The sequence below is a fragment of the Pelagibacterium montanilacus genome (assembly GCF_003992665.1).
In the GTDB taxonomy this organism is placed as follows: domain Bacteria; phylum Pseudomonadota; class Alphaproteobacteria; order Rhizobiales; family Devosiaceae; genus Pelagibacterium; species Pelagibacterium montanilacus.
Genome location: NZ_RZMX01000008.1, coordinates 54,461 through 111,820, shown reverse-complemented (window position 1 = coordinate 111,820; position 57,360 = coordinate 54,461). Strand labels below are relative to the sequence as shown.

Here is a 57,360-nt window from a genome sequence, read left to right as displayed (position 1 = left end):
GTCGATTCATCAAACTCGCGCCATGATCATGGGGCATGGATATCGTGCGGGGCAAAGTTTGGACGGATGACGATGATTGCGAAACATTCTCTGGCGGGCGCACTGGTGCTCGCGGTTGCCGTATCCTTTGCCAGCGGCTGGTGGCAGCGCGATTCGCTCCAGCGCGCCTACATAACGACAGCTCCTGCCGATGAAGTGAGCGAAACAGCCGATGTGGTCGGTCCCGCGCCCGCGCCGCAGCCGGAAGTCGAGCAGGAGGTCGCCGAAGTTCATGTGCCGGCGCCCGAACCCGAGCCGGTCGAGCGCGAGGCGACTGCACCTTCGCGCGTGGTCGATGCGGCCGGGTTTCCCGTGGCCGATGGTCCCATCGTGACCGTCAACGGTCGACCGCTCGGCTCGGATAATACCGAACCCGCGGCCCCGCCCGCTGTCGCCGATGCCACGCCCGTCCAGCGCCCCCAGGCGCCCGCGCCGGCAGAGTCGGCAACGGAAGTCGCCGCCATCCCGCCGCTCCCGCTCCCCCGTCCGGCCGATGCGCCGTCCCGGCCCGTGCAGACCGCCTCGGTCGCCGAGCCCCGTCAGGTCGAAACGCGCACCGATTACGAGGCGATCACGGCCGCCGCCCACGGCCAGTCGTCGGGCAGCTCGGTGGAGTTCATGAGCCGCGAGCAGCGCGAACGTCTTGCTCCACTGACCGCCGAGCCCGGCTATGCCAGCAACAGCAGCCCGGATTTCGATCCGCGCGCCGAAGGGCTCGTGGAGGTGGTCACGGCCAATGGCGATACCATCTGGGTCTATGAAGATCAGGTTGACCGCGGAAGCGCCCAACTCGTCGGACCCGTCAATGACGGTGGATCGGCTCCGCTCGGGTTCATCTACGACACCTTCGACTATCGCTGGTAGTCCGTTTTCGCAGGACGAGCGTTCCAGTACGGGTCGCGGACAGGCCGGGAAGGATAAAACATGAGCGATTGCTGCGCTTGCACCTGCGTCCGTTCCCGTCCTATTGGACCGGTGCGGCTCGATGTCTTCTTTGCCAGGGCCGTTTGCACGATAGTCTGTTTCGTGAACAGGAAACGAGCGATGTCGATCTGGCAGCGTATTGCAGCATTTCTCAGTGCGCTTGGCGATTCGATCGCCGGGTCCATAACGGCTATCCTCGATCCCGACAACTGGATGCCTGGCGGACGTGATGCGGCCTTCACCATGTCGATCATCGCGCTTTCGGCCAAGATGGCGGTGGCCGACGGCATCGTGAGCCCGCGCGAGATGCGGACCTTCCACAAGCTTGTCGATATTCCCGAAGGCGCCGACGAGCATGTGGAGCGCTTTTTCGCGCTCGCCCAGCAGGACGTGGCCGGGTTCGATACCTATGCGCGCAAGGTGCGCAAGCTCTTCATCGACAGCCCCGCCAGCCTCGAGCACGTTCTTGACGCGCTCTTTGAGATCGCCACCGCCGACGGCATCGTCCATGAGCGGGAGCTCGCCTATCTCAAGGCGATCAGCGACATCTTCGGGTTCGATGACGTGCGATTCGAGCAGATCGCCCGCCAGCACGTCATCATGCCCAACGGACGGCGGGACCCTTACGCGGTGCTCGGGCTGATCCCCGATGCCACGGACGAGGAGCTTCGGCGCACCTACAGGCGGCTTGTTGCCGAGCATCACCCCGACCGCATGATCGCCAAGGGCGTGCCCGAGGAACTCATGGGCCTGGCTACCACCAAGATGGCGGCGATCAACGCGGCTTATGGCGAGATTTCCCAGGCCCGTGGCCTCAAGCCGGCGATCGCCTGAGCCAGCGGTTCGCGGCTGTGTCCGGATGCGTTCGCGCACTGCAAAAACTGTTCCCCTTTGCCTGCAAACCCACTAGATGAACCGGTCACCAGTCGGCCGGGCGGCCGCTGTGCCTTTGGCATGGAGGAAAGTCCGGGCTCCATTGAAACACGGTGCCGGATAACGTCCGGCGGGGGCGACCCCAGGGAAAGTGCCACAGAAAGCAAACCGCCCCGGCGTGCCGGGGTAAGGGTGAAAGGGTGCGGTAAGAGCGCACCGGGCGCCCGGCAACGGGAGCCGCACGGTAAACCCCACCGGGAGCAAGACCGAATAGGGACGATGGAGGCTTTGCCTCGGCTGTGTTTCTTCAGCTTGTCGTCCGGGTTGGTTGCACGAGGCGTCTGGCAACAGGCGTCCCAGATGAATGGCCGCCACGTCTGCGCCTTCGGGCGCAGGCCTTACAGAACCCGGCTTACAGGCCGACTGGTGATCTTCAACTCCCCCCATAGCCCAGCTTGCCATCCCCCATGTTCGGGGGATGGCGCAGCCACGAGGGCCGGTGCACATCCGGATGTGAGTTCGCGGGGCTCTGGAGGGGCAAATCATGTCGGTCGGCAGACGGCGCGTGAAAGACTGCGCGCTGGACGGGCAGGGGGGCCTCGCCCGCCTCGCCGTCGCTTCCCACCAAGGCGCGATCATCTCATGGTTCCACGATGCGGCGTCCAACCGGCTGGTCGAGCTCGACTGGATGCCCGGTTCGGGGATGGCCCTGCACGCGATCACGCTGTCGGCCCCGCTGCCCGCCGGCGACCTGCTCGGCTCGGTGGCGGGCAATGTCCTGGCCGTCTCGGGCCATGATGGTGCGGCGCTTGTTGCGCGGGATACCGGGGCCGTTCGGCCGGTCACGAGATTGCGCCATCCGCTCGTTGTCAGCCCCGATGGCCGGCGCCTGATCTCGGCCACCGACCGCGGCCTGCTGATGGCACGGCTCTGGACCGGCGAGCCGGGACAGCCGCCCTTCGCCGGCGATACCCAGCCTCTCGCGATCTGCGATTTCGATTCGCCGAACGGCCTGGTCATCCTGCCGTCCGAGAGCACCGACGTCTTCGGCCTGCTGGTGGGATGCTATGGCGCGGTCGGCTACGCCGCGCTGTCCGCCTTCGACCATCACGCACCAGAAGTCGAAACCCGAAACTTCCCGCTGGCCGGCTTGCCCTACGATCCGGTCAGGCTCATCGGCCCGGGCCCTGTCGTGGGCATGAGGGCATTCCAGTACGTCTATGGCATCGACGAAGCCGGCTGCGGGCTCGTGGCCATCCGGCCCGACTGGGGGGACGTCATGGTCTGCGAGCTGGGCGTGCCGAGGGCCTATGGCACGGTCGCCCATGTGGTGCCGCGCCTGGATTCCATGGGGTGCATCGTGCGGCTCAAGGGTGGTGATGCGCTGGTTTGGTATCCGGACATGGCCCCCACCCCCATCGCCTTGCCCCATGGAATGCCGCTTTTATGGCATGATGGCCACGCTCTCGTCTGGTCCAAGGACCGTTCACGGATTTGCGAGATCGGCTTGGCGGCCTAGATTTGCCGTGGCCTTTGCCACCGCGCAAAGGTTTGGGAAACAAAATCTTAAAGCCTTGGAGTCAATGTTGCGCAATGCGGGCGCCCTGCGTTCCGCCTTTGGTTTCCGCGATCCTTTCAGCCGGTCGCATGTCCCTGTGACGCCTTGCGTGAGTAGACGAGTAGATGGGCGAGAGAGAGCACACCGGTCCCCAAGATCGATCCCTTCACGCGCCGGTGCTTCTCGATGAGGTGATTGTCGCGCTCGGGACACGCGACGGGGAGCGGGTGGTCGACGGCACCTTCGGGGCCGGGGGGTACAGCCGTGCCCTGCTCGAGGCCGGCGCCCATGTCATCGGCATCGACCGCGACCCGAGTGTCGCGCCCATGGCCGATGCGCTCGCCAAGGCTTTCCCCGATCGCTTCCGCTTCGCCTCCGGCCGGTTCTCCAGCCTCGATGATCTCGCCGAGGGCGAGGACATTTCCGCGGTGGTGCTCGATATCGGGGTCAGCTCGATGCAGCTCGATCAGGCCGAGCGCGGCTTTTCCTTCGCCAAGGCCGGCCCGCTCGACATGCGCATGGGGCAGGACGACACCAGCGCCGCCGATCTGGTCAACGATCTGGCCGAGACCGATCTTGGAAACCTGATCTTTGCCTATGGCGAGGAGCGCGCCTCGCGCCGGATCGCCCGCGCCATCGTCGCGGCGCGCAACGAGGCGCCCATCACCGACACGCTAACGCTCGCTCGGGTCATCGAATCCGCGGTGGGACGCAAGCCCGGCGGGGGGCATCCGGCCACCCGGACCTTCCAGGCCCTGCGCATCGCGGTCAATTCCGAGTTCGACGAACTCGTCGCGGGCCTGTTCGCGGCCGAGCGGCTGCTGGGCGAGGGTGGCCGGCTTGCGGTCGTCACCTTCCATTCGCTCGAGGACCGGATCGTCAAGCGCTTCTTTGATGCATCCAAGTCCGCAGGCACCGTCTCGCGGCACATGCCCCAGATCGCGCGGATCGAGCCGTGCTGGGCGCCGGTGCGCAAGCCGGTAAAGGCCGGACAGGCCGAGCTCGCGCGCAATCCGCGCGCCCGCTCCGCCACCTTGCGCTCGGCCATCCGCACGGCGGCTCCGGCGCGTGAGGCTCATCGCACGGGGCTCGGCGTTCCCGGCTTCAAGAGGGGTGCGGCATGAGCGCATTTCTTCGCAGGCTGAACCTCATTCTCACCTGCACGGCGGTCGTGGCGCTGGTCGGGGTGTATGCCCAAAAGCACATGGCCGAGCGCAGCGCCGGTGAAGTGGCCCGGATCGAGCAGGCGATCGCCCAGCAGCAGGCCGATCTCTCGATCCTGAAGGCGGACTGGTCGCTGCTCAACCAGCCCACCCATATCCAGCCCATCGTCGACCGGCACAATGACGTGCTCAACCTCCAGGTCGCGCAGGCCAGCCAGTTCGGGCGCTTCGAAGACCTTCCCATGCGCCCCGAAATGCGCCTCGACACCGACGCCCTCAATGCCCTGTTCCAGGAAATCGAGGAGGGCAACGATCCCATAGCCGCCTTGCTGGAGGACATCCTTTGAGCGCGATCACCGCCACCGACGCCACTATTGCCCTTGATGGCACGCGCAAGGTCCGCGGCAATCTCACCGGCGGACGGATCCGGCTGGCCATGGTGATCGTGGCGCTGGTCTTCTCGATCATGGCGGGGCGGCTGGTCTGGCTGGGCAGTCTGGAGATCGATACCTCGATCGAAGGCCAGGCGCGCGACGCCATCATGGCCTCGCGCCCGCCGATCCTCGATCGCAATGGGCTGGAGATGGCTATCGACATCCGGGTTCCCTCGCTGTTTGCCGAGCCGCGCCGCATTCTCGATGTCGACGAGGCGACCGACGCCCTGCGCACCGTTCTGCCCGATCTGGACCGTGCCTGGCTGCGCGACCGGCTCGAGGGCGATCGCGGGTTCGTCTGGGTGGCGCGCGAGCTGACCCCCGGCCAGCAGGAGCGTATCCTGCGCCTTGGCATCCCCGGCATCGACTTCGTCACCGAGAGCAAGCGCTTTTATCCGGGTGGCCCGGCGGTCTCCCACGTCATGGGCGCGGTCAACATCGACAATGTCGGCATTGCCGGGGTCGAAAAGCACCTCGACGACGATAATCTCGCGCTGCTTCAGGATCTGGGTCTGGCGCGGGGCAACGCCATGTCCCCGGTCGAGCTGACCATCGACATGCGGATCCAGAACGTGCTTTACGACGAGCTGGGCGATGCGCTCGAGCGCTATCAGGCGATTGCCGCTGCCGGGGCGATCATGGACGTGCGCACCGGCGAGGTGATCGCCATGGTGTCGCTGCCCGATTTCGACCCCAACGCGCCGGCCACCATGCTCGAGGAAGGCAGCTTCAACCGCATGACCGCGGTCAAGTTCGAGCCGGGCTCCACCTTCAAGACCATCACCTTCGCCGCGGCCCTCGAAAGCGGCGCCATCTCGCTCAACGATTCCGTTGATGCGCGGTTCGGCGTGCGGTTCGGGCGCTACACCATCGACGATTTCCACGGCAAGCACCGGGTGCTCTCGGTGCCCGAGGTCTACAAATATTCGTCCAACATCGGCACCATCAAAATGATGCAGGCCATGGGAAAGGACAACTTCCAGGCCTTCGTCGACAAGATGGGCTTCGTGGGCACCCCCAAAATCGAGCTGCCTGAAGTCACCAACTCGACCGTACCGGCCAAATTCTCGGAAGTCGGGGCTGCGACTATCTCGTTCGGTCACGGGCTCAGCGTTACCCCGCTCCAGATGCTCAACGCCACGGCCTCTCTGGTCAATGGAGGGTATCTGATGGAGGCGACCCTGTTTCCCCGCACCGCCGAGGAGGCGCGCGCGCGATCGCGGCAGGTGGTTTCCGAGCGCACCAGCGACCAGATCCGCTATCTCATGCGCCTCAATGCGCTCGAAGGCTCGGGCAGCCGCGCCAACCGCATCGCGGACGGTTACCGCTGGGGCGGCAAGACCGGAACCGCCGAAAAGGTCGTGGACGGACGCTATTCGAGCGAGAACGTCACCGCCTTCTTTGCGTCGGCCTTCCCGCTCGATGATCCGCAATACGCCATGTTCGTGCTCGTGGACGAGCCCAAGGCCGAAAACGAGCAGTCGGGCCGCACCGCGGGCTGGAACGCGGGTGAGATGTCGGGGCGCATCGTCGCCCGCGCCGCACCCATGCTCGGCATTCGCCCCAATACCGATCCCATGGTTGACGCGGCTCTGGTGCCGGCTGGGCTGAACCTGTAAAAGGCCGGCGGTCCCGGTCGCACGGAGGAGTCGTGTCCCATACTCTAGCGCAACTGCTCGGAGACGCCGCTGGTCCGCAAGACCGGCTGGCCATTTCGGGCATCAACGCCGACAGCCGGCTGGTGGGCGACGGCGAAGCCTTCTTCGCCCTGCCGGGCGCGCGCGGTCATGGCATCGTCTTTGCTCATGACGCGGTCGCCCGTGGTGCTGTGGTGATCGTCACCGATCAGGCGCCCGAAGCCGATCCGGGCGTCCCCACCGTTCTTCTCGCCGATGTCCGGGCCGCCTATGCAAAGGCCGCCGCGCTGGTCAGCGGCCCCCAGCCCGACACCTGCGTTGCGGTCACCGGCACCAATGGCAAGACGTCCGTCGTCTCGTTCGTGCGCCAGATCTGGGCGCATGCCGGCATCACCGGCGCGAGTCTGGGCACGCTCGGCCTGATGGTGGGCGACCGGCATGTGCCGGGCGAATTGACCACGCCCGACCCGCTGTCGCTGCACAGGGCGCTGGCCGCGCTCAAGGCCGAGGGTATCGATCACGTCGCGCTCGAGGCTTCCAGCCACGGCATCGACCAGCGCCGGCTCGACGGGGTCAGGCTCCGCGCCGTCGCCTTTACCAATCTCAGCCGCGATCACCTCGACTACCACCAGACCATCGAGGCCTATCGCGACGCCAAGCTCCGGCTGTTCCGCGACCTTCTCGAGCCCGAAGCCACGGCGGTGGTCGATGCCGCCAATCCCGAGGGCCAGCCCTTCATGTATGCCGCGCTCGACAAGGGCGCCACGGTGGTGACGGTCGGGGAGGGCGGGGCCCATATCGAAGTGGAATCGGTCACCCCCGACGGGCTCGGCCAGACCGTCACCGGCAAACTCGTTGGCGAGCCGTTCAGCTTCCACCTGCCGCTCGTGGGGCGCTTCCAGGTCGACAATGCGCTGGTTGCCGCGGGCCTTGCGATTGCCACGGGCGTGGCCGGGCCCACCGCACTTGCCGCGCTCGAACGTCTCGAGGGCGCCAAGGGCCGGCTCGATCGGGTGGGCACGCGCGGCGCGGTCTTTGTCGATTACGCCCACACCCCCGATGCGCTCGAGACGGCCATCGCGGCGCTTCGCCCCTTCGCCAGCGGCCGGCTGATCGTCGTCTTCGGCTGCGGCGGAGATCGGGACCCCGGCAAGCGGCCGCAGATGGGCCGCATTGCCCACGATGCCGCAGATGTGGTCATCGTTACCGACGACAATCCGCGCACCGAGGACGCTGACGCCATCCGCTCCCAGATCGTGGCGGCCGCTCCCGACGCAATCGAGATCGCCGATCGGGCCGATGCCATCGCCCATGCGGTCTCGCTCATGGAAGAGGGGGACGTGGTCCTCGTCGCCGGAAAGGGCCATGAGGACTATCAGATCGTGGGCAAGACCCGGCGCCATTTCTCGGACCACGAAACCGTGCTCGAGGCGCTCGGGCGATGAGCGCGGACAGCCTATCGGCGGCGGGACCCGGCCCCGCTCTCTACGCGCTCGACGAGATCGTCACGGCCACCGGCGGGCAAGCCCGCAACTGCGCAGCCGGACCGGTGAGCGCGGTCACGATCGACTCCCGCGAGGTGCCCGCCGACGCGCTTTTCGTCGCCATTCGCGGGGACCGCTTCGACGGTCATGATTTCGTGGCTCAGGCCATCGCCGCCGGAGCAAAAGCCGCACTCGTCAGCCAAAGCCGGGCCGATGAGTTGTCCGGGAATCTGCCGCTGATCGTCGTGCCCGACGCGCTCGCCGGGCTCGAGGTGCTCGCCCGCCACGCCCGCGCCCGCGCCGATGCCACTTGCGTCGGGGTCACCGGCAGCGTGGGCAAGACCTCGACCAAGGAAGCCCTGCGCACGGTCCTTGCCCAGCACGGGCCCACCCACGCCTCGATCCGCTCGTTCAACAATCACTGGGGCGTGCCGCTCATGGTCGCCCGCATGCCCGCCGGCACCCGGTTCGGCGTGTTCGAGATGGGCATGAGCGCTCCCGGGGAGATCGCGCCGCTTTCGCGCATCGCTCGCCCGCACGTGGCCATCATCACCGCCATCGCGCCGGTCCATCTGGAATTTTTCGACTCGGTGGCCGGCATCGCCGACGCCAAGGCCGAGATCTTTGACGGGCTCGAGCCGGGCGGTCTGGCGGTTTTGAACATCGACCACGACTACGCCGAGCGTCTCACCGATGCCGCCCGGGCCGTTGGGGCGCGGGTGCTCACCTATGGCTTTGCCGAGGGCGCCGATGTCCGGATTCGCGACCACGCCGCCCAGGCTTCGGGCAACACCGCGCGCCTTTCGGGCGACGGGCTGGACCTGGCGATCTCGCTTGCCGCGCCCGGGCGCCATGCGGTGTCCAATGGGGTGGCGGCACTCCTTGCGGCCCGCGAACTCGGCATTGCGGCTGATGATGCCGCGCGCACCCTTGCCGGCATCGCGCCGCCCGAGGGCCGGGGCGCGGCCCATCGCCTGGGTCCGGAGCCGCGGCCGCTGGTTCTGGTCGACGAGAGCTACAACGCCAACCCCGCCTCCATGCGCGCCGCGCTTTCTGTGTTCAGTCATCACGCACGGGGCGACGGGCGCAAGGTGCTGGTGCTCGCCGATATGCTCGAGCTGGGTCCCCAGGCTAATTCCATGCACCGCGATCTCGCCGACGCGGTCCTCGCCGCCGGTCCGGACGCGGTCTATCTGGTCGGCCCCCATATGCGGGCGCTGGCCGAGGCGCTGCCGGCCTCGATTGTTGCCGGTTGGACTCACAGTGCACACGAGATTGCGGGGCAGGTGCTGGCCGCGCTTGCCTATGGCGATACAGTTATGGTCAAAGGGTCGAACGGACTGAAGCTCGGGGCGCTCGTCGCCCGCATCCGCGAGCAGTTCTGAACCGGTCGAGAAACGCGGTTATGCTCTATTTCCTCCAGCAATTCGCTGACACCTTCACGGTATTCAACGTCTTCCGGTACCTCTCGTTCAGGACCGGCGGGGCGATCATCACCGCGCTGTTTTTCGTGTTCCTGTTCGGGCCGTCAATGGTCAATTCGCTCAGGATACGCCAGGGCAAGGGCCAGCCGATTCGCGAGGACGGGCCGGCCGGGCACCTGCTGACCAAGAAGGGCAAGCCCACCATGGGCGGGCTCATGATCCTGTCGGGCGCGCTGGCGTCGATCCTTTTGTGGTCGGACCTCTCCAACATCTATGTCTGGGCGGTTCTTCTGGTCACCACGGGCTTCGGGCTCGTGGGGTTCTATGACGACTACCTCAAAGTCAAGCACCAGAACCACAAGGGCTTCGGCGGAAAACAGCGGCTGGCTATCGAAAGCGCCATTGCCGTTGCCGCCTGCCTGATGATCGCGTTCACCTCGGGGGAGCCCTACGGCACCTCGCTGCTGCTGCCTTTCGTCAAGGACGTGGCGATCGATCTGGGCCTGTTCTTCTTCGTCTTCGGTGCTTTCGTGATCGTGGGCGCGGGCAATTCGGTCAACCTCACCGACGGGCTCGACGGGCTGGCCATCGTGCCGGTGATGATCGCGGCGTCGGCCTTCGGTCTCATCGCCTATCTGGTGGGCAACCAGGTCTATTCGGACTATCTGTTCCTCAATTTCGTGCCCGGCACCGGCGAACTCTCAGTGGTGTGCGGCGCCCTGATCGGCGCGGGTCTGGGCTTTTTGTGGTTCAACGCCCCCCCCGCCCAGATCATCATGGGCGACACCGGCTCGCTCTCGCTGGGCGGCGCACTCGGCACGATCGCCGTAGCGACCAAGCACGAGATCGTCATGGCGATCGTCGGCGGGCTGTTCGTGCTCGAGGCGGTGTCGGTGATCGTGCAGGTCACGTCTTACCGGCTTACCGGCAAGCGGGTATTCAAGATGGCCCCGATCCACCATCATTTCGAGCATCTGGGCTGGACCGAAAGCCAGATCGTGATTCGCTTCTGGATCATCGCCATGGTGCTGGCACTGATCGGGCTGAGCTCACTCAAGCTGCGCTGATTGCGTGCCGGGCGGTTGTCCGCCCCGGAAATGAGCCGATCAGTTGGGGCGGGTGCCGGCCTTGGGCGCGAACCGCGCGATCGCGGCGACGCCCTCGGAGCTGAGCCGCATTTCGAGCTCGCAGCCGAGCTGTCCGCACACGGTCTGGGCAACTTTCAGTCCCAGCCCCGACGTGGGTTCCTCGGTCGCCCCGAACCCCACGCCATCATCGGCGCAGGTCAACTCGATCAGCCCGTCCTCGACGATCCTGAGCGATATGCTCACCGTGCCCTGCCGGCCTTCAGGGAAGGCGTGCTTGAAGGCATTGGCGGCCAGTTCGTTGACAAGCGTGCCAACGGCAGCGGCCTCGTCCGAATCCACGATGATCCGCTCTGCATCCACCTCGACCGCCACGCCGTCGGCGGCGAGCGATTCCAGATGCCGGCCGAGATTGCGCACATAGGCGCCCAGATCGATATAGGGCCCGGAATCGGTCTTGTAGAGCAGCTCGTGCAGGTTCGAGACGGCGGCGATGCGCAGATGCACGGCCTCGAGCGCCATGCGGGTCTCATCGCTGCGCGAGGCTCGAATCTGCAGGCGCGCATAGGCCGCCACCGAAAGCAGCGAGTTCTTCACCCGATGGTCGACTTCCTTGCGCAGGGTCTCGGCCATCGTCAGCGACCTGCGCAGATCCAGTTGCGCCATCACCTGGCGCGCCAGAACCCGGATCGCATCGCGCTGGAGCGGGGTCAACTCGCGCGGGCGCCGGTCGAGCACACACAGCGTGCCCAGCGGCAGTCCGTCTTCATTGGTCAAAAGCGCGCCCGCGTAAAACCGCAATCCGTCCTCGCCGGTACACAGTGGATTGTCCGCGAGCCGGGGATCGGCGAGCGTATCGGGGATTTCCACGAAATCATTCTCGAGGATCGCATGGGCGCAGATCGAGGTATCGATCGGGGTTTCGCGCACGCCCAGCCCGGTTTCGGCCTTGAACCACTGGCGTTCCGCGTCGATCAGATTGACCACGGAAATCGGGGCTTCGCAGATCGAAGCGGCGAGCTTGACGATGTCGTCGAACTCCGCTTCGCGATCGGTATCGAGGATGTCGTAGCTCTGGAGAGCGCGCAGGCGCTCGCCTTGCTTGGAATGAGTAGGCGCGCGCATGAGCTTTCCGATCCGCCTTCGGGAACCATTCGATACACCACAATCCGTCCCTTGAGAAGGCCAGTGGCTACTCGCTGAGTTCTTTCAAAGAGATAGCGATTCCACCTTCTTGGAAACGCCCTGTCGGCTGCTTGCTATGGTTGCGAAATAGTAACTTCTTTGGGTGTATTTTCGCATTCTGCGACTCTGCGTATGGCTCTCATCGCGCAAGGGGCAGGTGGCGCGTACCGCCACGGTATAGAGTTCCCGGAGTGGTCCCTTGGTTGCTTTTGACGCCCTGTTTTCCCGCGAACGCAAAACGCCGCTGGCCGAATGGTGGTGGACGGTCGATCGCGAAATGCTGTTCGCGCTCTGCGCGCTCATGGCGTTCGGGCTGCTCCTGAGTTTTGCCGCCAGCCCCCCGGTCGCCGAACGCATCGGGCTGGGCCCCTGGCATTTCGTGCAGCGCCACGCGCTGTTCATCCTGCCCGCCATCACCGTGATGATCGTGGCCTCTCTGTTCAACGCGCGCTGGGTCCGCATCGGCGCGCTCGCGATGCTTGCCGGCGGCGTCGTCCTGATGGCGCTGACCCTGCGCTACGGGGTCGAGGTCAAGGGCGCGCGGCGCTGGATTTCCTTCATGGGCCAGTCGGTCCAGCCCTCCGAGTTCGTCAAGCCCGCCTTTGCGATCATGGCCGCATGGCTGGTCTCCGAGCAGATGAAGCGCGGGGATGTGCCCGGTCACCTACTCGCCATCGGGCTTCTGGGCCTCATCGTGTCCCTGCTGATCCTGCAGCCTGATGTGGGCCAATCCGCGCTGGTGGTCATCAGCTACGGCGCGCTGCTTTTCCTCTCGGGTATTTCCTGGTGGATCATCGGGATCATGGGCGCGAGCGCGATCGTGCTCGTCGGGGTGGCCTATCTCTTTTTTCCGCACGTGGCACGCCGCATCGACGCCTTCGTCAATCCCGAGACGGGCGACAATTACCAGGCCGAGCGCGCGCTGGAATCCGTGCTCGAGGGCGGCTGGTTCGGCAAGGGGCCGGGCGAGGGGATCGCCCGCCGCTATCTGCCCGACGCCCACGCCGATTTCGTCTTCGCCGCCGGCGCCAATGAATTCGGCATCCTCTTTTGCCTCGTCCTTGTGGGACTGATCGCCTTTATCGTGCTGCGCGCGCTGGTTCAGGCGCAAAAGCAGCACAATCTCTTTAACCGGCTTGCCGCCAGCGCCATCGCCATCCAGTTCGGCGTGCAGGCGGCCATCAACCTCACGGTGAACCTCAACCTCATCCCGCCCAAGGGCATGACGCTGCCTTTCATCTCCTATGGCGGCACCTCGATGATCGCGATCGCGTTCGCCATGGGGCTGCTGCTGGCGCTCACCCGGCGCAAGCCCGAAGAAACCTTCGCCTCGGGCTTGCCCATTCGCAGCGCATTGCGCACAGAGGCCTCATGAGCACATTCGCATTGATGGCCGGCGGCACCGGCGGGCATTTGTTTCCCGCCCTTGCGCTGGCCCAGGAACTGGGGCGCCGCGGCCACGCGGTCGAGCTGATCACCGACAAGCGTGTCACCCAGTATGGCGGGGAGTTCCCCGCGCGCGCGATCCACGTCGTGCCGGCCGCGACCCCTTCTATCCGCAACCCCCTCAAGTTCCTGCGCGCCGGGATGACCATCACCGGGGGGGTGGGCAAGGCGCTGGGCATGCTGCGCCGCATGCGCCCGGACGCTGTCGTGGGCTTCGGGGGCTATCCGGTCTTCCCGCCCTTCCTCGCCGCATCGCTGCTGGGCATTCCTGGCGTCCTGCACGAGCAGAACGCGGTGCTCGGGCGGGCCAACCGGGCGCTGGCGCGCTTTGCCGACGGCCTGGCGCTGACCTTCGAGGACACCCGGCACGCCGACAAATTCTCCGCCGCCCGGGCGGTGACCGGCAATCCCGTGCGCGACATGGTCCGCGCGGCGGCCGACATGCCCTATCCCACGCCCACCCAGGGCGGCGAGATCCGCCTTCTGGTGTTCGGCGGCAGCCAGGGCGCGCGCGCCTTCTCCGATATCGTGCCGCCCGCGCTGGCCGGGCTCGACGAAGCCCTGCGCCGGCGCCTGCTGGTCACCCAGCAGTGCCGGCCAGAGGATCTCGATCGGGTCACCGAGGCCTATCGCCAGGCCCGGATCAATGTTGAACTCGCGGCCTTTTTCCCCGACCTGCCCAGCCGGATCGCCCAGAGCCATCTCGTGGTGTCCCGCTCGGGCGCCTCTAGCGTGGCCGAGCTGACGGTCATCGGCAGGCCGGCGATCCTCGTGCCGCTGCCCGGTTCGCTCGACCAGGACCAGCGCGCCAACGCGGCGATCGCCGAGAAGGCCGGGGCGGCGTGGCTGGCCGACGAGGCCACGCTTTCACCGCAATCTCTTGGCACCCAGCTTCACGAACTGTTGACCACCCCGCGCCGGCTCACCGATGCTGCAGAGGCCGCCCGCGCGCTGGGCCGTGCCGATGCCGTCGAGCGCCTTGCCGACTTTGTCGAGCGCATCGCGGACAAGACCTCCGAAAGGCCCAATTCATGAAGATGCCACGCGAAATCGGTCCTGTGCATTTCGTCGGGATCGGCGGGATCGGCATGAGCGGCATTGCCGAAGTGCTCCACACCCAGGGCTATACCGTGCGCGGTTCGGACATGGCGCTCAATCCCAATGTCCAGCGCCTGCGCGACATGGGCATCCATGTGGAGATCGGCCAGCGCGCCGAGAACCTCGATGACGCTGCGGTGATCGTCATCTCCTCTGCCATCCGCAAGGACAATCCCGAGCTCGCCGAAGCCCGCGCCCGCGGCCTGCCGGTCGTGCGCCGCGCCGAGATGCTCGCCGAGATCATGCGCTTCAAGAACGCCATCGCCATCGGCGGCACTCATGGCAAGACGACCACGACCTCGATCGTGGCGGCGCTGCTCGATGCCGGGGATCTCGATCCCACGGTCATCAATGGCGGCATCATCAACGCCTATGGCACCAATGCCCGGCTGGGGCAGGGCGACTGGATGGTGGTGGAAGCCGACGAGAGCGACGGCACGTTCGTCAAGCTGCCCGCTGACGTCGCCGTGGTCACCAATATCGATGCCGAGCATCTCGACCACTACAAGGATTTCGACGGGGTCAAGCGCGCCTTCGTCCATTTCGTCGAGAACGTGCCGTTCTACGGCTTTGCCGTCATGTGCCTCGATCATCCCACCGTGCAGGGGCTGGTGGGCGAGATCGAAGACCGCCGCGTCATCACCTACGGCCAGAACAAGCAGGCCGACGTGCGGCTCGTCGATGTCGAGGCCAATAATGGCACCACCCATTTTTCGGTGATCATCCGTGATCGCGTCACGGGCGAGGAGAACCGGATCGATGGGCTCGAGCTGCCCATGCCCGGCATCCATAATGCGCTCAACGCCACCGCCGCGATCGCGGTCGCCCACCAGCTCGGCGTTGCCCCGGACATGATCCGCAAGGGCCTCAAGGGCTTCGGCGGGGTCAAGCGCCGGTTCACGCTCACCGGCACGGTCGAGGGCGTCAAGATCATCGACGATTACGGCCACCATCCGGTCGAGATCTCCTCGGTGCTGCGTGCCGCGCGCCAGTCCGCGCGCCGCGACGTGATCGCCGTGGTCCAGCCGCACCGCTATTCGCGGCTCAAGGACCTTTTCGACGAGTTCTCCGCCTGTTTCTACGATGCCGATACCGTCTTCGTCGCGCCCGTCTATGCCGCGGGCGAAACTCCACTGGAGGGTGTCTCGAACGCCGAGCTGGTCGCGCGTCTGCGCGCCCGGGGCCATCGCGATGCCCAGGTGGTCGAGGGCGCCGATGGTCTGGCATCGATCCTGTCCGAACGCGCCGCCGACGGAGACTATGTCGTCTTTCTGGGCGCCGGCAACATCACTCAATGGGCCAATGCCATGCCCGCCGAACTCCAGGCGGTCCGCGATGCCGCGCAAAAGGCTTCGGCATGAGCTTTCCCGATCTTCTGGGTACGCTCGGCCCCTGGACGGCCGACATCCGCGGCACGCTTACGCCCAACCGGCGGCTGGCCGAAGTCACCTGGTTCCGCGTCGGCGGGCCGGCCCAGCTCTACTATGAGCCCGCCGACGAGGCCGACCTTATGGCCTTTTTAGAGCAGCTTCCCGCCGAGATCCCGGTCACTGTCATTGGCTCGGGCTCGAACCTTCTGATCCGCGATGGCGGGATCGAAGGCGTCGTGATCCGGCTGACCGCCAAGGCCTTCGGCGGCGTCGAAATTGTGGGTGAAACCCGCCTGAGCGTCGGCGCGGGGGTACCCGACGTCAAGATCGCCACCGCCGCCGCCAATGCGGGGATCGACGGGCTGTCCTTTTTCCGGGGCATTCCCGGTGCCGTGGGGGGCGCGCTCTACATGAACGCGGGGTGTTATGGCACCGAGACCCGCGAGCGGGTCGTCTCCCTGCGCGGGGTCACGCGGCAGGGCAGGGTGGTCGAGCTCACCAATTCCGATATGGCTTACAGCTACCGCCATTCGGACGGTCCCGCCGGCGTCATCTACACCCGGGCCGAGTTCGAGGGCGCCCCGGGCGAGAAGGACGAGATCCTCGCCCGCATGCGCGAGATCACCGAAAAGCGCGAATCCACACAGCCCACCCGCGGGCGCACGGGTGGCTCGACCTTCAAGAACCCCGAGGGCCATTCGGCCTGGCGGCTGGTCGACGAAGCCGGCTGCCGCGGGCTGCGGATCGGGGATGCGCAGGTCTCGGAACTGCACACCAATTTTCTTTTGAACCTCGATGCGGCCACGGCCCAAGACATCGAAACGCTCGGCGAGACGGTGCGCGGCAAGGTCCGCGACCGCCACGGTATTGCGCTCGACTGGGAGATCCGCCGCATGGGCCTGTTCGCGCCGGGCCACGAGGTGCGCGAGTTTCTGGACGGGGACGTGTTTCCCGGTGTGGTCTAGAGCCATTCTCCGCCCCGGCGCAGACACCCGGAAATTCTGATTGAAACACCTTCAAGTGAAACGGAGCCGGTCGACATGACAAAGCACGTTGCGGTCCTCAAGGGCGGATGGTCCCATGAGCGCGAGGTTTCGCTGCGGTCGGGCGCGACCTGTGCAACGGCCCTGCGCAATGCCGGCTATCGCGTCACCGAGATCGACGTGGACCGCTCCATTGCCCTCACCCTCTCCGAGCTTGCGCCCGACGTGGTGTTCAACGCCCTGCACGGGCGGTTCGGCGAAGACGGCACGGTGCAGGGCATGCTCGAACTCCTCTCGATCCCTTATACCCATTCGGGCGTTCTCGCTTCCGCGCTGGCCATGGACAAGCACCAGGCCAAGGTCATGTTCAAGGCCGCCGGCATTCCTGTGACCGACCACACCATCGCCCATCGCCGCGAGATCGCCAGCGGGCACCTGATGGAGCCCCCTTATGTGGTCAAGCCGGTCCAGGACGGGTCGAGCGTCAACGTCTTCATCGTCAAGCAGGGTCAGGAGCACCCGCCCCAGGAAATCCTGCGCGAGGACTGGGACGGCGACGACATCCTCATGGTCGAGCGTTTCATCCCCGGGCGCGAGCTTACCTGCGCCGTGATGGGAGACGTGGCGCTCGGGGTAACCGAGATCGTCACCGATCTGGCCTTTTACGACTATCAGGCGAAATACGCTTCTGGCGGGTCCCGGCACATCCTTCCCGCGCCGGTTTCACCGAATATTTACGAAAAAGTTCAAAAGTTGTCTCTCAAGGCGCATGCCGCGCTGGGCTGCCGCGGAGTGAGTCGATCCGACTTCCGCTACGACCCGCGCGGTGGCGATGATGGCGAACTGGTCTGCCTGGAAATCAACACCCAGCCGGGCATGACCGAGACGTCGCTCGTGCCCGAACTCGCGGCGCTCGCGGGGCATTCGTTCGAAGAGCTTGTGAGCTGGATGGTGGAGGACGCGAGTTGCAACAGGTAAGGCGCGATCAGTTCGAACCGGCGGTGCCGGTTGTGGACCGCCGCCCCGGCGCGCCATCACCCCAGATCGCCCGGCCCCGCATCAAGCCGATCCAGCCCTTCGTTCCCGCCAAGGGGACCGGGCGGGCGCTGATGCCGCGCGGAAAATCCTCGCCTCTGCCCGCAATCCTGCGCCGGCGCAGCATGCTGGTCAGTGTCGGGCACCTCTGGGTGCTGCATCGGCGCCTCGCAACCCGCATCCTGCTCGCTCTGGCGCTGGCCGGGCTGATCGGCGCGGCCTATGTGCTGCGCGAAGAGGTCGCTGCCGGTTTCGCCTCGGCGGGCGAGGTGGCCGAGTCCGTGGCAGCCAGCAACGGCTTTGCCATTGCCGAAATCGAAATCTCGGGTCAGGCCCTGACACGGGAAGCCGACATCGTGCGTGCCCTCGCGCTCGAGGATGTGGGCACCACGCTCACCTATGACGTGGAAGCGGCGCGGCTCCGGATCGAGGAGATCCCCTCGGTCGACGCCGCCACCATCCGCCGGATCTACCCGGACTCCATCGATGTCACCATCACCGAGAAGACGCCGGTCGCCCGCTGGCGGATCGACGGGCGCACCATGCTGGTCGATGCCCGCGGCACGCCCATCGCGCCGGCGAGCTTTGCCAATGGCGATCTGACGCTCGTGATCGGGGAGGGCGCGGCCGACGATGCGCTGCCCATGATCAACCTCATGGAACGGTTCCCCGACCTCACCCAGGAGTTGGCCGCCCTCAGCCGGATCGCCGATCGGCGTTGGGACCTCATCTATTACACCGGCCTGCGGGTCCAGCTTCCCGAAACCGGCGTCGTCGCGGCGCTCGACAGGCTCGATGCCTATCACCGCGATCACCTTCTGCTCGATCGGGATCTTGATCTGATCGATATGCGCGTTCCCCAATACGTCGCCGTGCGCCCGACGGTGCGCGAAGACCAGGAAGACAACAGTTAAGGTCGCCCCCTCTCATGATGACCGATGCCATGACCGCACGGCTCAAGCCCGTTCAGCCCGGACGCTCCTCGCTCGTCTCGGTGCTCGATATCGGCTCGACCAAGATGTGCTGCGTGATTGCCCGCCTCGTGCCGCGCCCCGAGGGGCGCTCGCTGCGCGGCCGCACGCACGTCGCCGAGGTGATCGGCTTCGGCTACGGCCCGGCAGCCGGGGTCAAGAGCGGGGTCATCACCGATCTGGACAAGGCCGAATACGCCATCCGCTCGGTCGTGGGCATGGCCGAACGGGTTGCGGGCATCACGGTGCAGTCGGTCGTCGTCAATGTCAGCGCGGGGCGTCTGGGCTCTGAAACGTTCTCGGCCTCGGTGTCGCTGGATGGCCATGAGGTCGAGCCCGCCGACATCTCCCGCGTGCTCATCGCGGTCAATTCCCGCTCGATCCGCGACGAACGTTCGATCATCCATGCCCTTCCCATCGGCTATCGTCTCGACGGCGCCAAGGGCGTGCGCGATCCGCGCGGCATGGTCGGCGAAAGCCTTGGCGTCGACGTCGCGGTGGTCACGGCCGAAACCCTCGCCATGCGCAATATCGAAAAGGCGCTGAACCGCTGCCATCTCGAAGTCGAGGCGCTTATGGCGACCCCCTATGCCAGCGGGCTCGCGACCCTTGTGGACGACGAGGCCGAGCTTGGGGTCGCGTGCGTCGATATCGGTGGGGCCACCACCACGGTCTCGGTCTTTTCCGACGGGCACATGGTTTATGCGGACGCCATCGCGGTGGGAGGTCATCACCTCACCCTCGATATCGCCCGCCAGCTCTCGATCTCGGTCGCCGATGCCGAGCGGCTCAAGACCCTCTACGGCTCGGCGCTGCCCGGGCAGAACGACGAGAGCGACGTGCTCACCATCATGCCGATCGGTGCCAGCTCCCACGAGTCACCGAACACGGTTTCCCGCGAAGCGCTGACCCGGGTCATCCGCCCCAGGATCGAAGAAATCCTCACCGCCACAAAGGAGCGCATGCTGGCAACCGGCATGATGGACGTGTGCGGTCGCCGCTTCGTTCTGACCGGTGGCGCATCCGAGCTCACGGGCCTGCCCGAACTCGCCCGCCGCATCCTCGGGCGCAATGTGCGCGTGGGGCGCCCGCTCGGCGTCTCGGGCCTGCCCGAAATGGCCAAGGGCCCGGCCTTCTCCACGGTCGCGGGCATGCTTGTCTATCCGCAGGTCTGCGGGACCGAATACGTGGAACCCCGCGTGCCGCGCAAGCTGACCGGCACCGATGGCTATTTCGCTCGGGTTGGAAGCTGGCTCAAATCCGGATTTGCGTGACGCACGCCCCGATCAGGCTGTCCGATCAGGGTCGATCTGCGCGTCTGGACCGCTCATGGCGTCAGATCGCTCGCGATCAACGGGCTGATCGGCGGGCTCTTCGGGCACCTCCGACCCCAGATAGGCGGCTTCGATCTCGGCAATCACCAGCCGTTTCATCCCCAGTATGGCCTTCATGGCTCGCTCCGCGCCCGCTTTGTCGGGGCCGTTCATGAAGTCGAACAGAGCGGTGGGCACCACCTGCCAGGTCACCCCGAACCGGTCCCGCAGCCAGCCGCACTGGAGCTCGGTTCCCCCGCCCGACGCCAGATTCTCCCAGTAATGATCGACCTCGGCCTGATCGGCGCAGCCCAGAAAGAACGATACCGAATCACTGAAATCGCCGTCCCGCCGACCATTCAGCGCCATGAACTTCTGCCCTGCCAACACGAAAGTCGCGCTCAACGCCGGCGCGTCGGGGGAAGGGCGCTGGACGCTCGAGATGTCCGCGCTGGGAAACACCGCGCTATAGTGCGCGATCGCTGCATCGAGTTCATCCTCGAACCATAGGCACGGCGTCAAAGACGGCATCTATCCCCCCGTACGGGCTTTTGCTTATGGCATTGGCCAGCCTTGCGATGTTCCGCACGCCGCCGCGCTTTCGTCAAGCACCGTCGGTTGTGCTCGTGTGCTTAACATCCGGTGTCCGCACACCGGTCCAGCCTCGCAAAATGCAGTACGGTTAACGGAAATCATCGATTTGTTAGGCTCCGGTTAACGATTGAAGCGCTAAATCTGGGGCAACAGCCACTATGAGGCCAGCGATGACCATCAATCTACAGATTCCCGGAATCCAGGAGCTCAAGCCGCGAATCACCGTCTTTGGCGTCGGTGGTGCAGGTGGCAATGCCGTAAACAACATGATTAACTCCGGCCTCGAAGGCGTCGAGTTCGTCGTGGCCAACACCGATGCCCAGGCGCTGGCGCTCAGCCGCGCCCAGCGGGTCATCCAGCTCGGTGTCGGCGTCACTGAAGGTCTCGGCGCAGGCTCGCACCCCGAAGTCGGGCGCGCGGCAGCCGAGGAAAGCTTCGACGAGCTCAATGATCACCTCTCCGGTTCGCACATGGTGTTCATCACCGCCGGAATGGGCGGCGGCACCGGCACCGGCGCTGCCCCCGTCGTGGCCCGCGCGGCCCGCGAGCAGGGGATCCTCACCGTTGGTGTCGTGACCAAGCCCTTCCAGTTCGAAGGCAGTCGTCGCCTCAAGCTGGCCGAGGAAGGCATCGACGAGCTTCACCGCCACGTCGACACCCTGATCGTCATTCCCAACCAGAACCTCTTCCGTGTCGCCAACGAGAAGACCACATTCGCCGACGCCTTCGCGATGGCCGACGAGGTTCTGTTCTCGGGTGTTGCCTGCATCACCGATCTGATGGTCAAGGAAGGCCTCATCAACCTCGACTTCGCCGACGTCCGCGCCGTCATGCGCGGCATGGGCAAGGCGATGATGGGGACCGGCGAGGCCGAGGGCGAGGAGCGTGCGCGCCACGCCGCCGAAGCCGCCATCGCCAACCCGCTGCTCGACGATGTGTCCATGCAGGGCGCCCGCGGCCTGCTGATCTCGATCACCGGCGGCAAGGACATGACCCTCTATGAGGTCGACGAAGCCGCATCGCGCATCCGCGAGGAAGTGGATTCGGACGCCAACATCATCCTGGGCGCCACCTTCGATGATTCGCTTCAGGGCAAAATCCGGGTTTCCGTGGTCGCCACCGGCACCGATGCGCTGATGGTCCAGGCTCTCGATCCGGTTAAGCCGAACGCCAATCGCGCCGCCCTCCAGGCCCGCCGTCCGGGCGACGCTTCGGGCCCATCGCGCGCCGAGACCGCTCCGGCACAGCCGCCGCGCCAGAAGCCTCAGCAGGCCCCCGTCGCTCCCGAGATGACCGACGACCAGTTCGAGGCTGCAGTCGCCCAGGCGATCCGCACCGAGGACGGAGCTCCGCGCCAGGCACAGGCCCCTGTTCACGAGGATGATGGCGTCGTCGTCGAGCCCTTCGTGCCCGCTGCCAACGGCCCCCAGCCGGTCGAGGAAGCCCATCGGGCCCGCGAAGCGGAAATGCCGCGCCCCTACGTGCCTTCAGGCGCCGAGCGGCCGGTTCTCCAGCGCCGCGTTCCGCGTCAGGAAGAGTTGCCTCAGGTCGCGCGTACTCAGCTCGCCCAGGAGCGTCATCCCGACGAGCCGCGCAATGCGCGTGCCCTGTTCCGCAAGCTTGCGTCCAATGTCGGGCTCAACCTGGGCCATGACCAGGAGCATGCCCCCGAGCCCCGCCGCGAGCAGCCCAATTTCGACGATGCCGCTGCACGCAGTGCCATCGAGGCAAGCCCGGCCCGTGCGCCGCGCCCCCGCACCGAAGGCGCCGCCGGTCAGCTTGATGCTCAGGGCCGTGCGCCCCAGCAGGCGGTCCGGGCCCCGGCCAAGGAGCAGCTTGAAATACCCGCGTTTCTCAAGCGCCACGGCTAGGTCCGTTGGCTTTTGATGCCAAATTGCCACGTTAGTTTGAAAAACCGCCGGGAGCAGGTTCCGCCCCCGGCGGTTTTTGGTTACCAGAGTCCCCGTGGCTTGGGATAAGATGTGCTGAGCGGGGAGCTCCTATGAAGAATTTCGCCATTCGGCAGAGAACGCCAGCCGCTGTCGTGGAGTTTGCCGGGATCGGTGTTCACAATGGCCGGCCGTCGCGGCTGACGATATCCCCGGCGCCCTCCGACTCGGGTATTCTGATCGAGCGAATCCTCGACAATGGCGAGCGGACCGACCCGGTCCGTGTCGATCATTCCCGGGTCACGCGCACCTCGCTGTGCACCGTTCTCGATCTCGGGAGTTCGGTCAGCGTTTCCACCGTCGAGCACGTTCTTGCGGCTCTGAGCGGTCTCGGCATCGATAATGCCAAGGTCACGATCGAGGGCGAGGAATGCCCGATCCTTGACGGCAGCGCCGCGCCCTTCGTTTCGGCTCTGGTCTCGGTGGGCCTCTCGGTGCAGTCGGCGCGCAAGCGGTTCATCCGTATCCTGCGCACGGTCACCGTCCGCGAGAACGACGCATTTGCAACGCTCGAAGCCCACAACGGTCGTACCTTCGACGTTGAGATCGATTTCGACAGCCAGGTCATCGGCCATCAGCGCATGATTCTCGACTGGTCCCCCCGGCGTTTCGCCGAGGATGTGTCGGCCGCGCGCACCTTCGGGTTCGTTGCCCAGGCCAAGGTTTTGCGTCAGGCCGGCTATGCGCTTGGTTCGAGCCTCGAGAACTCCATCGCCATCGAGGCCGACAAGATCTCCAATCCCGACGGGCTGCGCTACGAGGACGAGTTCGTGCGCCACAAGCTGCTGGACGCGATTGGCGACCTTGCCCTGGCCGGGCTCCCGATCTACGGGCGGTTCCGCTCTTACAAGGGCGGGCACAAGCTCAATTCCATGGTTCTGCAGACCCTGTTTGCCAGCCCGCAGAATTACGAGGTCGTGGATGCCGACAGCCTGCCGCTCGATCTCGACGGTCTGGTGGATATGCCCGATGGCGTCGAAATGCAGCCTCACTTGCGTTCGATAGGCTGATTGAGGCATAACGCGTCAAAGTTTTGATCCATTCGCCCACTAGCGAAAGGGTCATGAGGGGGCACAAACCGGCTCCCGGGGCACAGATGAGGAGCTTTTCGTGAACATCTCAATGGGGACGAATGGTATCGGGCGCACTGCCCGGATGATGGCCACGCTGGCCTTGGCCGGCGTGCTTGCCGCATGCAGCCCGCTCGGAATGTTCTCCCAGGATGCCGCCGACGAACCGATCGTTCCCGTCGAGACGCTCTATTCGAGCGCGGTTTCCAACATGGAGGCCAATCGTTACGCGGGCGCGATTGACGATCTTGAAAAGCTCGAACGCCAGCATCCCTATTCTGACTACAACGAGCGCGCGAAGGTGATGATCACCTATGCCAACTTCAGGACGCGTCAGTTCGATGAGGCCATCCTCGCCGCCGACCGCTTCCTCGCGCTCTATCCCTCGTCCTCGGAAGTGCCTTATGTGCTCTTTCTAAAGGGCAGCGCCTATTATCAGCAGCTCTCTGACACCACGCGTGACCAGAGCCCGGCGGCGGACGCCATCGACACGTTCGAGCAGATCGAGGCGAACTATCCCTCCAGCCAGTACGTCCAGGAATCGCGCAACATGGTCCGCATCGCCCGGGACCAGCTTGCCGGTCGCGAGATGTCGGTTGGCCGGTATTATCTCGGCCATGACCAGAACACCGCTGCGATCAACCGCTTCCGCGAAGTGGTCGAGAACCATCAGCAGTCCTCGCACGTGGAAGAAGCGCTTTACCGCCTCACCGAGGCCTATCTGCGGCTTGGCCTCGTGTCCGAAGCCCAGACGGCGACCGCCGTGCTCGGCCACAACTATCCTTCGGGTGAGTGGTACCAGCGGGGCTTCGACCTGCTCCAGCAGCAGGGGGTGACCCCCCAGATGGTGCAAGGCAACTGGATGTCCGGGCGCGCCTGACGCCGCCCGATCAGACCGACAGGCAAAAGCCCCGGCAGCGCCCGGGGCTTTTTCTTGGGCCCGATTGGCCCTTGACGGAACGCTTTCGATGTTCTTGTTTTATTCTGTGGGCGTGTTTGCTTTGATGCCGACGCGCGCTATCACGTCCTCGGCGTAATGCCGGGATCCGGAGGATCATGCAGTCGATGCTGAACACGCTTTCTGTTCGCAATATCGTACTGATCGACCAGCTCGACCTCTCGTTCGAGCCAGGCCTGACCGTCCTGACCGGGGAGACCGGTGCGGGCAAGTCCATCCTTCTCGACGCGCTCACCCTGGCGCTCGGCGGGCGGGGGGACGCGGCGCTGGTGCGCACCGGGGCCGATAGCGGGCAGGTGGTGGCCGTAGCCCATCTCCCCGAGCGGCATCCCGCGCGCGTTTACCTGCGCGAGAACGAAATCGCCGACGATGCGGAGATCATCCTGCGTCGCGTGCAGCACGCAGACGGGCGCACCCGCGCCTTCGTCAACGATCAGCCGGTTTCGGCCGGGCTGTTGCGGGCGGTCGGCGGGCTGATCGTCGAAATCCACGGCCAGCACGATGATCGCGCGCTCGTGGACCCGGCCACGCACCGGGCGTTGCTCGATGCCTTTGGTGGCCATCGCGATGACCTCGAGCGTACCCGCGCCGCCCATGGTGAGTACGCGCGGGCCCAAAAGGCGGTGACCGAACAGCGCGCCCGGGTGGAACGCGCCGAGCGCGAGGAGGAGTTCGCCCGCCACGTGGTCGATGAGCTGTCCGCGCTCAAGCCCGAGGTGGGGGAAGAGGAGCAGCTGGCCGAGCGTCGTGCCCATCTGATGAGCCTTGAAAAGGCGGCCGGCGAAGTCACCGATGCCGAGGAAATCCTCAACGGCCCGAACGCCCCCGGGCCTTCGCTGGCCATGCTGTTGCGCCGGCTCACGCGCAAATCCGATGCCGAGGCGGCGCTGTTCGCGCCCATGGCCGATGCGGTCGACGCCGCTCTCGTGGCGCTTGACGGGGCCAGCGAAGCGCTCGACGCCATCCGCCGGGAAATGGCCTTCGACCCCCGCGAGCTCGAACAGGTCGAGGAGCGGCTGTTCGCGCTCCGGGCCGCGGCGCGCAAGCATCAGGTCGATTGCGACGAGCTGTCAGATGTGTTGGCCCGTTACGCGGCCGACATCGCTGCCCTTGAGAGCGGCGCGGAAACCCTCGCCCAGCTCGAAGCCGAGCTGAGCGCGGCCGAGGCCGCCTACCGGGACAATGCCAAAGCCCTGAGCGCGGCGCGGGAGGCGGCAGGGCACGCGCTCAGCGCGGCGGTCGAAGCCGAATTGCCGGACCTGAAACTGGGCTCGGCGCGGTTCATCGTCGCGATCGAATCCGATCCCGACCGCATGGCGGCCACGGGCTTTGATCAGGTCGCGTTCCACGTCCAGACCAACCCGGGAACTGCAGCGGGCCCGATGATGAAGGTCGCTTCAGGGGGCGAGCTGTCGCGCTTCCTTCTGGCCCTCAAGGTTGTGCTGGCCGACAAAGGGTCGGTCCCGGTGCTGGTGTTCGACGAGATCGATACCGGGGTCGGCGGCGCGGTCGCCGATGCCATCGGCAAACGGCTTGGCAGGCTGGCCGGCTCGGTGCAGGTTCTCACCGTCACCCACGCCCCGCAGGTTGCGGCGCGGGCCATGAGCCATCTTCTGATCGAGAAACAGGCCATCGAGGAAGGAGCCTTCGTGCGCACCAATGTCCGTCCGCTCGATACCGAAGCCCGGCGCGAGGAGCTGGCGCGCATGCTCGCCGGGGCCACGGTCACCGACGAAGCCCGCGCAGCGGCCCATCGCCTCATGAGCGAGGCCCCACGGTGAGCCAGGCGGCTGACGTTAAGACGCTCGGGACTTCCCAAGCGCGGGACGAACTTGACCGGTTGCACGATCTTCTCGTTCAGGCCGACGCGGCGTATTTCCAAGAGGACAAGCCCGAGATCAGCGACGCCGAGTACGACGCGCTCAAGCGCCGTTACCTCGCCATCGAGGAGCGGTTTCCCGATCTCAAGCGCGTGGATTCCCTGTCTCAGGCCGTCGGCGCTCCGCCGGCCGAGGGCTTTGCCAAGGTCCGCCACGCGGTGCCCATGCTCAGCCTGGGCAACGCGTTCGACGACGAGGACGTGGCCGATTTCGTCCAGCGCGGCAGGAAGTTCTTCGAACGCGACAAGGACCTCGATCTCGCCTTCACCGCAGAGCCCAAGATCGATGGGCTCTCCGCATCCCTGCGTTACGAGAACGGTGTGTTCGTGCGCGGCGCGACGCGCGGGGACGGCACCGAGGGCGAGGACATCACCGCCAATCTGCGCACCATTTCCGAGATCCCCCAGCGCCTCTCGGGCGCGGGCTGGCCCGAAGTGCTCGAGGTGCGCGGAGAGGTCTATATGACCCATGCCGATTTCGCCGCGCTCAAGGCCAGGTCGGTCGCCGAGGGCGGGCAGGATTACGTCAATCCGCGCAACACCGCCGCGGGGTCCCTGCGCCAGAAGGACCCGACGGTTACCGCGCGGCGCAGCCTGAAATTCTTCGCCTATGGCTGGGGCGAGGTCAGCGCTCCCATCGCCACGACTCAATACGACGCGGTCATGCGGCTTGGCGAATGGGGGTTCGTGATCAACCCGCTGATGATCCGCACCACCGAGATTGAGGCGCTTCTGGCCCATTACCGCGAGATCGAAGCCCAGCGTGCCACGCTCGGCTATGACATCGACGGGGTGGTCTACAAGCTCGACCGGCTCGACCTCCAGCAGCGATGGGGCTTTGTCTCGCGTGCGCCACGCTGGGCCATCGCCCATAAATTCCCCGCCGAGCAGGCCACCACCATCCTGAACTCCATCGACATCCAGGTGGGCCGCACCGGCACGCTCACCCCCGTGGCGCGGCTCCAGCCGGTCACCGTCGGGGGCGTCGTCGTCGAGAACGCAACGCTCCACAACGAGGATTACATCGCCGGACGCGACAGCACCGGCCAGCCCATCCGCGACGGCAACGACATCCGCATCGGGGACACGGTGATCGTCCAGCGCGCGGGCGACGTCATCCCGCAGATCGTCGCCGTCGTCGCGGAAAAGCGCCCCGCCGACGCCAGGCCCTATGTCTTTCCCGAGCGCTGCCCGGAGTGCGGGTCCGAGGCGGTGCGCGAGGCCAATCCCAAGACCGGCAAGCTCGACGCGCGCCGTCGCTGCACCGGCGAGTTGATCTGCCCGGCCCAGTCGGTCGAGCAGCTCAAGCATTTCGTGTCGCGCAACGCGCTCGACATCGACGGGCTCGGAGACAAGCAGATCGCCGCGTTCCACGCCGATGGCCGGGTGATGCAGCCCGCCGACATCTTCACGCTCGAAGCGCGGGATGCGCGCAGCCTCAAAAAGCTCAAGGATCAGGAGGGCTGGGGCGAAACCTCGGCCCGCAAGCTCTTCGCCGCCATCGATGCGCGCCGGGAGCCCGAGCTGGACCGCTTCATCTTCGCGCTGGGCATCCGCCATGTGGGCGAAAGCACCGCCGCGCTGTTCGCGCGCACGTTTTCCACCTTCACTGCCTTCCGGGAAGTGGCCCGGGCTGCGGGCAATGGGGATGCCGAGGCCCACGGCGCTCTGATCGGGATCGACGGCATCGGGGAAACCGTGGTCCAGTCGGTCTCGGCGTTTTTTGCCAATGAGCGCAACGAGAAGGCGCTCGATGCACTGCTCGCCGAGGTCACACCCAAGGCCTATGTGGTCAGCGCCCCCGCCGACAGCGAAATCGCGGGCAAGACCGTGGTGTTTACCGGCAGCCTCGAGCGCATGAGCCGATCCGAAGCCAAGGCCATGGCCGAGCGTCTGGGGGCCAAGGTCTCGGGTTCGGTTTCAGGCAAGACCGATCTTCTGGTCGCCGGTCCGGGCGCGGGCAGCAAGCTCAAGCAAGCCGAAAGCCATGGGGTAACGGTCATTTCCGAGGATGAGTGGTTCGAGTTGGCGGGGCAGGAATGAGACGTTTATCGGCACTGTGTTTCGGGCTGGCACTGACCTTGGCGCCGCTCCCCGTGCTCGCGTCCGGCGGCACCAGCGCTGATCTGCTGCGCGACGCGCTTTATGCGGGCACTTCGGCCAATGCCCAGCCGGAACTCGCCGAATCCGCTGTCGCGGGCGACGGTCAGGCGGCGTTCGGCACTGGCCTTCTCACCTTCGTTAGCACCATCGAGGGGCTCGCCCAGGCGCTCAATCGCCATGGCTTTGATCCGGGCCGCGCCGCGGCGCGGGTGCCGGTCTTCATGGGCGTGCCGGCCGAGCCGGGCGCGGAACCTTTGGCCGATCCCGAACCGCTCGACTACGCGCAGCTCCGCGCCTATCTCGAGGCCTTTGGGGATGGGATGGACGCAGCTTCAGAGCAGCTGCTAGCTGCCAGTGCCGACACCGATTTCGTCGTCGAGATCGATATCGGGCACATCCGGCTCGATCTCGATGGAGACGGGCAGGGCAGCGAGGCGGAGGCGCTGGGCGCCATGCTGTTCGGCGCCGCGATGACCGGTGCCATGGCAGGCGGGCCCGACGCGCCGCTCGATATCCTTGCGCCCGGCAGCGATCTCACCTTCGCCTTCGATGGCTCGGATGCCATCTGGCTGGCCGGTTACGCCCAGGTCCTTGCGGTCCAGGCCGAGTTCCTGCTTTCCCATGATTTCTCGGACTTTTTCGATACCGCCTGGCATTTGCTGTTTCCCGACGCCGGACTGCCCATGCAGGATCATACGGCAGCCAATCCGCTGTTCTTCGGCACCGACAGCGATACGCTGCTCGCCGATTCCATCGCCGCCATCCACACGCTGGATTGGCCGGTGGCCGATCGGGAGCGTCTGGCAGGGGTCGCCGAGCGGCTGGGATCGATCCTCGATCTCTCCCGCCGGCACTGGGATGCAACACTCGCCGAGACCGACGATCGCCTGGAGTTTATTCCCGGGCCGCACCAGACGCCCGTCCACCAGCAGATGGCGGTCACCACCGAGATGGTCGAGGCCTGGCGCGCCACGCTCGATACGCTGGACAACATCTTGTCGGGTGAGTTGCTTTTGCCCCACTGGCGGTTTGCCGATCAGGGCTTTGATCTCGCCAGATATTTCGCCACCGCCGAGCGCACAGATCTGGTGCTGATCCTGACCGGCTATGGCGCGCTGCCGTTTCTCGGGGAAGGGCCAATCGCCAGCGCTGAGGATTTCGCTGCCGCCAATGCGGTCTTTGGGCGCTCGATCTGGGGCTATGCGCTCTGGTTCAACTAGAGCTCCAGTTGTGACTGAATCAGAACTGGAGCTCCAGGTCTTTGATCTGTCGCGGCTCCGAACCGGAAAAGTGGATACCCTTCTCTTGGAAACGCTTTAGATCGGCGCCGTCGCTGCGGCCAGCCATTGGCGCTCGGCATCGGTTGCCAGGTCGGGCCCGATCTCGGCGGAAACGCGGGCGTGATAGGCGTTGAGCCAGTCGCGCTCTGTGGGGTCCAGAAGCTCGAGCGCCAGCAGGTGCCGGTCGATGGGCGCCAGCGTCAGGGTTTCAAATTCCAGATAGCCCTGATGCTGGGCAGCGGCTTTCACCGCCACGAGGTTCTCGATCCGGATGCCGTACCGGCCTTCGAGATAAACGCCCGGCTCGTTGGAGATGACCATGCCCTCTTCCAGCGCCACCGTGTAGCGCGGAGAAATCCCTGCCGGCCCCTCGTGCACTGAAAGCCCCGCGCCCACACCGTGGCCGGTGCCGTGGTTGTAGGTCAGTCCCGCCTGCCAGAGGAACTGGCGCGCCAGAATGTCGAGCTGGGCGCCGGTTGTGCCCTTGGGAAAACGCGCCCGCGAGATGGCGATCATGCCCTTGAGCACGCGGGTGAAGTGATCGCGCTCGGCCGCCCCGGCGGTGCCGGTTGCCATGGTGCGGGTGATGTCGGTGGTGCCCATCGCGTATTGCCCGCCGCTGTCGACCAGCATCAGCTCGCCGGGCACGATGGTGCGATTGGTGCTGCGCGACACGCGATAATGGACAATGGCGCCGTGCGGGCCCGAGCCCGAAATCGTCTCGAAGCTCACATCATAGGCCCCGGCGTCCCGGCGCATGGCCTCGAGCATTTCCACAACGTCGATCTCGGTCAGCTCGCCACGCGCCGCCGCGGCGTCGAACCAGGCCAGAAACCGGGTCACTGCGATTCCGTCCAGCCGGTGCGCCTCGCGCATGCCGTCCAGTTCCAGCGGGTTCTTCCGGGCCTTGGCCATCTGCACGGGGTCGCGCTCGGTGACGGTGTCGGCGCCGGCTTCATCGAGAAGCGTTTTGATCCGGATGGGTGCCGAGGCCGGGTCGAACCAAAGCCGGGCCTTGCGTTCCGCATAGGCGGCCAGCGTGGGCTCGAATTCGCTGCGATCGCGGAGCTGGGCGCGGCCCGCGAGCGCCGAGGCGTTGTCCTGGGTGCACTTTTCAGCCGCCACAAAGAGCAGAGGGGCTCCCTCACGGGGCACCAGCGCGAAGCCGAGCACGAAGGGGTTGTGGGGAATGTCGCGCCCCCGGATGTTGAACAGCCAGCACAGGGATTCGGGCAGGGTCAGCACCAGCGCGTCGGCGCCGCGCACCGCCATCGTCTCGCGAAGCGCGGCCAGCTTGTCGGCTGCCGACTGGCCGGCCTTATCGTCCTCGATCACCAGAATCGGCCCCTCGGGCGCGGCCGGCCGGTCGCTCCAGATTGCATCGACCGGGTTCTCCACCGGCATAAGGGCAATGCCGGTGGGGTCCAGCGCCTTTTTCAGCACCTCGATCTGGCTGGGCGTGTGCAGCCAGGGGTCGAACCCGATCCGGCTGCCCGCGTCAAACGCTTCGGCCATCCAGGCGCCGGGGCTGGTCGTGGTTGTATCCACCACCTCGAGAAGATCGGTGTCGGTCTGGGCCGGCGCCTGCAGGGTGTAGCGGCTGTCCACGCACAACGCCGCACGCTCCCTGCCGATCACCGCCAGCCCCGCCGAACCGGTAAACCCGGTCACATAGGCGAGCCGCGCATCGCAATCGGGCACATATTCGCCCTGATGCACATCGGCCCGCGGCACCAGAAAGGCGTCGAGTTCCATCTTTGCCAGCGCCTCGCGCAGCGCGGCCAGCCGCCCTGCGACCTGGCCGGGGTCCGAGCGCTCCTCGAAGCTCTGGAAATGCGCGGGCGGGATGGGCGTGGAAAGGGGCATGGAGCAGGCTTTCATCGACATGCGCGCGGGGAGCATGGCTGGGTTGCTGTTTGGCCCCTAACTAGCAGATGCGGAACGGTCTATCTATTGGATCAAGAATTTCAGAGGCGAGTCCCTCGCCAGAATACGGAGACATGACATGGCTGAAGACAAGAGCATCTTCCGCAAGGCAATTGACGCAATGGTCGAAGCACGCGGCCGCGAGGCTCAGCGCCACATCGATCGCTACCAGCGCATCTATGGTTGCGATTTCGGCGCGTCCCGCAAGGGCGCCGGCCAATAATCGAGCAGTGACCGGGCACAAGTCCCGGTCCGCCTGATCTGATCGTGTCCCGCTCGCCATCCGGCGCGCGGGGCTTTTTTATGGCTTTTCGATCGTCAGGGTCGTCCAGTCGCCCCGTACGATCCGCTCGCGCAGCACTGCGCCCTGCTGCCGGTAAGCGGCGAGAACGCGCGTTGACTGGGTGTTGAGCAGGCCCGAGAGGATGATCGTGCCGCCCCGCTCGGTCAGGCGCACGAGGTCTGGCGCCAGCGCCACCAGCGGCCCGGCAAGGATATTGGCGATCACCAGATCATAGGGCGCCCCCATGGCGATCTCCCGGTTGGCGACGCCGGTGGCGAGGATCGGGCGGATCAGTGCCGGCACTGCGTTGAGCCGGGCGTTCTCGGCGGTGGTGCGCACCGCCAGCGGATCGATGTCGGAGGCGAGCACCTTGAGCCGCGTGCGCTTGGCCACCGCGATGGCCAGAATGCCGGTTCCGGTGCCCACGTCGATGGTGCGGTAGGGGCGCCTGCGCTTGAGCAAGCGGTCGATTGCCTCGAGGCATCCCGTGGTCGTCTCGTGGTGGCCCGTGCCAAAGGCCTGCGCCGCGTCGATATGGATCGGCGTCGTCCCAGCCGGGGGCGCTCCGGTCTCGTGGCTGCCATAGACATAGAACCCGCCCGCCGCGACCGGGCGCAGCCCTTCGAGCGATCGGGTGACCCAGTCGGCATCGGCGTCGATCGGATCGACCGAAAAGCCCACATCATTGCCCAGGATTTCCCGCGCCAGCGCCTGAAAGGCCTCGACGTCCGGCGGGCTGTCGCAGGTCGCCTCGAACACCCATTCGCCGGTCTCGGTATCCTCATGGGCCGATGCGGTGATCGCGAGATCGTCGCGTTCCATCACCGCGTCGACGAGCGCATAGGCCTGGTCCTTGGTGAGCGGGGTCGAAATCTGGTCCTGGGACATGGCGCGCCCTTGGGTTGCAACCTTGGGGTGTAAGGTTCGGGCGTTGTGCCGGGGCCCGGGGGGCAAGTCAACCGGTGCGCGCTGCACCGGCGCATTGACCGGGCCAACGGATCGTCCATTATCCATTCCCGAGACCGAGGGAGGCGAGCCATGTACGGACTGATCGGACAGATGTTTGCGGCACAAGGCCGGCGCGAGGAGCTCATTGCGGTCATGTGCGCGAGCGTGGGCGAGATGCCCGGCTGCCTGAGCTATGTGGTCGCCCGCGATCCCAAGTCCGACGACGGGGTCTGGGTCACGGAAGTCTGGGACAGCGCCGAAAGCCACAAGGGCTCGCTCGCCATTCCCGAGGTCAAGGCCACTATCGAAAAGGCCATGCCCCTGATCGCCCGATTCGGGGAGCACTTCGAAACCGAGCCGGTCGGCGGCCACGGTCTGGCCTGACCGTCCGCCTGAGGGGAGGGCGGGTCAGCCCTTCAGCGTCTCCACCAGCCCGGGCAATTGGGCCAGCGACCCGATGGCGTTGAAGCGCTCGGCCTCCACCGGCGGCTCGGCACGCTCATAGTCCCAGGTCAGGGTGTGGGGCACATGGGTGCCCCAGCCGCCCGCTTCGATGGCCGGAATGACGTCCGAGCGCAACGAGTTGCCCACCATCATCGCCGCTTCCGGCCCCGTGCCGTGCCGGGCAAAAGCGCTGCGATAGGTGCTTGCGGTCTTGTCCGACACGATCTCGACCGCGTCGAAGAACTCACCGAGCCCCGATTGGGCCAGTTTGCGCTCCTGGTCGAACAGATCGCCCTTGGTGATCAGGACCAGCGTATGGTCTCGCGTCATCGTCTCGAGCGTCTCGTGCACGTTGGGCAGGGTATCGACCGGATGGGCCAGCATCTCGCGTCCGGCATTGACGATCCGCCCGATCACCGCGCCGGGCACCTTGCCGCCCGTCACTTCGATCGCGGTCTCGATCATCGAGAGGGTGAAGCCCTTGATCCCGAACCCGTAGCGCGCAAGGTTCCGCATCTCGGTTTCGAGGAGGGTTCTCGAAAGCACGTCGGGCTCGGCATAGTCTGCGAGCAATTCGGCGAAATGGGCGTGGGTCAGCCGGAAGAAGTGTTCGTTCTCCCAGAGCGTGTCGTCCGCATCGAACCCGATGGTGGTCAATCTCGCCATTGGCCTTGCCTCCTCGTCGGCCTCTGGTATCGCGACCGACCGGGCAGGGCAATGGGCGTATGGCGCGCCTTATCGCTTGGCGTGCCTTAGCAGCTCGATGCGCTTTTGCGCTTCCAGATGGGTCAGTTTCTCGTCGAAAGCGTCGTGTTCGCCGGTGGCCTGGGCGAGGCTGCGCAACTCGTCTTCCTGCTCGCGGGTCATCGGCCCGCCGCCCGACTCGGCGTCCTCGTGCTCGTTGTCGCGCTGGGCGTCGGGATTTGCGGTGGCAATGCCGGGATGGGAATCGGACATGGGTATAGGGCTCCGTCCTTGTGACGGCACGTCAACGGCAGCGTCGCCCAAGGGTTCCCGAGTGGCTGGGTGCTCAGCCCTTGGTCACGAAGCTGTCGAGCACCTTTTTGGGGCCGGCCTTCTCGAAGTCGATCGAGAGCTTGTTGCCCTCGGCCGCCGTCACGGTGCCATAGCCGAACTTGAGGTGAAACACGCGCTCTCCCAGCCCATAGGCCGCAGCGGGCCCGGATGACCGGGCCACGAGATCGCCGTCGATGGTGACGGGGCCGGGGCTCTTGCGGTTGGCCTGCTGGCGCTGGGCGCGCTGCCAGCCGGGGGTCTCATAGACGCTCCCGAACGGATCGCGCGCATCGAACCGCGTCGCGGCGCGCCCGCCATAGCTGTAGCCGCCATACGACGAGCCGGTGTCGGTCACCTCGACCACCGAGGCGGGCAGCTCGTCGAGAAAGCGCGAGGGGATCGAGGACTGCCAGTTGCCGTAGATCCGCCGGTTCTGGGCCAGCGAAATCCGGCACCGCCGCCGCGCGCGGGTGATGCCCACATAGGCGAGCCTGCGCTCCTCCTCGAGCCCCGCCAGCCCGGATTCGTCGAGCGCCCGCTGGTGGGGGAACAACCCTTCCTCCCAGCCGGGCAAAAAGACGGTGTTGAACTCGAGCCCCTTGGCCGAGTGCAACGTCATGATCGAAACCGCGTCCTCCGCCGCGTCGCCCGAATCCCGGTCCATCACCAGCGCGATATGCTCGAGAAACCCACTCAGATTCTCGAACTCCTCCATGGAGCGCACCAATTCCTTGAGGTTTTCGAGCCGCCCCGGGGCGTCGGCGGATTTGTCTTCCTTCCACATGGCGGTGTAGCCGGACTCGTCGAGGATCTGCTCGGCCAGCTCGTGATGAGGAATGGTGCGCGAGCGCTCCGCCCAATCATCGATCTGGCGCAGCAGGCCGCGAAAGGTGGAGCGCTGGCGCGGCTTGATCTCTTCGGTCTCGGCCAGGTCGCGCACGGCGGCGAGCAGCGGCATCCCCGCCTTGCGCGCCGTGTCGTGAACGATCTGGATCGTTGTGTCGCCCAGCCCGCGCTTGGGCACGTTCACGATGCGCTCGAAGGCGAGATCGTCGCCCGGATTGGCCACGATGCGCAAATAGGCCAACGCGTCGCGGATTTCCCGGCGCTCGTAAAAGCGCGGGCCGCCGATCACGCGGTAGTTCAGCCCTAGCGTGATGAAACGCTCCTCGAACTCGCGCATCTGGAACGATGCGCGCACCAGGATCGCCATGTCGTCGAGCATGTGGCCCTGGCGCTGGTCCTGCTCGATCTGCTCGCCCACATGGCGCGCCTCCTCCTCGCTGTCCCACACAGAGGTGACGGCGATCTTGTCGCCCTCATCGCCCACATCGGTCTGCAGCGTCTTGCCCAGCCGCGACTCGTTGTGCGCAATCAGATGGGAGGCGGCGGCGAGGATGTTGGAGGTCGAGCGGTAGTTGCGCTCGAGCTTGATGACCACGGCGCCGGGAAAATCCTTCTCGAAGCGCAGGATGTTGTCCACCTCGGCCCCGCGCCAGCCATAGATCGACTGATCGTCGTCGCCCACCACGCAGATATTGGCCGGGCTGTGCCCATCGCGGGACTGGGCCAGCAGCCGCAGCCACATGTACTGGGCGGTGTTGGAATCCTGGTATTCGTCCACGAGGACATAGCGAAAGCGCTGATGGTACTCGGCCAGAACTCCGGGGTTTTCCTTGAACAGCCGGATGCCCTCGAGCAGCAGATCCCCGAAATCGGCTGCGTTGAGCGTCTTGAGCCGCGCCTGATAGTCCGCATAGAGCTTGGTGCCCTTGCCATTGGCAAAGAACCCCGAATCCGCGGCGGAGACATCCTTGGGCAGAAGCCCCCGATTCTTCCATCCGTCCATCATTCCGGCGAACTGGCGAGCCGGCCAGCGCTTCTCGTCGATGTTCTCGGCGGCCAGCAATTGCTTGATCAGCCGGATCTGGTCGTCGGTGTCCAGAATGGTGAAGTCGGGCCGGAGGTCGACCAACTCAGCGTGACTTCGCAAGAGCCTTGCACCGATCGAGTGGAAAGTGCCCATCCAGCGCATCGGCTGTAAAGCGGGGACAAAGCTATCAATGCGGTCCTTCATCTCGCGGGCGGCTTTGTTGGTGAAGGTCACCGCCAGGATCTGGTTGCCATGTGCGAGTCGCGTATTCAGGATATGGGCGATCCGGGTGGTCAGCACGCGTGTCTTGCCCGTGCCCGCGCCGGCCAGCACGAGCAGGGGACCTTCGGTGGTCATCACCGCTTCGCGCTGCTCGGAATTGAGCCCTTCGAGATAGGCGGGCGCGCGAGCGGCGAACTGGCTGGTGATCGGGCCTTGCGGGCGATGCGGCGGGACTGAACTCATACGGGGCTTGACGAATCTCTTTTTGTTCTCCTGATGGGCTATATATGCTTTCGGACGTTCAATGTATATGGATGGGCTTGGACGTGTCGGACGCCACGCCGTATCACAAAGCGGTGAGAGGGCTGGTCGTGACATGGACTGGCCGCACTCGGCAGGCACGACGCAGCAAGGTGGACGGGACCGGCTTTCGGTCCGCTGCGAACGGGACGTGAGGGTACGTTAGGGCATTGGCCAATCGCATCTACATCGCCGTAGGTATTCTGCTGATTCTGCTTATGGGCGGGGCGTTCCTCGTTCCCGGCTTCATCGACTGGAATTCCTACAAGGTCCGCATGGAAGCGCTGGCCGGGGAGGCGCTGGGCACCGAAGTGCTCATCGCCGGCGATGTGGGGTTCGAGCTCCTGCCACAGCCGCGCCTCACCGTATCGGATGTGCGCCTTGGTCCCGAGGACGCTCCCTTGGGGAGCATTGCCTCGGTCGAGGCCGATTTCTCCCTCATGGATTTCCTGCGCGACCGGTTCGTGGTCACCGACCTCGTCGTGCGCTCGCCCCGGCTCGAGGTCGCGGTGTCCCCCGATGGGCTGATCGAAACACGGCTCGACCTCGCCGACAGCGCCACTGCATCCAACATCATCATTGCCGATGCCCGGTTCGAGGGCGGGCAGGTGCTCATCAGCGACGGGCGCAGCGGTGAGCAGTTTCTGGCCGATATGGTCTCTGGCACCCTCCAGATGAGCGGCCCGCGCGGCCCGTTCGCGCTCGAAGCCCAGGGCGTCCACGAGGGCTCGGCCTATGGGTTCGGGCTGGCCACCTCCCAGGTCAACGAGGACGGCGCGGTCCAGGTCACTGCATCGCTGCGCCCGTTGCGCGGCGCGTATTCGCTCACTGCGGAAGGCCTCCTGCAGGCCGGGGCCGAGCCCGATTTCGAGGGCACGCTGCGCTATCGCCAGTTCGCGGATCGGACCGCGGATGTCGCGGCCGGCGATCTCGTCCTCGACAGCCCGATGACCGCCACGACCAGCCGCGTCGTGCTCGATGACTTCGTTCTCATGCCCAACGAGCATCAGGCAGCCACCCGGCTGACGGGATCGGCAACGGTTGTTCTGGGGGAAACCCCGCAGTTCTCCGCACGCGTTGCCGGTAATGTCGTCACCCTCCTGGGCCCGGTCGTTGCGACCGGCGATCAGGAAGAGGCCGAGGACATGACCTTCATGGCCATGCTTGGATCCATGCCCCGGCCGCCGCTTCCGGGCCTGCCCGGGCGGATCGACATGGAAATCGCCGAGCTCGGACTGCGCGGGGTTGCGCTGCGGTCGGTCAGCCTGGATGCCACCACCGATGGCGAGGTCTGGTCCATCGAGGATCTGTCGGGCCGGCTGACGGGCGATACCGATCTCCGTCTCTCGGGCATGCTCGGGGAATCGGGCGGGCTGCCGATGTTCGAGGGCACGGTTTCGGCCGATACCGACCGGCTCGACGCCCTCTCCACGCTCTGGAAGCGGCCATCCGAGGTTCAGTCCCTGTTCAACATGAGCGGCGGGTATCAGGGCGCCGTTCGGTTTTCGGGCGGCATGCTGCAATTTTCCGGCGGGCAATTTTCGCTCGACGGCACCAGCCACCAGCTCGATGCCACCCTGCGCTTCGGGTCCGAACCCAGTCTGGATGTCTCGGCCAATTTTTCTGCCCTCAGCGCCGGCCAAAGCGAGGCTTTGATGACGCTGGTTCCCGCGCTCGATTCCAACAGCGCGCTCGGGGCTGGCTTTTCGCGTGGCCGGCTGGACCTTGTGGCGGCCTCGGGCTCGGCCATGGGCTATCGGTTCGAGGATATGGACATCGATGCGCAATGGTCCCCCGCCGGACTGACCTTCAATCGGGCTCGGATTGCCGATTTCGGGGGCGTGGGGTTCGAAGGCACCGGCACCATTGGCGGCGATCTGGCCCAGCCCGATATCGCGGGCTCGGGCCGTCTTTCTGTCGCGCGCGGCGCGGACCTTCTCGATGCGCTTGTCGGGTCGTCCGAAAATGCCTGGCCAGCCCGCGATCTCCTGCTGTCGGCCTTGCCCGCCAGCTTCGACGCCACGCTGGCGCGGCGTTCGGCGGATGGAAGCCAGACCCTGACGGTCGATGGAGAGGCTGCAGAGGCAGATATGGCGCTTGACGTCTCCTTCGCCGACGGCATCGCTGCCTTCCCCGGCGGGTCGGTCACCTTCACGGCAGAGGCAAATGCCCAGAGTGGCGAGCAGTTTTTCTCGACCCTGGGCATGGCTGCGCTGGTACCGGCCGAGGATGGCATCCAGGTTTCGGCCACCGGGACGGGCGTGCCGAACCGGTCACTCGATGGCGAAATTTCCATGGATGGCGGGTTCGAGCGCATGGTGCTCTCGGGCACGCTCATCACCTCCGATCCGACGGCGTTCTCGGGCGAGGGGACCGTTTATTTCCTTCTTGAGGACGTTGCAGCGCTGGCCGAGGCCGCCGGGGCAGGGGGTATCCATTTCGCTGGTCTGGAAGGCTCCGCCAGTCTGGCATTTTCCGGGGCCGACAGTCTTGTTCTGACAGACATTTCCGCTTTCGCCGGAGATGCAGAAGTGCTGGGCGATCTCACCTATGCCCGCCAGGGCGGCGGCGCTCTGGTCAGCGGCGAAATCTGGCTGTCTGAAATCGACCTCGATACGTTCTCGGCCATGGCGGCCGGGCCCGGCGCCGGTCTGCACCTTACCGACGGCACATGGCCTGACGGTCCGATCGATATCGGCTCGGCGCCCCGCGAGACGCGCGGGCGCATCGCAGTCACGTCCCCGATCCTGAACGCCGATGGCCAAGTGGTCATGACCGATCTGGCGTTCGAGCAGTCATGGGACGATCAGGAAGTGCGCATCCGCTCGCTCACCGCATCGCTGGGCGGCGGCACGCTCACCGCAGAGGCGTCGCTGTGCTGCGCGGCAACCCCCACGGACCGGAGCTTTCAGGGGCGCGTCACGCTCGAGGGCGCCACGCTGGCCTCGGTCCTCCCTGATGGGGCCGGCTCCGGCATCTCTGCGGTGCTCGATGCGGGCGTTCAGGTGCAGGGCAGCGGGAACAGCTTCCGCGAGATCGTCGGCTCTCTGACCGGCACGGGCAGCTTTTCGCTCGCGGACCTCTCGGTGGCCAATCTTTCCCCCGACGCGTTCAGCCGTGCTGCCGCGATCGACAACATCATCGACCTCGAGCCCGAGGCGCTTGAGACCACCTTCGTGGACGCGCTCGATGTGGGGCCGTTTCAGGCTTCAGAAGCCGGGGGGACGTTCTCTGTGGCGGGCGGGGTGTTCCGGGTCTCCAACGTCGCGATCGACGGCAGGCAGGCCCGGCTGCTTGGCGGCGGTACGCTCTCGCTGGAAAGCCTCGCGCTTGCGTCCGACTGGACGCTCGAGCCCACCACCAGCCTTGCGGGCAATGGTCTGATCACCGAATCCACCGCCCGCATCGGTGTGGTGGTCGATGGTGCGCTCTCGGATCCCGAGCGCTCGCTCGACCTCTCCCGGATGGTCGATGCCATTCAGATGCAGGCCTATGAAGCTGAACTGGCCGAGCTCGAGCGCCTGCGCGCCGAGCAGGAGGACCGCCAGCGCGCCAATGCCCGGGAGCAGGTCCGCTTGATGGAGGAAGAGGCCCGGCGCCAGGCTGAGCAGGTGCTGCGCGAGGAAGAGGCCGCGGCTCAGGCCGCAAGGGACGCGGAACGTCGCGAACGCATCGAGGCGCTGACCGAGCGGCTCAACGAAACCCAGCCGCCGCTCCAGCCCGTGCCGGCACCAACGCCTGCACCCGCCCCCGAAGCGCAGCCCGCAGCGCCGGACTGGCAGAACGATTCCCAAGACCCTGACAGCTCGATTTTCGCGCTCCCGCCTTCGGTGTTCGAGATGCTGCCCGAGCTATGAGCGCGCGGCGCGGGCTTTGAGCCAGACGAGCACCGCCACGCGTAGCGCTGATGAGAGATTGGGCGTCTCGCGGTCCTCGTCGATCCGCGCGACCAGTTGAGGCAGGCTTTCGCCGCGCTCTCGGGCCATCGTCTCTAGGCACTCCCAGAACTGCTCTTCAAGCGCGATCGAGGTTCTGTGCCCTGCAATGGTCAGGGACCGCTTCTTCACGCCTATTTCTTGCGGAAGGAATCAAGGCTCACGACCTTCTCGCCCGAGCCGCCCTCGTCGGGGCCGTCGCCTTCAGGCTCGTCGGACTCGTTGGAGGCCGCGGGCACAACGTTCGAAACCGTGCCCGTCGGGCCCGCAGAGCTTTCGGGCGCGTCGGCGACCTCGAACTGCAATCCGAACTGCACGGAGGGGTCAAAAAAGCCTTTGACCGCGGAAAACGGGATGACCAGCAATTCGTTCTGCCCGTCGAACGAGAGCCCGACCTCGAACCCGGTTTCCGAGACGTTGAGGTCCCAGAACTGGTTCTGCAGCACGATGGTCATTTCCTGATCGTACTGGGCGAGAAGACGCTGGCTGACGCGTACGCCCGGCGCCCGCGTCACGAAGGATATGAAGAAATGATGGTCCCCGGGCAGTCCGGTGCGCGACACCTCGGTGAGCACCTTGCGGACGACGCCGCGCAATGCTTCCTGAGCCAGAATGTCGTAGCGGATGTGATCTTCTGCCATCGGGTCGGGGAATCCTCACTGGTCGTGCGTGCCGGACAAGCGGCGGGAATCTGTTCTGGCGCCCATACAGCCCAAATCCGGCGAGAAATTCAAGCACTGAAAGGAGGATGCAGGCTTCTGTTGCCAGGTGCCTGCGGACCCCGCCTATGCCCGGCTAGGAGCGTAGGACTTCAATTCCCAGTTGTCGCACCGCTTACGCGGCGAGAGCTACCGGAGCCTTATTGTTGTCATTTGCAACTATAAGTTTTAGTCCGATAACGGTGGTACCATGCCGAGCGAAAACACACCCTTTACGCCCTCGTCGATCCTGTTTCGCCCCCATAAGCCTTGCGAACAAGGGGAATGGTGGAGGCGCCGGGTACTGCCCCCGGGTCCGATGGGTTTATTACGATGGCCGTTTATCGCCATAGCTGTTGCCAGCTCCGCCAATATAGGCGGTCATGACGAAAATGCAAAGGGTGGGGCTGGCAAAACCTGGGGATCGTCCGGTGCTGCCCGTCGCGCGGGCGCCGTAGAATCGGTATAGCCTCGTGCCATGAAGCAGTATCTCGATCTTCTCGCGCACGTCATGGATACCGGCGTCGACCGGTCCGACCGCACCGGCACCGGCACGCGGTCCGTTTTCGGCTACCAGATGCGCTTCGATCTCGCCCAGGGCTTTCCTCTGCTCACCACCAAGAAGCTCCATATCCGCTCGATCGTCTATGAATTGCTGTGGTTCCTGCGCGGGGATACCAATGTCCGCTGGCTTCAAGAGCACGGCGTCAGGATATGGGACGCGTGGGCCGATGAGAACGGCGATCTCGGCCCGGTCTACGGCAGCCAGTGGCGCAGCTGGCCGGCGCCAGATGGCCGCCGGATCGATCAGATCTCGGCGCTGGTCGAGCAGATCCGCACCCGCCCGGATTCCCGCCGGCACATCGTTTCGGCGTGGAACCCGGCCGAAGTCGAGGACATGGCGCTGCCGCCCTGCCATTGCCTTTTCCAGTTCTACGTCTCGGAGGGCCGGCTCTCGTGCCAGCTCTACCAGCGCTCCGCCGACATCTTCCTCGGCGTGCCCTTCAACATCGCGTCCTATGCGCTCCTCACGCACATGATGGCCGAGGTCACCGGACTCGCGCCGGGCGATTTCGTGCACACCTTCGGGGATGCGCACATCTATTCGAACCATTTCGAGCAGGCGCGCACACAGCTCCAGCGCACCCCCAGGCCCTTGCCGCGGCTCGAAATCAGAACCCCGCGCCGGTCGATCTTCGATTTCACCTTCGAGGATTTCGAGATCGTGGGCTATGAGCCCGATCCCCACATCAAGGCGGAGGTGTCCGTCTGATGGCCATGACGATCCGGCGCGCGGTGCCAGCCGATGCCGAACGTGTATTCGAGTTCATCGTCAGCCTCGCCGAGTTCGAGAAGCTGGGCGACGAGGTGACGGCCAGCGAACACGACATCGCCGCCTCGCTGTTCGGCCCCAATCCGCGCGTCTTTTGCGACATCGCCGAGCTCGACGGCGAGCCGGTGGGCTTTGCCCTGTGGTTTTACACCTTCTCCACATTCCAAGGCCGGCACGGCATCTGGCTCGAGGATTTGTTCGTGGAGCCGGAAGCGCGCGGCAATGGCATCGGCAAGGCGCTTCTGGCCCATCTCGCCCGCCGCTGCGTCGATGAGGGCCTCGGGCGGCTGAGCTGGTGGGTGCTCAACTGGAACGAGGACGCCATCGCGTTCTACACCGCCCATGGCGCCGTCATGCATGACGAGTGGACCACCTGCCGGGTAAGCGGACCCGACCTGCTGGCGCTGGCCGGCAAATGAGCGGCCCCCTCATCGCGATGATCGCCGCGGTGGCGGCGGACGGCACCATCGGGAACGGGGGGGAACTCCCCTGGCGCCTGCCGACCGATTTCGCCTTCTACAAGGCCACCACCATGGGCAAGCCCCTGGTCATGGGCCGCAAGACCTTCGAGAGCATCGGGCGGCCGCTGCCCGGGCGCACCAATATCGTGGTCACCCGGCAGCCGGATTTCCGGCCCGAGGGCGTGGAAGTCTTCGCCTCGCTCGATGACGCGCTGGCACACGCGAAAATGATCGCGACGCGAGATGGGGTCGAGGAGGTGATGATCAACGGGGGCGGGGAGATCTACGCGCTGGCCATGCCCCTCGCCGACCGGCTCTACATTACCCATGTCGAGGCCCGCCCGGGAGGCGATACCCGCTTCCCCGGGATCGATCCCGACCAATGGCGCATATCGGTCCTCGACGCCGTCCAGCCCACGGAACGCGACACGCTGCCGTTTACCGTGCGGCTTTACGACCGGGTCCGCCCCTCCGGTTTCCATTGATCGCAGGCTGGCGGTTCCCTATAAAGTCGCCACATACTCTGGAATTCAGAGACTTTCACGACAAACCGAAAGGGACGAAATGCCGTGGAATGAAAATCTGGGCGGCCGCCGCACGCGAAGTGGTGGGCCCTGGGGGCAGGCTCCTGGCGGCGGAGGCGGGGGCGGAGGTCCGCGTCGTCCTGGCGGCGGCGGGAGCAACAATACCCCAAACCTCGAAGATATCCTGGCGCGCGGGCGCCAGCAATTCGGCGGCGGTCTGCCGGGTGGCCGCTGGGCCGTGCTTGGCGGCGTCGCTGCCGTCCTGATTTTCTGGGGATCCCAGGCGATCTATACGATTGCGCCGCAGGAAATCGGCGTCGAGCTGCTGTTCGGGCAGCCCAAGGACGAATTCTCCCTTCCGGGCCTTCACTTCCACCTCTGGCCGCTCGAGCGCGTGGAAATCGCGAGCACGACCGAAAACCAGACCCGTGTGGGCGTGGGCAACCAGAACGAAGGGCTCATGCTCTCGGGCGATCAGAACATCGTCAACATGAACTTCTCGGTTCTCTGGCGCGTGGCCGATCCGCGCAATTATCTGTTCCTTGTGCGCGATCCCGACGAGATGGTGCGCCAGGCGGCCGAAAGCGCCATGCGCGAGGTCGTGGGCCGGCGGACCGCTCAGGACGTCTTCCGTGACGACCGTGCCGGCATCGCCATCGAGGTCCAGCAGATCACCCAGTCGATCCTCGAAAGCTACGGCGTGGGCGTCAACATCTCGAACATCTCGATCGAGAACGTCGCGCCTCCGACCGAGGTGGCCGATGCGTTCGACGAAGTGCAGCGTGCACTTCAGGACGAGGACCGCTTCCAGGAAGAAGCCCGGCAATACGCCAATACCCTTCTGGGTAGCGCGCGTGGTCAGGCCGCTTCCATTCGCGAAGAGGCCGCGGCCTATCAGGATCGCGTCATCAACGAGGCTCAGGGTCAGGCGGCAAGGTTCGTGTCGGTTTACAACGAATACCGCAACGCTCCCGAGGTCACCCGTCAGCGCATCTTCCTTGAGACAATGGAAGAGGTTCTGGGCGGCGCCAACAAGATGATCGTGGACCAGGGTGCAGGCTCGGGCGTCGTGCCCTATCTGCCCTTGCCCGAGCTCAGGCCTTCCAGCCCGTCCAGCACCACCGTGACCGGAGGTGGCCAGTAATGAACAGGCTCGTCATAGTCATCATCGCCCTCATCATTGCGGGCTATGTGCTCATCTCCTCGATCTTCATAGTCAACGAGCGCGAGCAGGCCATCGTCACCCGCTTCGGGGAAATCACCCGCGAGGTTCAGGAACCGGGACTGTACTTCAAGATCCCGACCGATTTCGTGGAGCAGGTGCAGTATATCGACAAGCGGCTCCTGCGATACGATCTAGAACGGATCCGGCTGCAGGTGTCGGGCGGTCAGTTCTACATCGTGGACGCGTTCATCACCTATCGCATCGAAGACCCGATCGCCTTCCGGCAGTCGGCGCTGGGCAGCCTGCAGATTGCAGAGCAGCGCATTGCAACACGTTTCGAATCCGCGCTGCGTGCCGTTTACGGGCTGCGCGAGTTCGATGCGGCTCTTTCCGAGCAGCGCAGCGAAATGATGCGTGAGGCCCGCGATCTGGTGGCCGCCGATATGGTGGAACTGGGTATCGAAGTCGTGGACGTCCGCATTCTGGTCACCGACCTTACCCCGGAAGTCTCCGCTCAGACCTTTGAGCGGATGCAGGCCGAGCGTTTGGCGGAAGCTGCCTTCCTCAGGGCACGCGGTCAGGAGCAGGCCCAGATCCTTCGGGCCATTGCCGACCGTCAGGCCGTCGAGATCGTCTCGGCCGCAAATCGAGATGGCGAGATCATCCGAGGCGAGGGCGACGCGGAGCGGAACCGGCTTTATGCCCAGGCCTATTCGCAGGATCAGTCCTTCTTCGAGTTCTACCGCTCGATGGAAGCCTATCGGACTGCGCTTGGCGACGGCGGAACCACGATGCTCCTGAGCCCGGACTCCGAGTTCTTCCAGTTCTTCGGGTCCGAAGAGTTCCCCGAGTTCACCACGCCGACGGCCGCGCCGATCGATATCGGAGTGGAGGGGCCATCGGAACAGCCCATAGACCGGTCCGAGTTCGACGAACTGCTGTCGACGGACAGCCTGCTGTTCGACGATGGAGAGGGCGCCCCTGCCGACATCGACGGCATGGATGTCGAGGACCTCGAACAGCTTCTCGAGGACGAGAACCTGGGTACACCTTCGACGGATGAAGAAGACATTCAGGTGGAAACCGAGCTCGATCCGGCGCTCTCCCAGTAAAGGGACGCCGCTGAACCACATAAAGGGGCGCGCCGCAGGGTGTGCCCCTTTTGCTTGGGACCTCGCATGGCCGGGATTTGGAGAACGGGACTTGAGTGATCTTTGGACAGCGCTGGCGCTCGCTATCGTTATCGAAGGCCTGCTTTACGCGGCTTTCCCTGAACAGATGAAGCGGATGATCGTGCAGATGCTGGCGATGCCCACCAGCCAGTTGCGCCTCACGGCGCTGGTCATCGCCGGGATCGGCCTTTTTGGGCTCTGGCTGGCCCGAGGGATCTGACCGACGAAAATTTCACTCACCACTGGTTGAGACCGTCCAACTCGATCACGGGGACCGCACGGATATCGAAGTCGTCGAGCAACCACAGATTGACCCCGAAGCGCCTTCTGGTGACATCGAGTCCGGCCTCTGCCTCTTCCCAGTTTTCGGCGAAACCCGAATAGTCCGGATTGTCCGAAAACGTGCTGCATCCGCATGTGGGGCAGAAATAGTGCTTGTTCTCCGGCGTGGTGGGAGAATACCGCGTCTGATCGGCCAGTGGCGTCAGCAGTCGGAACTCTGCGGGATCGTAGTAGATCCAGAGCACGCCCCTTTTGGTGCAGAACGTGCATGTGCAGCGCGTCGCGTTTTGGGGCGGGGTGGACAGCTCGAACCGGGTCTGCCCGCAATGGCAGCTCCCCATAATCCTTGAATCGCTCATGGTCCTGCTCCCGAATTGCGATGACGAGGCGTCAGACTATCTCACGAAGTCGTCGTCCGAATACCCCTGCAGATAGAGCAGGGCGGTGAGGTCGCCATGGTCGATCCGCACCGAGGCCTGTTCGGCGACGGCGGGCTTGGCGTGCAGCGCCACCCCCAGTCCCGCGGCCAGCAACATGTCCAGATCGTTGGCCCCGTCGCCCACCGCCATGGTCTGGGCCATGGCGATATCGTGCTCGGCTGCCAGCGCCATAAGCTTGCCGCGCTTGACGTCCTTGTCGACGATCGGCTGGCGGACGGTTCCAATCAGCCGGTCCTCGTCGTCGAATTCGAGCACATTGGCGGTGGCCTCATCGAATCCGATGCGCCGCGCTATGGGCTCGGCAAAGAGCGTGAAGCCCCCGGAAACCAGCGCGGTATAGGCGCCATAGGCCCTCATGGTCTGCACCAGGGCCCTCCCGCCGGGCATGAAGGTGATGCGCTCGCGCCGGATCTCGTCGACCACACGGCGCTCGAGCCCCTTGAGCAGCGCAACGCGGGTGTCGAGCGCTTCGGCAAAGTCCAGTTCCCCCCGCATGGCCCGCTCGGTGATCTCGGCGACCTGCGGTTTGATGCCGAGCACGTCGGCAAGCTCGTCGATGCATTCCTGTTCGATCATGGTGGAATCCATGTCGGCCAGCAGCAGTTTTTTCCGGCGGTTGGCGCGCGCCACCAGCGCGGCGTCCACGGGCGCATCGCCGAGTACATCGCGTGCGGTCGCCACCGGGTCGGCGGCCTGTGGCGCGATGATCTCGCAGGCTATGCCTTGCGCGAGCCAGTTGATTTCTCCATGAGTCTGCCGGTGCACGGCGTCGACCAGTCCTCGGGAGAGGACCGGTTGGTCGGGGTTGGCGATGAGACAGAGAACGGACATCGAAAACCACCATGGCGGGTGAAGAAACAAGGCGTGCGGTTCTGATAGCGGGTCCGACTGCCAGCGGCAAGACGGCCCACGCCATCGCGCGCGCCCGGGCCGGGGGCGGGCTGATCGTCAACACCGATTCCATGCAGGTCTATGGCGTCCTCGACCGGCTGACCGCGCGCCCCGATCCCGCAGAACTGGCCGCCGCCGAGCATGTGCTCTTTGGCCATGTCGATCCCGCCCGGCGCTATTCCACCGGCGCTTGGCTGGCCGATGTTCAAGCGGTGATTCAGGGCAGCGCGTCCGCGCGCCAGCCGCTGATTTTCGTTGGCGGCACAGGGCTTTATTTCGATGCCCTGACAAAGGGATTCGCCCCGATCCCGCCCGTTCCTCACGCGGTGATTCAAGCGGTGGAGGCGCGGGTGTCCGTTCTGGACGCCCATGGGCGCATGGCGCTTCTTGCCGAGCTGGACCCGGATCTTGCCGACCGCCTGGAGGTCGCCGACCCCCAGCGCGTGGTCCGCGCGCTCTCGGTTCTCGAGGCCACGGGGCGTCCCTTGAGCGCCTATCTTGCCGACGACCAGCCGGCGCCGCTCGCGGGCTGGGATCTCGAGCGCATTGTGCTGATGCCGCAGCGGGCCGTACTGCGCCGCCGTATCGCGGAGCGCTTCGCCGCGATGATGGATGCAGGAGCGGTCGAGGAAGTCGAGGCGCTCCTTGCCCTCGGGCTTGATCCCGGGTTGCCGGCCATGAAGGCCATCGGCGTGCCCCAGATCGCCGACATGCTGGCGGGCCGCCTCTCGCGGGACGCCGCCATCGAAAGCGCCGTCACCGCGACTCGGCAATACGCCAAGCGCCAGTCCACCTGGTTCCGCAATCGAATGGGCGACTGGACCGTCCTCGATCCCTTCGCGTCAGACGTTTAGGGCCAGATAGCCCACATACCCCACATAGGCGAGGAGGAACGCGCCGGCCTCCCAGCGCACGATCTTCTTGCCGGTATAGGCGAAGGCCAGCAGCGCCGCCGTCGCTCCCAGCATCACCCAGATGTCGAGGCGGATGATTTCCGGCGGTACCGGGATTGGCGCGATCAGCGCGGTCGCGCCGAGAATCGCGAAGATGTTGAAGATGTTGGACCCTATGACATTGCCCAGCGCCAGGTCTGTCTGGCGCCTGATCGCCGCGATGATCGAGGTGGCCAGTTCGGGCAGCGAGGTGCCCACCGCAACCACTGTCAGCCCGATGATGGTTTCGGAAATGCCAAATGCCGAGGCCAGTTCCACCGCTGCGCTCACCAGCAGCCGGGCGCCGACAACGGTCAGCACCAGACCCGCGAGGGTGATGAGCAGCGCCAGCCAGAGCGCCATGGGCTTGGCCTCTCCGCCGGGAAGCTGGCTGGCCTGTTCGGCTTGGGGCGCGCCGGGCCCCCGGCGCTCGGCCAGATAGGAGCGCACCACATAGGCGATGAGCGCGGCGACCAGCACGAGGCCCGCGATGCGCCCCAGAGTGCCGATGACCACGATCGCCAGCATGGCGAGCGAGGCGACAACAAGCACCGAGCCGTCCCGGCGCAGGATCGAACGGTTCACCGGCACCGGATAGATCATGGCGCACACCCCCAGGATCAGGAGGATATTGGCGATGTTGGACCCCACCACGTTGCCGATGGCGATGCCGGGCGCGCCGTCGAGCGCCGCCTGGATTGAGGTCACCCCCTCGGGCAGGGACGTGCCGAATCCCATCAGCGTAAGCCCGATCAGCAGCGGCGACATGCCGAACCGCCGTGCGATGGCCACCGAGCCGCGCACGAAGGATTCGCCGCCGGCCACAAGGAGCACGAAGCCGGCGAGAAGTGTCAGATAGACCATGGAGGAGCCTTTCGGGGGGCATGACGTCACGAGGATCGGGCAGGGCGCGCCCGGATCGGTCCCAGACCCAACACTCAGCCTGAGTTGATCTCGCGGTCAAGCACAACCAATTGGATGTTGACGGACCGGGGCGGGATTTCAGAAGGTGCCCGCGCAGCGGCAAGGAGAACCCGCCATGGCCGACAAGGCTCTCATCGTCATCGATGTCCAGAACGATTTCTGCCCGGGCGGCGCACTGGCCGTCGACGGCGGCAATGATATCGTCGTGCCCATCAACGCCATGATGGATCGGTTCAGCCATGTGGTCCTCACCCAGGACTGGCATCCGGCCGGCCATTCCAGCTTTGCCTCCTCTCACTCTGGCAAGGCGCCCTTCGACACCGTGACCATGAGCTATGGCGAGCAAACGCTTTGGCCCGACCATTGCGTCATCGGCACGCAAGGCGCCGCCTTCCATCCCGATCTCGACACCACCCGCGCCGAGCTGATCATCCGCAAGGGCTTCAGGCCCGGCATCGATTCCTATTCCGCATTCTTTGAGAATGATCACGCCACCCAGACCGGGCTCACCGGATACCTGCGCGAGCGGGGGATTTCCGAGCTGGTCTTTGTGGGGCTGGCCACCGATTTCTGCATTGCCTATTCCGCGCTCGATGCCGTCGCCCAGGGCTTTTCGGCCGGCGTCGATCTCGATGCGTGCCGGGGCATAGATCTGGGCGGGTCGCTCGAGACCATGATCGGACAGATGCGCGAAGCCGGAGTGGACATAGGGTGAGCACCTCCAAGACCGATATCGCCCGCCGCGTTTACAACCACACCTTCAAGCTCGATCCGATCGTCCGCTCGCTTCTGGACACCGATTTCTACAAGCTCTTGATGCTCCAGATGATCTGGCGGCTCTATCCGGACGTCGACGCGACCTTCTCGCTCTACAACCGTTCGAGCTCGGTCCGGCTGGCCGACGAGATCGATATCGACGCCCTGCGCGAGCAGCTCGACCACGCGCGCCAGATCCGGTTCGGGAAAAAGGAGATGATCTGGCTGGCGGGCAACAGCTTTTACGGCACGCGCCAGATTTTCTCGCCCGATTTCATTGCCTGGCTGGAGGATTTCCAGCTCCCCGAATACGAACTGTCGGTGCGTGACGGGCAGTTCGACCTGCACTTCCATGGGCGCTGGGCACAAACCACCATGTGGGAAATTCCTGCGCTCGCCATCATCAACGAATTGCGCTCGCGCACGGCCATGCACGGCATGGGCCGGTTCGCGCTCGATGTGCTCTATGCGCGGGCCAAGGCACGGACCTGGGAAAAGGTCGAGCGGCTCAAGAACCTGCCCGAGCTCCGGATTTCCGATTTCGGCACCCGTCGGCGCCACAGCTTCCTCTGGCAGCGCTGGTGCGTGGAGGCGCTCAAGGAAGGGCTGGGCGATGCCCTGACGGGCACCTCCAACGTCCTTTTGGCCATGGACAACGATCTTGAGGCCCTGGGCACCAATGCCCATGAGTTGCCCATGGTCGCTGCCGCTCTCGCGCAAACCGAGGACGAGCTGCGTGCCGCGCCCTACAAGGTGCTCAAAGACTGGCAGGCCCATTATGGCGGCAATCTCCTGATTGTCCTGCCCGACGCTTTCGGCACGGCATCGTTCCTGGACAACGCGCCGGACTGGGTGGCGGACTGGACCGGGTTCCGGCCAGACAGCGCGCCGCCTATCGAGGGGGGCGAGAAGATCATGAGGTGGTGGCGCGAGCGTGGACGCGATCCGCGCGAGAAGCTGCTGATCTTTTCGGACGGTCTGGATGTGGACGCCATCGAGGCGGCCTATCATCATTTCCAGGGTCGGGTGCGCATGGCGTTCGGCTGGGGCACCAACCTAACCAATGATTTCGCCGGGGTTTCCCCCCAGGTCAATCCGGCCCTCAAGCCCATCTCGCTGGTGATCAAGGTCTCGAGCGCCAATGGCCGGCCGGCCGTCAAGCTCTCGGACAATCCGGCCAAGGCCGTGGGCGATCCCGCCGAGATCGCGCGCTATCTCGACATCTTCGGCAATGCCGAGATGACGGCGCTGCCCGTCACGGTCTGAGCGGGGCGGGCCCGTCCGGGCCCGCTGCCTTCATCGAGAGGGCACCGCGACGATCTGGTGGCGGATCATCAGCCCCAGCCGCTCGCGCATGGCAAAGCGCAGCGACAGCACCACCGCGGCAACCGCCAGTCCCGCCGCGAGCCCGAGCCACACCCCGATGCCCTCGAGACCGAGCACGAACCCTGCCACATACGCGATCGGCATGCCGATCGCCCAATAGCTCACGAAGGCGATATACATGGGCACCCGCGTATCCGAGAGGCCGCGCAGGGCGTGAGCGGCCACCACCTGCGCGCCATCCACGATCTGGAAGATCCCCGCCATGGCCAGATAGACCGCAGCGAGCGTCAGGGCCGCAGCGTTGCCGGGATCGTTGGGATCGAGGAACAGCCGCACGAAAATCCCCGGCATGGTGATGAACAGCAGGGCGGTGACCGCCATGAAGCCGGTCCCTACGATCAGCGAGGTCCAGCCCGCCTTGGACACCGCGTCGTCGTCGCCGGCCCCATAGGCGATGCCCACGCGCACCGTTGCGGCCATGCCGATTCCGAGCGGCACCATGAATGCGAGCGAGGCGCATTGCAGCGCCACCGCATGGGCGGCCACCGCGTCGGTGCCCAGCCAGCCGATAAAGACTGTCGCGACCGAGAACAGCCCCACCTCGGCCATGATGGTCAGCCCGATCGGCGTGCCGATCCGGAAGATTTCGATAAGCCGCGGCCAGTCGGGCTTCCAGAACCGCACGAGAATGTGGAAGCGCTTGTGGCGGCGGTGGGTCAACGTATAGACGAGCAACCCCATGAACATGAAGAGGTTGGCGATCACCGTGGTGATCGCCGCGCCACGCAGCTCGAGCCGGGGGAAACCGAAATTGCCGAACATCAGGGCGTAGTTGAGCGCCGCGTTCAACAGCACGCCGGCCAGGGTCACGAGCAGGATGACCTGTGTGGAGCCTACCGCCGAGAGAAACGAGCGCAGCGCGAACTGTCCGAGTGCCGGCAGCAGGACGAGCACTGCGATGTGCATGTAGATCTCGGCCAGCTCCACCAGTTCGGGCTGCTGGCCCAGCGCCCGGTAGATCGGGCCAATCTGCCAGATCAGCGGGGTCAGCACCGCGGTGACGATGATGCAGGCCCAGAAGCCCTGCCGTACGGTGCGGCGCACGTTGCGGATCTTGCGGCCCCCCAGCGCCTGCGCGGCCAGAGGGGCGACCGCGCTGGCGATCCCGCCGCCCAGCAGCAGGAACGGGGTGAAGAAGGCAGTGGCCAGTGTGCCTGCCGCGAGATACTCGGGGCCCAGCCACCCCATCATGATGACGTCGGTGGTGAAAAGAGCGTTCTGTGCGAGTTGGGCCACAACGAGGGGCCAGGCCAGCACGAACATGGCGATCAGTTCACCGCGCCATGTGCGCGCGGGCTGGTTCACTGCTGGCACTGTCATCTTTGGCTTTCCCGGATGCGAGACTGTCCGCCACCAGAAGGGCGGGCCGATCTGGTTACACGCTGGACACCCGTTTGTCAGGACTTTCCACCCAGCTTTCAATCTCGCAGGTGGGCCGCCAGCCCCGCGAAGTGAATGAGGCTTGAGATTTGTCAGGAAATCCCGCAAGTTGGCGGCGCGGGGGCGACCATCTTGGCCCTACGGGCAAAAAGATGTGAGCCAATCCCCTCCCGGTGGGAACCAAAGCGGATCAACCGCATTACTGGGGCAGGGAATTATAAGTCAGTCGCACGGAGGCTATCAAAATGGTTATTAAGAAGATTTCAGTTGCAGGTGTTGCAATGACCGCCCTTATGGCGATCGCAGCGTGCTCGCCCACCCAGCAGGGTGCAGCGATCGGCGCAGGCACTGGTGCCGTCATCGGTGGCGTGACCACCAATTCGGTTGCCGGCGCTGCTGTCGGTGCCGCAGTGGGTGGCGTCGCCGGCGCGCTCGTCGGCCAGGTGGCCGGTCAGCCCGACCGCTGCTACTACCGCGACTCGAGCGGTCAGCTGTTCATCGATGATTGCCCCGCCGGGTAATCGGAGAGAGCGGATGCTCTGTGAAAGGCCCGTACCGCAAGGTACGGGCTTTTTGCTTTCCGGTGCATTTTAGGCTTGACCGTCCGGGGGCGGGTGCCTACCAATATCGGCGAACTCTAGATCGGAGCGGCTCCGCCATGCGGATTGCAGAAATTCTTGTAGTAGTAGGTGTGCGCATCGCAACATGAGAGCCAGGGCTCTCGTGGCAATTGCGGTGCGCAAGTCAGGTCCCGAACGGGGCCTTTTTTAATGTCCGGCCCGCTGCGGTGGCAGGGGCGAATTAAAGGGAGGCTGTGATGGCCGAGCAGATGACCGGCGCGGAGATGGTTGTTCAGGCGCTCGTCGACCAAGGCGTCGAGCACATCTTCGGATATCCGGGTGGCGCGGTGTTGCCCATCTATGATGCGATCTTCCAGCAGGACAAGCTGCAGCACATTCTCGTGCGGCACGAGCAGGGCGCCACGCACATGGCAGAAGGCTATGCGCGCTCGACCGGCAAGTGCGGCGTGGTGCTGGTCACGTCCGGACCGGGGGCGACCAATGCCGTCACCGGGCTGACCGACGCGATGCTCGATTCCATCCCCATGGTCTGCATCACCGGCCAGGTTCCGACCCCGCTGATCGGGTCGGACGCCTTTCAGGAATGCGATACCGTCGGCATCACCCGGAACTGCACCAAGCACAATTATCTCGTCAAATCGGTCGACGACCTGCCGCGCGTCCTGCATGAGGCCTTCCACATCGCGACCTCTGGCCGGCCTGGCCCGGTCGTCATCGACATCCCCAAGGACGTCCAGTTCGCGCTCGGCAAATATGCCAGGCCGCAGGCCAGGATGAGCCATCCGACCTACAAGCCTCAGCGCGAGGGTGACCTCGAAGCCATTCGCGCGGCGGTCGAGCTGATGCTCAAGGCCGAGCGGCCGGTGTTCTATACGGGCGGTGGCGTCATCAACTCGGGCGCCGAGGCGAGCCGCAATCTGCGCGAGCTGGCCGAGCTGACCGGCTTTCCGGTCACCTCCACGCTCATGGGGCTGGGCGCCTATCCCGCCTCGGGCCCGCAATGGCTGGGCATGCTGGGCATGCACGGGACCTATGAAGCCAACATGGCCATGCACGATTGCGATCTGATGATCTGCCTGGGGGCCCGGTTCGACGACCGGATCACCGGCCGCATCGATGCGTTCTCGCCCGGCAGCCGCAAGATCCACGTCGATATCGATCCCTCCTCGATCAACAAGAACATCATGGTGGACATCCCGATCGTGGGGGACGTGAACCTCGTGATGGAAGAGATGATCCGGATATGGCGGGCAAAGACCAACCAGCCGCGCACCGAGGCGATCGCGCCGTGGTGGAAGGAAATCGAGAAGTGGCGGGCGGTCAATTCGCTCGGCTTCACCAATTCCGACACCATCATCAAACCCCAGCACGCGGTCCAGCGGCTCTATCAGGCGACCAGGGGGCGTGATGTGTACATCACCACCGAGGTCGGACAGCACCAGATGTGGGCCGCCCAGCATTTCCACTTCGACGAGCCCAATCGCTGGATGACGTCCGGTGGGTTGGGGACTATGGGCTATGGCCTGCCGGCCGCGGTCGGCGTGCAGGTGGCCCATCCCGATGCGCTGGTGATCGACATCGCCGGGGAGGCGAGCGTCCAGATGACGATGCAGGAGATGTCGACGGCCATCCAGTACAACCTGCCCATCAAGGTCTTCATCCTCAACAACGAATACATGGGGATGGTGCGCCAGTGGCAGGAGCTCCTGCACGGGGGCCGTTACTCGAACTCCTATTCCGATGCGCTGCCCGATTTCGTCAAGCTCGCCGAAGCCTTCGGCGGCCACGGCATCCGCTGCGAGGACCCCGCCGAGCTCGACGACAAGATCGCAGAGATGATCGACGTGAAAAAGCCGGTGATCTTCGACTGCGTCGTGTCCAAGGAAGAAAACTGCTTCCCCATGATCCCGTCGGGCAAGCCGCACAATGAAATGATCCTGCCCGACACCGCCAATCTGGGCTCGATCATCGATGAGAAGGGCAAGGTGCTCGTCTGACGGGCCAGTGAGGAACCATGACCATGAACGCAAATCTCCTGCCGACCGGTTCGGCCTATTTTCTCACCGCCCAGACCCAGGTCCCCGAGCGCCACACCCTGACCGTGCTCGTGGACAACGAGCCGGGCGTCCTCGCCCGTGTCGTGGGCCTGTTCTCGGCCCGCGGGTTCAATATCGACTCGCTGACGGTCAGCGAAACCGAGCACGACAAGCACCGCTCGCGCATCACGGTGGTGACGGTCGCCACCCCCAAGGTGCTGTCCCAGATCAAGCTCCAGCTCGAACGTCTGGTGCCCGTCCACAAGGTCCACGACCTCACCGAGGAGGGCAACGCCATCGAGCGTGAGCTGGCTCTGGTCAAGGTCGCGGGCGCGGGCGACAACCGCGTGGAGGCGCTGCGCCTGGCCGATGCCTTCCGCGCCCAGGTGATCGACGCCACCACCGAGAGCTTCGTCTTCGAGGTCACCGGCAAAACCGCCAAGGTGGAGCAGTTCATCGCGCTGATGGCCCCGCTCGGGCTGGTCGAGGTGGTGCGCACCGGGCTCGCAGCCATCGCGCGCGGCGCCGAGGGCATGTAGCCCTTGGCACCGATCTCGTCCAATCTACGCGGCATCATCCTGATGGTGGCGGCCTCGGGGGCCTTCGTGGTCAACGATTCCCTGTTCAAGCTCGGCTCGCAAGGCCTGCCGGTCTTCCAGGCCATCGCGATGCGCGGGGTTATGGCCATGGTCTGGTGCCTGCCGCTGCTGGTCTATACCCGCACGCTGGCCAGGCTCCCCATGGTCATCGACCGCTGGGCACTGCTGCGCAACGGGTTCGAGATCCTCACCGTCTTCTGCTTTCTTTCGGCCCTCACCCGCATGCCGATTGCCGATATCACGGCGATCGGCCAGCTCTCGCCGGTCTTCGTGCTGATCGGTGCGGCGGTGATCTTCCGCGAGGCGCTCGGAAGGGTGCAGATCGGGCTGATCCTCGCCGCCTTTTTCGGCGCGCTTCTCGTCGCCCAGCCCACCGGCGAGGCCTTCTCGCCCTTCGCGATCCTGGGGGTATTTGCCGCCATCGGCATGGCGGGCCGCGATCTGGCCGCCCGCAAGCTTCCCGCAGAGATGCCCGGGCCGGTCGTCACCTATGGCGCATTGCTCATGGTCATGCTGGCCGCCGGGCTCGTCTCGCTGATCTTCGAGGAGTGGACGACGCCTACCGGCCGGTCGCTGGCCTTTCTCGCGGGGTCGGGGTTTTTCCTGATGTTCGGCCAGCTCTTCATCTACCTCACCTATCGGATCGCGGCGACCAATGTCGTGGCGCCGTTCTTTTTCACCGGCTCGCTCTGGGCGGTGGTGCTCGGTGCGTCGATCTTTGGGGAAATCCCCGGACCGGTGGCGATCATCGGCATTGTGCTGGTGGCCGGGAGCGGCGCGGTGCTCGTCATGCGCACCCGCCGTGCCGCGCGCATCCGTGCCGCCATGGAAACAAAGTAGGGTTCTAGCGCGACGCAAATTGCGCTAGAGCAGGGCCGCCGAACGGGGACCTCACATGACCAGACTATCTGTCAACCTCAATGCAGTCGCGCAGCTTCGCAATCGCCGGGATCTGCCCTGGCCGAGCGTGACCGGCATTGCGAAACTGGTCATCGAG

52 protein-coding genes and 2 other RNA genes (1 of these 54 running past the window's edge) are annotated in these 57,360 nt (G+C 65.4%); 40 read left to right on the top strand and 14 right to left on the bottom strand.

Annotated features, from left to right (window positions below):
• The first annotated feature begins 72 nt into the window (after positions 1-72).
• From EO136_RS02695 to mraY, 10 genes are all read left to right on the top strand, one after another.
• Positions 73-903 carry a hypothetical protein gene (locus EO136_RS02695; protein WP_127142928.1) on the top strand — a complete coding sequence of 277 codons (831 nt, stop codon included), beginning with the start codon at positions 73-75 and terminating at the stop codon, positions 901-903.
• A gap of 180 nt (positions 904-1,083) precedes the next feature.
• Positions 1,084-1,797 (top strand): TerB family tellurite resistance protein, encoded by a 714-nt coding sequence (locus EO136_RS02690; RefSeq protein ID WP_127142927.1) that lies wholly within the window; start codon positions 1,084-1,086, stop codon positions 1,795-1,797.
• A gap of 88 nt (positions 1,798-1,885) precedes the next feature.
• An RNA gene (gene rnpB / locus EO136_RS02685) (RNase P RNA component class A) lies at positions 1,886-2,267 on the top strand.
• A gap of 113 nt (positions 2,268-2,380) precedes the next feature.
• The gene (locus tag EO136_RS02680; RefSeq protein WP_127142926.1) at positions 2,381-3,355 is read left to right on the top strand and encodes a WD40 repeat domain-containing protein; all 975 of its coding nucleotides are present in this window, start codon (positions 2,381-2,383) and stop codon (positions 3,353-3,355) included.
• Between the two features lie 164 nt (positions 3,356-3,519).
• Positions 3,520-4,518 carry a 16S rRNA (cytosine(1402)-N(4))-methyltransferase RsmH gene (gene rsmH / locus EO136_RS02675; protein WP_127142925.1) on the top strand — a complete coding sequence of 333 codons (999 nt, stop codon included), beginning with the start codon at positions 3,520-3,522 and terminating at the stop codon, positions 4,516-4,518.
• On the top strand, positions 4,515-4,904 hold the full coding sequence (gene ftsL / locus EO136_RS02670) for a cell division protein FtsL (protein ID WP_127142924.1): 390 nt from the start codon (positions 4,515-4,517) through the stop codon (positions 4,902-4,904). Before rsmH ends, ftsL begins: the two co-directional genes overlap by 4 nt.
• On the top strand, positions 4,901-6,610 hold the full coding sequence (locus EO136_RS02665) for a peptidoglycan D,D-transpeptidase FtsI family protein (protein ID WP_342773394.1): 1,710 nt from the start codon (positions 4,901-4,903) through the stop codon (positions 6,608-6,610). Before ftsL ends, EO136_RS02665 begins: the two co-directional genes overlap by 4 nt.
• A gap of 32 nt (positions 6,611-6,642) precedes the next feature.
• Positions 6,643-8,073 carry a UDP-N-acetylmuramoyl-L-alanyl-D-glutamate--2,6-diaminopimelate ligase gene (locus EO136_RS02660; protein ID WP_246018246.1) on the top strand — a complete coding sequence of 477 codons (1,431 nt, stop codon included), beginning with the start codon at positions 6,643-6,645 and terminating at the stop codon, positions 8,071-8,073.
• Entirely contained in the window at positions 8,070-9,497 is a 1,428-nt protein-coding gene (locus EO136_RS02655) for a UDP-N-acetylmuramoyl-tripeptide--D-alanyl-D-alanine ligase (RefSeq protein ID WP_127142923.1), read from the top strand. The genes EO136_RS02660 and EO136_RS02655 overlap by 4 nt, the downstream gene beginning before the upstream one ends.
• Positions 9,498-9,517: 20 nt before the next feature.
• Positions 9,518-10,603: a phospho-N-acetylmuramoyl-pentapeptide-transferase gene (mraY, locus tag EO136_RS02650; RefSeq protein WP_127142922.1), complete on the top strand. Its 1,086-nt coding sequence runs from the start codon at positions 9,518-9,520 to the stop codon at positions 10,601-10,603.
• Positions 10,604-10,642: 39 nt separating this feature from the next.
• Here mraY and EO136_RS02645 read toward each other — a convergent pair whose 3' ends face one another.
• On the bottom strand, positions 10,643-11,746 hold the full coding sequence (locus tag EO136_RS02645; protein ID WP_127142921.1) for a sensor histidine kinase: 1,104 nt from the start codon (positions 11,744-11,746) through the stop codon (positions 10,643-10,645).
• Positions 11,747-12,023: 277 nt separating this feature from the next.
• Here EO136_RS02645 and EO136_RS02640 point away from each other — a divergent pair, with 277 nt between their 5' ends.
• From EO136_RS02640 to ftsA, 7 genes are all read left to right on the top strand, one after another.
• Complete coding sequence (locus EO136_RS02640; RefSeq protein ID WP_127143067.1) at positions 12,024-13,181, top strand: FtsW/RodA/SpoVE family cell cycle protein; 1,158 nt, start codon at positions 12,024-12,026, stop codon at positions 13,179-13,181.
• A complete protein-coding gene (murG, locus tag EO136_RS02635; RefSeq protein ID WP_127142920.1) occupies positions 13,178-14,287 on the top strand; it encodes an undecaprenyldiphospho-muramoylpentapeptide beta-N-acetylglucosaminyltransferase in 1,110 nt (369 codons plus the stop codon). Before EO136_RS02640 ends, murG begins: the two co-directional genes overlap by 4 nt.
• Complete coding sequence (murC, locus tag EO136_RS02630) at positions 14,284-15,711, top strand: UDP-N-acetylmuramate--L-alanine ligase (RefSeq protein WP_127142919.1); 1,428 nt, start codon at positions 14,284-14,286, stop codon at positions 15,709-15,711. Before murG ends, murC begins: the two co-directional genes overlap by 4 nt.
• Positions 15,708-16,685, top strand: coding sequence for a UDP-N-acetylmuramate dehydrogenase (murB, locus tag EO136_RS02625; RefSeq protein WP_127142918.1), 978 nt, complete (start codon positions 15,708-15,710; stop codon positions 16,683-16,685). Before murC ends, murB begins: the two co-directional genes overlap by 4 nt.
• Before the next feature lie 75 nt (positions 16,686-16,760).
• Positions 16,761-17,681, top strand: a complete 921-nt coding sequence (locus EO136_RS02620) for a D-alanine--D-alanine ligase (protein ID WP_127142917.1) — start codon at positions 16,761-16,763, stop codon at positions 17,679-17,681.
• Positions 17,669-18,652 (top strand): cell division protein FtsQ/DivIB, encoded by a 984-nt coding sequence (locus EO136_RS02615; RefSeq protein WP_127142916.1) that lies wholly within the window; start codon positions 17,669-17,671, stop codon positions 18,650-18,652. The genes EO136_RS02620 and EO136_RS02615 overlap by 13 nt, the downstream gene beginning before the upstream one ends.
• A gap of 14 nt (positions 18,653-18,666) precedes the next feature.
• Positions 18,667-19,983, top strand: coding sequence for a cell division protein FtsA (gene ftsA, locus EO136_RS02610; protein ID WP_127142915.1), 1,317 nt, complete (start codon positions 18,667-18,669; stop codon positions 19,981-19,983).
• Between the two features lie 12 nt (positions 19,984-19,995).
• Here the strand turns inward: ftsA and EO136_RS02605 are convergent, their stop codons facing one another.
• A complete protein-coding gene (locus EO136_RS02605; RefSeq protein WP_127142914.1) occupies positions 19,996-20,553 on the bottom strand; it encodes a VOC family protein in 558 nt (185 codons plus the stop codon).
• A gap of 233 nt (positions 20,554-20,786) precedes the next feature.
• On the opposite strand from EO136_RS02605, the gene ftsZ reads away from it, so the two are divergent.
• From ftsZ to EO136_RS02575, 6 genes are all read left to right on the top strand, one after another.
• The gene (gene ftsZ, locus EO136_RS02600; RefSeq protein ID WP_127142913.1) at positions 20,787-22,487 is read left to right on the top strand and encodes a cell division protein FtsZ; all 1,701 of its coding nucleotides are present in this window, start codon (positions 20,787-20,789) and stop codon (positions 22,485-22,487) included.
• 131 nt (positions 22,488-22,618) lie between these two features.
• Positions 22,619-23,575, top strand: coding sequence for a UDP-3-O-acyl-N-acetylglucosamine deacetylase (gene lpxC / locus EO136_RS02595; protein WP_127142912.1), 957 nt, complete (start codon positions 22,619-22,621; stop codon positions 23,573-23,575).
• Positions 23,576-23,675: 100 nt separating this feature from the next.
• Positions 23,676-24,515, top strand: a complete 840-nt coding sequence (locus tag EO136_RS02590) for an outer membrane protein assembly factor BamD (protein WP_127142911.1) — start codon at positions 23,676-23,678, stop codon at positions 24,513-24,515.
• A gap of 185 nt (positions 24,516-24,700) precedes the next feature.
• Positions 24,701-26,374, top strand: coding sequence for a DNA repair protein RecN (gene recN, locus EO136_RS02585; protein WP_127143066.1), 1,674 nt, complete (start codon positions 24,701-24,703; stop codon positions 26,372-26,374).
• The gene (gene ligA, locus EO136_RS02580) at positions 26,371-28,515 is read left to right on the top strand and encodes an NAD-dependent DNA ligase LigA (protein WP_127142910.1); all 2,145 of its coding nucleotides are present in this window, start codon (positions 26,371-26,373) and stop codon (positions 28,513-28,515) included. Before recN ends, ligA begins: the two co-directional genes overlap by 4 nt.
• Positions 28,512-29,795 carry a hypothetical protein gene (locus EO136_RS02575; protein ID WP_127142909.1) on the top strand — a complete coding sequence of 428 codons (1,284 nt, stop codon included), beginning with the start codon at positions 28,512-28,514 and terminating at the stop codon, positions 29,793-29,795. The genes ligA and EO136_RS02575 overlap by 4 nt, the downstream gene beginning before the upstream one ends.
• A 96-nt stretch (positions 29,796-29,891) precedes the next feature.
• Here EO136_RS02575 and EO136_RS02570 read toward each other — a convergent pair whose 3' ends face one another.
• The gene (locus EO136_RS02570; protein WP_127142908.1) at positions 29,892-31,721 is read right to left on the bottom strand and encodes an aminopeptidase P family protein; all 1,830 of its coding nucleotides are present in this window, start codon (positions 31,719-31,721) and stop codon (positions 29,892-29,894) included.
• Positions 31,722-31,860: 139 nt separating this feature from the next.
• Between EO136_RS02570 and EO136_RS18520 the strand changes: the two genes are divergently transcribed.
• Positions 31,861-32,004: a hypothetical protein gene (locus EO136_RS18520; RefSeq protein ID WP_164730408.1), complete on the top strand. Its 144-nt coding sequence runs from the start codon at positions 31,861-31,863 to the stop codon at positions 32,002-32,004.
• 78 nt (positions 32,005-32,082) lie between these two features.
• Here the strand turns inward: EO136_RS18520 and EO136_RS02565 are convergent, their stop codons facing one another.
• A complete protein-coding gene (locus EO136_RS02565) occupies positions 32,083-32,952 on the bottom strand; it encodes a 50S ribosomal protein L11 methyltransferase (protein WP_164730407.1) in 870 nt (289 codons plus the stop codon).
• Between the two features lie 150 nt (positions 32,953-33,102).
• Here EO136_RS02565 and EO136_RS02560 point away from each other — a divergent pair, with 150 nt between their 5' ends.
• The gene (locus tag EO136_RS02560; protein ID WP_127142906.1) at positions 33,103-33,396 is read left to right on the top strand and encodes a putative quinol monooxygenase; all 294 of its coding nucleotides are present in this window, start codon (positions 33,103-33,105) and stop codon (positions 33,394-33,396) included.
• A gap of 24 nt (positions 33,397-33,420) precedes the next feature.
• Here the strand turns inward: EO136_RS02560 and EO136_RS02555 are convergent, their stop codons facing one another.
• From EO136_RS02555 to EO136_RS02545, 3 genes are all read right to left on the bottom strand, one after another.
• Complete coding sequence (locus tag EO136_RS02555; RefSeq protein WP_127142905.1) at positions 33,421-34,122, bottom strand: HAD family hydrolase; 702 nt, start codon at positions 34,120-34,122, stop codon at positions 33,421-33,423.
• A 69-nt stretch (positions 34,123-34,191) separates the two neighbouring features.
• Positions 34,192-34,413: a DUF3072 domain-containing protein gene (locus tag EO136_RS02550; RefSeq protein WP_127142904.1), complete on the bottom strand. Its 222-nt coding sequence runs from the start codon at positions 34,411-34,413 to the stop codon at positions 34,192-34,194.
• Positions 34,414-34,486: 73 nt separating this feature from the next.
• Positions 34,487-36,811 (bottom strand): ATP-dependent helicase, encoded by a 2,325-nt coding sequence (locus tag EO136_RS02545; protein ID WP_127142903.1) that lies wholly within the window; start codon positions 36,809-36,811, stop codon positions 34,487-34,489.
• A gap of 227 nt (positions 36,812-37,038) precedes the next feature.
• Here EO136_RS02545 and EO136_RS02540 point away from each other — a divergent pair, with 227 nt between their 5' ends.
• On the top strand, positions 37,039-40,725 hold the full coding sequence (locus EO136_RS02540) for an AsmA family protein (protein ID WP_127142902.1): 3,687 nt from the start codon (positions 37,039-37,041) through the stop codon (positions 40,723-40,725).
• Here the strand turns inward: EO136_RS02540 and EO136_RS02535 are convergent.
• The 3 genes from EO136_RS02535 to ssrA form a co-directional block, all read right to left on the bottom strand.
• Positions 40,720-40,935, bottom strand: a complete 216-nt coding sequence (locus EO136_RS02535) for a ribbon-helix-helix domain-containing protein (RefSeq protein WP_127142901.1) — start codon at positions 40,933-40,935, stop codon at positions 40,720-40,722. The two genes, EO136_RS02540 and EO136_RS02535, sit on opposite strands and share 6 nt — an antisense overlap.
• A 2-nt stretch (positions 40,936-40,937) precedes the next feature.
• A complete protein-coding gene (locus EO136_RS02530) occupies positions 40,938-41,444 on the bottom strand; it encodes an SspB family protein (RefSeq protein WP_127142900.1) in 507 nt (168 codons plus the stop codon).
• Positions 41,445-41,550: 106 nt separating this feature from the next.
• Positions 41,551-41,904, bottom strand: a transfer-messenger RNA (tmRNA) gene (gene ssrA / locus EO136_RS02525).
• A gap of 75 nt (positions 41,905-41,979) precedes the next feature.
• Between ssrA and EO136_RS02520 the strand changes: the two genes are divergently transcribed.
• From EO136_RS02520 to EO136_RS02495, 6 genes are all read left to right on the top strand, one after another.
• Positions 41,980-42,774, top strand: a complete 795-nt coding sequence (locus tag EO136_RS02520; protein WP_127142899.1) for a thymidylate synthase — start codon at positions 41,980-41,982, stop codon at positions 42,772-42,774.
• Complete coding sequence (locus EO136_RS02515; RefSeq protein WP_127142898.1) at positions 42,774-43,253, top strand: GNAT family N-acetyltransferase; 480 nt, start codon at positions 42,774-42,776, stop codon at positions 43,251-43,253. The genes EO136_RS02520 and EO136_RS02515 overlap by 1 nt, the downstream gene beginning before the upstream one ends.
• On the top strand, positions 43,250-43,780 hold the full coding sequence (locus EO136_RS02510) for a dihydrofolate reductase (RefSeq protein WP_127142897.1): 531 nt from the start codon (positions 43,250-43,252) through the stop codon (positions 43,778-43,780). Before EO136_RS02515 ends, EO136_RS02510 begins: the two co-directional genes overlap by 4 nt.
• A gap of 79 nt (positions 43,781-43,859) precedes the next feature.
• The gene (gene hflK, locus EO136_RS02505) at positions 43,860-44,963 is read left to right on the top strand and encodes an FtsH protease activity modulator HflK (RefSeq protein ID WP_127142896.1); all 1,104 of its coding nucleotides are present in this window, start codon (positions 43,860-43,862) and stop codon (positions 44,961-44,963) included.
• Positions 44,963-46,096: a protease modulator HflC gene (gene hflC, locus EO136_RS02500; RefSeq protein ID WP_127142895.1), complete on the top strand. Its 1,134-nt coding sequence runs from the start codon at positions 44,963-44,965 to the stop codon at positions 46,094-46,096. Before hflK ends, hflC begins: the two co-directional genes overlap by 1 nt.
• A 91-nt stretch (positions 46,097-46,187) precedes the next feature.
• Complete coding sequence (locus EO136_RS02495) at positions 46,188-46,376, top strand: DUF2065 domain-containing protein (protein ID WP_127142894.1); 189 nt, start codon at positions 46,188-46,190, stop codon at positions 46,374-46,376.
• A gap of 16 nt (positions 46,377-46,392) precedes the next feature.
• Here the strand turns inward: EO136_RS02495 and EO136_RS02490 are convergent, their stop codons facing one another.
• Both EO136_RS02490 and serB read right to left on the bottom strand, forming a co-directional pair.
• Complete coding sequence (locus tag EO136_RS02490; protein ID WP_127142893.1) at positions 46,393-46,797, bottom strand: GFA family protein; 405 nt, start codon at positions 46,795-46,797, stop codon at positions 46,393-46,395.
• Between the two features lie 36 nt (positions 46,798-46,833).
• Positions 46,834-47,709: a phosphoserine phosphatase SerB gene (gene serB, locus EO136_RS02485; protein WP_127142892.1), complete on the bottom strand. Its 876-nt coding sequence runs from the start codon at positions 47,707-47,709 to the stop codon at positions 46,834-46,836.
• 11 nt (positions 47,710-47,720) lie between these two features.
• Here serB and miaA point away from each other — a divergent pair, with 11 nt between their 5' ends.
• A complete protein-coding gene (gene miaA / locus EO136_RS02480; RefSeq protein ID WP_127142891.1) occupies positions 47,721-48,623 on the top strand; it encodes a tRNA (adenosine(37)-N6)-dimethylallyltransferase MiaA in 903 nt (300 codons plus the stop codon).
• Here miaA and EO136_RS02475 read toward each other — a convergent pair.
• Positions 48,612-49,565, bottom strand: a complete 954-nt coding sequence (locus EO136_RS02475) for a calcium/sodium antiporter (RefSeq protein WP_127142890.1) — start codon at positions 49,563-49,565, stop codon at positions 48,612-48,614. The genes miaA and EO136_RS02475 overlap by 12 nt on opposite strands.
• A 175-nt stretch (positions 49,566-49,740) precedes the next feature.
• Between EO136_RS02475 and pncA the strand changes: the two genes are divergently transcribed.
• Together pncA and pncB are read left to right on the top strand one after the other, a co-directional pair.
• Positions 49,741-50,340, top strand: a complete 600-nt coding sequence (pncA, locus tag EO136_RS02470) for a bifunctional nicotinamidase/pyrazinamidase (protein ID WP_127142889.1) — start codon at positions 49,741-49,743, stop codon at positions 50,338-50,340.
• Entirely contained in the window at positions 50,337-51,647 is a 1,311-nt protein-coding gene (pncB, locus tag EO136_RS02465) for a nicotinate phosphoribosyltransferase (protein ID WP_127142888.1), read from the top strand. Before pncA ends, pncB begins: the two co-directional genes overlap by 4 nt.
• 30 nt (positions 51,648-51,677) lie before the next feature.
• Here pncB and EO136_RS02460 read toward each other — a convergent pair whose 3' ends face one another.
• Positions 51,678-53,087 (bottom strand): MATE family efflux transporter, encoded by a 1,410-nt coding sequence (locus EO136_RS02460; RefSeq protein ID WP_164730406.1) that lies wholly within the window; start codon positions 53,085-53,087, stop codon positions 51,678-51,680.
• 341 nt (positions 53,088-53,428) lie between these two features.
• Here EO136_RS02460 and EO136_RS02455 point away from each other — a divergent pair, with 341 nt between their 5' ends.
• The 5 genes from EO136_RS02455 to EO136_RS02435 all read left to right on the top strand — a co-directional run.
• Entirely contained in the window at positions 53,429-53,668 is a 240-nt protein-coding gene (locus EO136_RS02455) for a YMGG-like glycine zipper-containing protein (protein WP_425466579.1), read from the top strand.
• A 296-nt stretch (positions 53,669-53,964) separates the two neighbouring features.
• Positions 53,965-55,725 carry an acetolactate synthase 3 large subunit gene (locus EO136_RS02450; RefSeq protein ID WP_127142887.1) on the top strand — a complete coding sequence of 587 codons (1,761 nt, stop codon included), beginning with the start codon at positions 53,965-53,967 and terminating at the stop codon, positions 55,723-55,725.
• Between the two features lie 23 nt (positions 55,726-55,748).
• Positions 55,749-56,303, top strand: a complete 555-nt coding sequence (gene ilvN, locus EO136_RS02445; RefSeq protein WP_127142886.1) for an acetolactate synthase small subunit — start codon at positions 55,749-55,751, stop codon at positions 56,301-56,303.
• 3 nt (positions 56,304-56,306) lie between these two features.
• Positions 56,307-57,203 (top strand): DMT family transporter, encoded by an 897-nt coding sequence (locus EO136_RS02440; RefSeq protein ID WP_127142885.1) that lies wholly within the window; start codon positions 56,307-56,309, stop codon positions 57,201-57,203.
• A 55-nt stretch (positions 57,204-57,258) separates the two neighbouring features.
• A protein-coding gene (locus tag EO136_RS02435; protein ID WP_127142884.1) for a pyridoxine 5'-phosphate synthase crosses the window boundary here: on the top strand, positions 57,259-57,360 show its 5' end (the start). 642 nt of this gene lie beyond the right edge of the window; the window shows 102 of its 744 coding nt (coding positions 1-102); the start codon lies at positions 57,259-57,261; its stop codon lies beyond the right edge, outside the window.

Coding starts and splice junctions, on each gene's coding strand:
- EO136_RS02695 (WP_127142928.1), top strand. CDS start 73: ATGATTGCGAAACATTCTCTGGCGGGCGCACTGGTGCTCGCGGTTGCC.
- EO136_RS02690 (WP_127142927.1), top strand. CDS start 1,084: ATGTCGATCTGGCAGCGTATTGCAGCATTTCTCAGTGCGCTTGGCGAT.
- EO136_RS02680 (WP_127142926.1), top strand. CDS start 2,381: ATGTCGGTCGGCAGACGGCGCGTGAAAGACTGCGCGCTGGACGGGCAG.
- rsmH (WP_127142925.1), top strand. CDS start 3,520: ATGGGCGAGAGAGAGCACACCGGTCCCCAAGATCGATCCCTTCACGCG.
- ftsL (WP_127142924.1), top strand. CDS start 4,515: ATGAGCGCATTTCTTCGCAGGCTGAACCTCATTCTCACCTGCACGGCG.
- EO136_RS02655 (WP_127142923.1), top strand. CDS start 8,070: ATGAGCGCGGACAGCCTATCGGCGGCGGGACCCGGCCCCGCTCTCTAC.
- mraY (WP_127142922.1), top strand. CDS start 9,518: ATGCTCTATTTCCTCCAGCAATTCGCTGACACCTTCACGGTATTCAAC.
- EO136_RS02645 (WP_127142921.1), bottom strand. CDS start 11,746: ATGCGCGCGCCTACTCATTCCAAGCAAGGCGAGCGCCTGCGCGCTCTC.
- murG (WP_127142920.1), top strand. CDS start 13,178: ATGAGCACATTCGCATTGATGGCCGGCGGCACCGGCGGGCATTTGTTT.
- murC (WP_127142919.1), top strand. CDS start 14,284: ATGAAGATGCCACGCGAAATCGGTCCTGTGCATTTCGTCGGGATCGGC.
- murB (WP_127142918.1), top strand. CDS start 15,708: ATGAGCTTTCCCGATCTTCTGGGTACGCTCGGCCCCTGGACGGCCGAC.
- EO136_RS02620 (WP_127142917.1), top strand. CDS start 16,761: ATGACAAAGCACGTTGCGGTCCTCAAGGGCGGATGGTCCCATGAGCGC.
- ftsA (WP_127142915.1), top strand. CDS start 18,667: ATGATGACCGATGCCATGACCGCACGGCTCAAGCCCGTTCAGCCCGGA.
- EO136_RS02605 (WP_127142914.1), bottom strand. CDS start 20,553: ATGCCGTCTTTGACGCCGTGCCTATGGTTCGAGGATGAACTCGATGCA.
- ftsZ (WP_127142913.1), top strand. CDS start 20,787: ATGACCATCAATCTACAGATTCCCGGAATCCAGGAGCTCAAGCCGCGA.
- lpxC (WP_127142912.1), top strand. CDS start 22,619: ATGAAGAATTTCGCCATTCGGCAGAGAACGCCAGCCGCTGTCGTGGAG.
- recN (WP_127143066.1), top strand. CDS start 24,701: ATGCTGAACACGCTTTCTGTTCGCAATATCGTACTGATCGACCAGCTC.
- EO136_RS02575 (WP_127142909.1), top strand. CDS start 28,512: ATGAGACGTTTATCGGCACTGTGTTTCGGGCTGGCACTGACCTTGGCG.
- EO136_RS02570 (WP_127142908.1), bottom strand. CDS start 31,721: ATGCCCCTTTCCACGCCCATCCCGCCCGCGCATTTCCAGAGCTTCGAG.
- EO136_RS18520 (WP_164730408.1), top strand. CDS start 31,861: ATGGCTGAAGACAAGAGCATCTTCCGCAAGGCAATTGACGCAATGGTC.
- EO136_RS02565 (WP_164730407.1), bottom strand. CDS start 32,952: ATGTCCCAGGACCAGATTTCGACCCCGCTCACCAAGGACCAGGCCTAT.
- EO136_RS02560 (WP_127142906.1), top strand. CDS start 33,103: ATGTACGGACTGATCGGACAGATGTTTGCGGCACAAGGCCGGCGCGAG.
- EO136_RS02555 (WP_127142905.1), bottom strand. CDS start 34,122: ATGGCGAGATTGACCACCATCGGGTTCGATGCGGACGACACGCTCTGG.
- EO136_RS02550 (WP_127142904.1), bottom strand. CDS start 34,413: ATGTCCGATTCCCATCCCGGCATTGCCACCGCAAATCCCGACGCCCAG.
- EO136_RS02545 (WP_127142903.1), bottom strand. CDS start 36,811: ATGAGTTCAGTCCCGCCGCATCGCCCGCAAGGCCCGATCACCAGCCAG.
- EO136_RS02530 (WP_127142900.1), bottom strand. CDS start 41,444: ATGGCAGAAGATCACATCCGCTACGACATTCTGGCTCAGGAAGCATTG.
- EO136_RS02520 (WP_127142899.1), top strand. CDS start 41,980: ATGAAGCAGTATCTCGATCTTCTCGCGCACGTCATGGATACCGGCGTC.
- EO136_RS02515 (WP_127142898.1), top strand. CDS start 42,774: ATGGCCATGACGATCCGGCGCGCGGTGCCAGCCGATGCCGAACGTGTA.
- EO136_RS02510 (WP_127142897.1), top strand. CDS start 43,250: ATGAGCGGCCCCCTCATCGCGATGATCGCCGCGGTGGCGGCGGACGGC.
- hflK (WP_127142896.1), top strand. CDS start 43,860: ATGCCGTGGAATGAAAATCTGGGCGGCCGCCGCACGCGAAGTGGTGGG.
- hflC (WP_127142895.1), top strand. CDS start 44,963: ATGAACAGGCTCGTCATAGTCATCATCGCCCTCATCATTGCGGGCTAT.
- EO136_RS02490 (WP_127142893.1), bottom strand. CDS start 46,797: ATGAGCGATTCAAGGATTATGGGGAGCTGCCATTGCGGGCAGACCCGG.
- serB (WP_127142892.1), bottom strand. CDS start 47,709: ATGTCCGTTCTCTGTCTCATCGCCAACCCCGACCAACCGGTCCTCTCC.
- miaA (WP_127142891.1), top strand. CDS start 47,721: ATGGCGGGTGAAGAAACAAGGCGTGCGGTTCTGATAGCGGGTCCGACT.
- EO136_RS02475 (WP_127142890.1), bottom strand. CDS start 49,565: ATGGTCTATCTGACACTTCTCGCCGGCTTCGTGCTCCTTGTGGCCGGC.
- pncA (WP_127142889.1), top strand. CDS start 49,741: ATGGCCGACAAGGCTCTCATCGTCATCGATGTCCAGAACGATTTCTGC.
- EO136_RS02460 (WP_164730406.1), bottom strand. CDS start 53,087: ATGACAGTGCCAGCAGTGAACCAGCCCGCGCGCACATGGCGCGGTGAA.
- EO136_RS02455 (WP_425466579.1), top strand. CDS start 53,429: ATGACCGCCCTTATGGCGATCGCAGCGTGCTCGCCCACCCAGCAGGGT.
- EO136_RS02450 (WP_127142887.1), top strand. CDS start 53,965: ATGGCCGAGCAGATGACCGGCGCGGAGATGGTTGTTCAGGCGCTCGTC.
- ilvN (WP_127142886.1), top strand. CDS start 55,749: ATGAACGCAAATCTCCTGCCGACCGGTTCGGCCTATTTTCTCACCGCC.